The organism is Methylobacterium sp. J-076 (assembly GCF_022829405.1).
Taxonomy (GTDB): Bacteria; Pseudomonadota; Alphaproteobacteria; order Rhizobiales; family Beijerinckiaceae; genus Methylobacterium.
Genome location: NZ_JAKSXW010000118.1, coordinates 166,104 through 217,023 on the forward strand (window position 1 = coordinate 166,104; position 50,920 = coordinate 217,023).

At 71.9% G+C, this 50,920-nt stretch carries 47 protein-coding genes and 1 pseudogene (1 of these 48 running past the window's edge); 19 read left to right on the forward strand and 29 right to left on the reverse strand.

Annotation, left to right across the window (positions count from 1 at the left end; translation table 11 throughout):
- Together MKK53_RS12095 and MKK53_RS12100 are read left to right on the forward strand one after the other, a co-directional pair.
- On the forward strand, window positions 1-704 hold the 3' portion of the coding sequence (locus MKK53_RS12095; RefSeq protein ID WP_243928942.1) for an MFS transporter. 601 nt of this gene lie to the left of the window's left edge; 704 of the gene's 1,305 nt are visible here — the last part of the coding sequence; its start codon lies off the left edge, out of view; it ends in the stop codon at window positions 702-704.
- Window positions 705-750: 46 nt separating this feature from the next.
- Window positions 751-1,614 carry a class II aldolase/adducin family protein gene (locus MKK53_RS12100; protein ID WP_243928943.1) on the forward strand — a complete coding sequence of 288 codons (864 nt, stop codon included), beginning with the start codon at window positions 751-753 and terminating at the stop codon, window positions 1,612-1,614.
- A gap of 156 nt (window positions 1,615-1,770) precedes the next feature.
- On the opposite strand, the gene MKK53_RS12105 is transcribed toward MKK53_RS12100, so the two are convergent.
- The 7 genes from MKK53_RS12105 to MKK53_RS12135 form a co-directional block, all read right to left on the reverse strand.
- The gene (locus tag MKK53_RS12105) at window positions 1,771-2,364 is read right to left on the reverse strand and encodes a pyridoxamine 5'-phosphate oxidase family protein (RefSeq protein WP_243928944.1); all 594 of its coding nucleotides are present in this window, start codon (window positions 2,362-2,364) and stop codon (window positions 1,771-1,773) included.
- Window positions 2,361-2,696, reverse strand: coding sequence for a lipid-A-disaccharide synthase N-terminal domain-containing protein (locus MKK53_RS12110; RefSeq protein ID WP_243928945.1), 336 nt, complete (start codon window positions 2,694-2,696; stop codon window positions 2,361-2,363). The genes MKK53_RS12105 and MKK53_RS12110 overlap by 4 nt, the downstream gene beginning before the upstream one ends.
- Window positions 2,690-3,472, reverse strand: coding sequence for a glycosyltransferase family 2 protein (locus MKK53_RS12115; protein WP_243928946.1), 783 nt, complete (start codon window positions 3,470-3,472; stop codon window positions 2,690-2,692). Before MKK53_RS12115 ends, MKK53_RS12110 begins: the two co-directional genes overlap by 7 nt.
- Window positions 3,469-5,367, reverse strand: a complete 1,899-nt coding sequence (locus tag MKK53_RS12120) for an ArnT family glycosyltransferase (RefSeq protein ID WP_243928947.1) — start codon at window positions 5,365-5,367, stop codon at window positions 3,469-3,471. Before MKK53_RS12120 ends, MKK53_RS12115 begins: the two co-directional genes overlap by 4 nt.
- A 58-nt stretch (window positions 5,368-5,425) precedes the next feature.
- Window positions 5,426-6,625, reverse strand: coding sequence for a cystathionine beta-lyase (gene metC / locus MKK53_RS12125; RefSeq protein ID WP_243928948.1), 1,200 nt, complete (start codon window positions 6,623-6,625; stop codon window positions 5,426-5,428).
- A gap of 84 nt (window positions 6,626-6,709) precedes the next feature.
- Window positions 6,710-6,949 carry a PilZ domain-containing protein gene (locus tag MKK53_RS12130; RefSeq protein WP_243928949.1) on the reverse strand — a complete coding sequence of 80 codons (240 nt, stop codon included), beginning with the start codon at window positions 6,947-6,949 and terminating at the stop codon, window positions 6,710-6,712.
- A 144-nt stretch (window positions 6,950-7,093) separates the two neighbouring features.
- Window positions 7,094-7,270: an Rmf/CrpP family protein gene (locus tag MKK53_RS12135; RefSeq protein WP_243928950.1), complete on the reverse strand. Its 177-nt coding sequence runs from the start codon at window positions 7,268-7,270 to the stop codon at window positions 7,094-7,096.
- Between the two features lie 95 nt (window positions 7,271-7,365).
- On the opposite strand from MKK53_RS12135, the gene MKK53_RS12140 reads away from it, so the two are divergent.
- Window positions 7,366-7,641, forward strand: coding sequence for a hypothetical protein (locus MKK53_RS12140; protein WP_243928951.1), 276 nt, complete (start codon window positions 7,366-7,368; stop codon window positions 7,639-7,641).
- A 57-nt stretch (window positions 7,642-7,698) separates the two neighbouring features.
- Here the strand turns inward: MKK53_RS12140 and ntrC are convergent, their stop codons facing one another.
- From ntrC to dusB, 3 genes are read right to left on the reverse strand one after another with little or no spacing between them, the layout of a single operon-like run.
- On the reverse strand, window positions 7,699-9,168 hold the full coding sequence (gene ntrC, locus MKK53_RS12145; RefSeq protein ID WP_243928952.1) for a nitrogen regulation protein NR(I): 1,470 nt from the start codon (window positions 9,166-9,168) through the stop codon (window positions 7,699-7,701).
- A gap of 34 nt (window positions 9,169-9,202) precedes the next feature.
- On the reverse strand, window positions 9,203-10,336 hold the full coding sequence (locus MKK53_RS12150) for a two-component system sensor histidine kinase NtrB (RefSeq protein ID WP_243928953.1): 1,134 nt from the start codon (window positions 10,334-10,336) through the stop codon (window positions 9,203-9,205).
- Entirely contained in the window at window positions 10,333-11,346 is a 1,014-nt protein-coding gene (gene dusB, locus MKK53_RS12155; protein WP_243928954.1) for a tRNA dihydrouridine synthase DusB, read from the reverse strand. Before dusB ends, MKK53_RS12150 begins: the two co-directional genes overlap by 4 nt.
- 157 nt (window positions 11,347-11,503) lie before the next feature.
- Between dusB and MKK53_RS12160 the strand changes: the two genes are divergently transcribed.
- Window positions 11,504-12,772: a bifunctional 2-C-methyl-D-erythritol 4-phosphate cytidylyltransferase/2-C-methyl-D-erythritol 2,4-cyclodiphosphate synthase gene (locus MKK53_RS12160; RefSeq protein ID WP_243928955.1), complete on the forward strand. Its 1,269-nt coding sequence runs from the start codon at window positions 11,504-11,506 to the stop codon at window positions 12,770-12,772.
- Window positions 12,773-12,869: 97 nt separating this feature from the next.
- On the opposite strand, the gene MKK53_RS12165 is transcribed toward MKK53_RS12160, so the two are convergent.
- On the reverse strand, window positions 12,870-13,259 hold the full coding sequence (locus MKK53_RS12165) for an MAPEG family protein (RefSeq protein WP_243928956.1): 390 nt from the start codon (window positions 13,257-13,259) through the stop codon (window positions 12,870-12,872).
- A 96-nt stretch (window positions 13,260-13,355) separates the two neighbouring features.
- Between MKK53_RS12165 and MKK53_RS12170 the strand changes: the two genes are divergently transcribed.
- Both MKK53_RS12170 and MKK53_RS12175 read left to right on the forward strand, forming a co-directional pair.
- Window positions 13,356-13,856 carry a CinA family protein gene (locus MKK53_RS12170; protein WP_243928957.1) on the forward strand — a complete coding sequence of 167 codons (501 nt, stop codon included), beginning with the start codon at window positions 13,356-13,358 and terminating at the stop codon, window positions 13,854-13,856.
- Between the two features lie 112 nt (window positions 13,857-13,968).
- Window positions 13,969-15,132 (forward strand): sensor domain-containing diguanylate cyclase, encoded by a 1,164-nt coding sequence (locus MKK53_RS12175; RefSeq protein WP_243928958.1) that lies wholly within the window; start codon window positions 13,969-13,971, stop codon window positions 15,130-15,132.
- A 4-nt stretch (window positions 15,133-15,136) separates the two neighbouring features.
- Here the strand turns inward: MKK53_RS12175 and MKK53_RS12180 are convergent, their stop codons facing one another.
- The 6 genes from MKK53_RS12180 to MKK53_RS12205 all read right to left on the reverse strand — a co-directional run bounded on the left by MKK53_RS12180 (window position 15,137) and on the right by MKK53_RS12205 (window position 21,770).
- Entirely contained in the window at window positions 15,137-15,592 is a 456-nt protein-coding gene (locus tag MKK53_RS12180; RefSeq protein WP_243928959.1) for a type II toxin-antitoxin system RatA family toxin, read from the reverse strand.
- 15 nt (window positions 15,593-15,607) lie between these two features.
- Complete coding sequence (lipA, locus tag MKK53_RS12185; RefSeq protein WP_243928960.1) at window positions 15,608-16,585, reverse strand: lipoyl synthase; 978 nt, start codon at window positions 16,583-16,585, stop codon at window positions 15,608-15,610.
- Window positions 16,586-16,896: 311 nt separating this feature from the next.
- The gene (locus MKK53_RS12190; protein WP_243928961.1) at window positions 16,897-17,628 is read right to left on the reverse strand and encodes an MIP/aquaporin family protein; all 732 of its coding nucleotides are present in this window, start codon (window positions 17,626-17,628) and stop codon (window positions 16,897-16,899) included.
- A gap of 144 nt (window positions 17,629-17,772) precedes the next feature.
- On the reverse strand, window positions 17,773-19,278 hold the full coding sequence (gene glpK, locus MKK53_RS12195; protein ID WP_243928962.1) for a glycerol kinase GlpK: 1,506 nt from the start codon (window positions 19,276-19,278) through the stop codon (window positions 17,773-17,775).
- Window positions 19,279-19,364: 86 nt separating this feature from the next.
- Entirely contained in the window at window positions 19,365-20,897 is a 1,533-nt protein-coding gene (gene glpD, locus MKK53_RS12200; protein ID WP_243928963.1) for a glycerol-3-phosphate dehydrogenase, read from the reverse strand.
- A 75-nt stretch (window positions 20,898-20,972) separates the two neighbouring features.
- Window positions 20,973-21,770 carry a DeoR/GlpR family DNA-binding transcription regulator gene (locus MKK53_RS12205; protein WP_243928964.1) on the reverse strand — a complete coding sequence of 266 codons (798 nt, stop codon included), beginning with the start codon at window positions 21,768-21,770 and terminating at the stop codon, window positions 20,973-20,975.
- A gap of 388 nt (window positions 21,771-22,158) precedes the next feature.
- Here MKK53_RS12205 and MKK53_RS12210 point away from each other — a divergent pair, with 388 nt between their 5' ends.
- Complete coding sequence (locus tag MKK53_RS12210) at window positions 22,159-23,841, forward strand: AIPR family protein (RefSeq protein WP_243928965.1); 1,683 nt, start codon at window positions 22,159-22,161, stop codon at window positions 23,839-23,841.
- Between the two features lie 180 nt (window positions 23,842-24,021).
- Here the strand turns inward: MKK53_RS12210 and MKK53_RS12215 are convergent.
- Window positions 24,022-24,980, reverse strand: a pseudogene (locus MKK53_RS12215) (IS1595 family transposase).
- A gap of 100 nt (window positions 24,981-25,080) precedes the next feature.
- Entirely contained in the window at window positions 25,081-25,332 is a 252-nt protein-coding gene (locus MKK53_RS12220) for a hypothetical protein (RefSeq protein WP_243928966.1), read from the reverse strand.
- A 183-nt stretch (window positions 25,333-25,515) separates the two neighbouring features.
- On the opposite strand from MKK53_RS12220, the gene MKK53_RS12225 reads away from it, so the two are divergent.
- From MKK53_RS12225 to MKK53_RS12275, 11 genes are all read left to right on the forward strand, one after another.
- Window positions 25,516-26,016, forward strand: coding sequence for a chemotaxis protein CheW (locus MKK53_RS12225; protein ID WP_243928967.1), 501 nt, complete (start codon window positions 25,516-25,518; stop codon window positions 26,014-26,016).
- A gap of 8 nt (window positions 26,017-26,024) precedes the next feature.
- The gene (locus MKK53_RS12230) at window positions 26,025-27,533 is read left to right on the forward strand and encodes a CheR family methyltransferase (protein WP_243928968.1); all 1,509 of its coding nucleotides are present in this window, start codon (window positions 26,025-26,027) and stop codon (window positions 27,531-27,533) included.
- Window positions 27,534-27,535: 2 nt separating this feature from the next.
- Complete coding sequence (locus MKK53_RS12235) at window positions 27,536-28,072, forward strand: chemotaxis protein CheW (protein ID WP_243928969.1); 537 nt, start codon at window positions 27,536-27,538, stop codon at window positions 28,070-28,072.
- Between the two features lie 23 nt (window positions 28,073-28,095).
- Window positions 28,096-29,769: a methyl-accepting chemotaxis protein gene (locus MKK53_RS12240; RefSeq protein ID WP_243928997.1), complete on the forward strand. Its 1,674-nt coding sequence runs from the start codon at window positions 28,096-28,098 to the stop codon at window positions 29,767-29,769.
- 12 nt (window positions 29,770-29,781) lie between these two features.
- On the forward strand, window positions 29,782-32,016 hold the full coding sequence (locus tag MKK53_RS12245) for a response regulator (protein WP_243928970.1): 2,235 nt from the start codon (window positions 29,782-29,784) through the stop codon (window positions 32,014-32,016).
- Between the two features lie 313 nt (window positions 32,017-32,329).
- Window positions 32,330-33,382, forward strand: a complete 1,053-nt coding sequence (gene cheB, locus MKK53_RS12250) for a chemotaxis-specific protein-glutamate methyltransferase CheB (RefSeq protein WP_243928998.1) — start codon at window positions 32,330-32,332, stop codon at window positions 33,380-33,382.
- Window positions 33,379-35,088: a response regulator gene (locus MKK53_RS12255; protein WP_243928971.1), complete on the forward strand. Its 1,710-nt coding sequence runs from the start codon at window positions 33,379-33,381 to the stop codon at window positions 35,086-35,088. Before cheB ends, MKK53_RS12255 begins: the two co-directional genes overlap by 4 nt.
- Entirely contained in the window at window positions 35,081-36,973 is a 1,893-nt protein-coding gene (locus tag MKK53_RS12260) for a response regulator (RefSeq protein ID WP_243928972.1), read from the forward strand. The genes MKK53_RS12255 and MKK53_RS12260 overlap by 8 nt, the downstream gene beginning before the upstream one ends.
- A 100-nt stretch (window positions 36,974-37,073) precedes the next feature.
- Window positions 37,074-38,216 (forward strand): DNA replication/repair protein RecF, encoded by a 1,143-nt coding sequence (gene recF, locus MKK53_RS12265; RefSeq protein WP_243928973.1) that lies wholly within the window; start codon window positions 37,074-37,076, stop codon window positions 38,214-38,216.
- 67 nt (window positions 38,217-38,283) lie between these two features.
- On the forward strand, window positions 38,284-38,679 hold the full coding sequence (locus MKK53_RS12270; protein ID WP_243928974.1) for a VOC family protein: 396 nt from the start codon (window positions 38,284-38,286) through the stop codon (window positions 38,677-38,679).
- Window positions 38,680-38,722: 43 nt separating this feature from the next.
- Window positions 38,723-39,313, forward strand: a complete 591-nt coding sequence (locus MKK53_RS12275) for a histidine phosphatase family protein (protein ID WP_243928975.1) — start codon at window positions 38,723-38,725, stop codon at window positions 39,311-39,313.
- 83 nt (window positions 39,314-39,396) lie between these two features.
- Here the strand turns inward: MKK53_RS12275 and MKK53_RS12280 are convergent, their stop codons facing one another.
- The 8 genes from MKK53_RS12280 to bchO all read right to left on the reverse strand — a co-directional run bounded on the left by MKK53_RS12280 (window position 39,397) and on the right by bchO (window position 47,600).
- Window positions 39,397-40,155, reverse strand: a complete 759-nt coding sequence (locus MKK53_RS12280; protein WP_243928976.1) for an SDR family NAD(P)-dependent oxidoreductase — start codon at window positions 40,153-40,155, stop codon at window positions 39,397-39,399.
- Complete coding sequence (locus MKK53_RS12285; protein WP_243928977.1) at window positions 40,152-41,099, reverse strand: 3-hydroxyacyl-CoA dehydrogenase family protein; 948 nt, start codon at window positions 41,097-41,099, stop codon at window positions 40,152-40,154. The genes MKK53_RS12280 and MKK53_RS12285 overlap by 4 nt, the downstream gene beginning before the upstream one ends.
- A gap of 144 nt (window positions 41,100-41,243) precedes the next feature.
- The gene (locus MKK53_RS12290; protein ID WP_243928978.1) at window positions 41,244-42,353 is read right to left on the reverse strand and encodes an aldo/keto reductase; all 1,110 of its coding nucleotides are present in this window, start codon (window positions 42,351-42,353) and stop codon (window positions 41,244-41,246) included.
- A gap of 77 nt (window positions 42,354-42,430) precedes the next feature.
- The gene (gene larB, locus MKK53_RS12295) at window positions 42,431-43,117 is read right to left on the reverse strand and encodes a nickel pincer cofactor biosynthesis protein LarB (RefSeq protein ID WP_243928979.1); all 687 of its coding nucleotides are present in this window, start codon (window positions 43,115-43,117) and stop codon (window positions 42,431-42,433) included.
- A 478-nt stretch (window positions 43,118-43,595) separates the two neighbouring features.
- Window positions 43,596-44,417 carry an adenine nucleotide alpha hydrolase gene (locus MKK53_RS12300; protein WP_243928980.1) on the reverse strand — a complete coding sequence of 274 codons (822 nt, stop codon included), beginning with the start codon at window positions 44,415-44,417 and terminating at the stop codon, window positions 43,596-43,598.
- Window positions 44,414-45,763 (reverse strand): LarC family nickel insertion protein, encoded by a 1,350-nt coding sequence (locus tag MKK53_RS12305; protein ID WP_243928981.1) that lies wholly within the window; start codon window positions 45,761-45,763, stop codon window positions 44,414-44,416. The genes MKK53_RS12300 and MKK53_RS12305 overlap by 4 nt, the downstream gene beginning before the upstream one ends.
- Window positions 45,764-45,849: 86 nt before the next feature.
- The gene (locus tag MKK53_RS12310) at window positions 45,850-46,623 is read right to left on the reverse strand and encodes a gamma-glutamyl-gamma-aminobutyrate hydrolase family protein (RefSeq protein WP_243928982.1); all 774 of its coding nucleotides are present in this window, start codon (window positions 46,621-46,623) and stop codon (window positions 45,850-45,852) included.
- 77 nt (window positions 46,624-46,700) lie between these two features.
- On the reverse strand, window positions 46,701-47,600 hold the full coding sequence (gene bchO / locus MKK53_RS12315; protein WP_243928983.1) for an alpha/beta fold hydrolase BchO: 900 nt from the start codon (window positions 47,598-47,600) through the stop codon (window positions 46,701-46,703).
- A 395-nt stretch (window positions 47,601-47,995) separates the two neighbouring features.
- On the opposite strand from bchO, the gene MKK53_RS12320 reads away from it, so the two are divergent.
- The gene (locus tag MKK53_RS12320) at window positions 47,996-48,145 is read left to right on the forward strand and encodes a hypothetical protein (RefSeq protein WP_243928984.1); all 150 of its coding nucleotides are present in this window, start codon (window positions 47,996-47,998) and stop codon (window positions 48,143-48,145) included.
- A 5-nt stretch (window positions 48,146-48,150) separates the two neighbouring features.
- On the opposite strand, the gene MKK53_RS12325 is transcribed toward MKK53_RS12320, so the two are convergent.
- Window positions 48,151-49,866 carry a magnesium chelatase subunit D gene (locus MKK53_RS12325; protein WP_243928985.1) on the reverse strand — a complete coding sequence of 572 codons (1,716 nt, stop codon included), beginning with the start codon at window positions 49,864-49,866 and terminating at the stop codon, window positions 48,151-48,153.
- Window positions 49,867-50,161: 295 nt separating this feature from the next.
- Window positions 50,162-50,920: ATP-binding protein (locus MKK53_RS12330; protein WP_243928986.1), on the reverse strand; the 759-nt coding region annotated here is incomplete at its 5' end.

A 50,920-nucleotide genomic window follows, 5' to 3' on the forward strand; every position in this document is an offset into this window, starting at 1 on the left:
GCTTCTGCGTGCTGGCCTTCCTCGACAACGGGATCGCCTCGGCGAAGTGGCTCACCGCCGACGAGAAGGCGCTGCTCGCCCGCAACGTCGCCGCCGACGCCTCCTCCGTCGCCGCGCACCGGTTCCGCGACGGCTTCACCAGCGGCTGGGTGTGGCTGCTGAGCGGGATCTACTTCTTCTTCATCATGGGCCTCTACGGCGTCGGCTTCTGGCTGCCGACGCTGATCAAGGGCGCGGGGGTCTCCGATCCGCTGCAGATCGGCCTGCTCACCATGCTGCCCTACGGCGCGGCGGCGGCGGCGATGATCACCGTCGGGCGGATGTCGGACGCGGCCCGGGAGCGGCGCTGGCACATCGTGATCCCCGGCCTCGTCGGCGCCGCCGGGTGGCTCGTGAGCATCTGGTACAGCAAGGACCTCGTCGTCGCCGAGGCCGCGCTCACCGTCGCCACCATCGGCGTGCTCGTGACGCTGGCCCAGTTCTGGTGCCTGCCCACCGCCGTCCTCGCCGGGGCCGCGGCGGCCACCGGGATCGCGGTGATCAACTCGGTCGGCAACCTCGCGGGCTTCGTCAGCCCCTACCTCATCGGCTGGATCATCGACGCCACCAAGTCGACCAGCCTCGGCGTCTACACCCTCGCCGCCTGCCTCGCGATCGGCAGCGTCCTCGCGCTGACCATGCCGAAGCGCCTCGTCAACCGCTGATCGCGGCCTCCCTCCACCCCTCACCCATCCCACGAAAGGACATCCCATGCTCGACGAGCACGACCACCACGACAGCGTCGCCATCGACCTCCCGAACGACGATTCCGGCCGTCGGCGGACCTCGATCTACCAGCCCGAGCAGGCCGGCCTGATCTTCCCGGAGATGCCGGAATTCGCCAACCATGCCGAGGAGCGCGAGTACCGCAAGAAGCACCTCGTGGCCGCCTGCCGCGCCTTCGCGATGCACGGCTTCGACTACGGCTTCGCCGGGCACCTGACGATCCGCGACCCCGAGCGTCCGGAGCTGTACTGGACCAACCCGATGTGCGTTCACTTCTCGCAGGTGAACATGTCGAACCTCATCCTGGCCGACCATAACGGCCGCGTGGTGGAGGGCCGCTACGCCATCAACCGGGCCGGGTTCGTGCTGCACGCCGCCGTGCACGAGGAGTACCCGGAGGTCATGGCGATGTGCCACGCGCACACCACCTACGGCACCGCCTGGTGCGCCACCGGCCGCCCCCTCGACATGATCAGCCAGGACGCCGCCGCCTTCTACAACAGCCACGCGGTGATCGGCGCCTCGGCCGGCGCGGTGGCCGTGGAGAAGAACAGCGGCCTGTCGGTCGCCCAGCAGATCGGCCGCAACCGCGGCGTGCTCCACCAGAACCACGGCCTGCTGACCTGCTCGCAGCACAGCATCGACGACGCGGCCTTCTGGTTCATCGCCCTGGAGCGGGCCTGCAAGCAGCAGCTCCTGGTCGAGGCCACCGGCATCAAGCCGCAGACCGTCTCGGAGAAGACCGCCCGCTACAGCCGCGAGCACGTCGGCAGCGACTACATCGGCTGGCTGCACTTCCAGACGATCTACAGCCACATCGCCGCGACCCAGCCGGACATGTTCGCCTGAGGTGGGAGGCGGAGGGGGCGGGGATCGTCCCCTCCGACGGCCTCGGCGGCCCGCGTCCCGGGCTCTCGCCTCCGGCGAGCCCCGGGACGCGGGCCGTTCCCGAATGGGGCGCCGCCCTGCAATGTCGCGGTGCTCGCGCGGACGACGGCGGCTGACCTACGGCGCCAGCCAGCCCCCGTCCCAGCCTGACTCGTCCTGCGCCCAGGCGGCCCGGCGATGCCCGCGGCGGTCGAGGTAGAGGAAATCGAGGCGGCGGGCCTGCACCGTCACCGCGCAGAAATGCCGGCGGCCCGTCGCCGCCGCCGTCGCCTCGTCGGGGAGGGTGTAGGCGTTGCCGGCGGGCAGGGCCGTGCCGGGGGCCGGCTCGGCGCCGTAGCAGACCCGGCTCATCGCCCGGGAGCCGGCCCAGGCCGCCTCCGCCAGCGCGTCGTCGGTGTGCAGGACCGCCCGGCCCTCGATGCGGATCTGGATCTTCGCCCCGGCATCGTAGACGGCCAGCGCGCAGGCCGGGTTCTCGGCCAGTTCGAACGCCTTGTCCGAGCGGCGGTCGCAGTGGAAGCGCAGCGTCGCCGTGGCGGCGTCGGCGGCGCGCAGCACGACGGTGCGCAGGCGCGGCCCCTCCGCCGAGACGGTGGCGAGCGTCGGCAGGTGGAAGCCGCTGCGGCCGTGCTCGGCCCCGTCCGCCAGCAGCCGCCAGAGCTCCGCCAGGGTGGCGTCGAGGTCGTCGTAGAAGGCCGGCAGCGGCGTCATGCCGGCGCCCCGCGCCTGCGCCGCCGCTCCCGGGCGATCAGGGCGAGGTTGCGGACGTAGATCCCGGTCGAAAGGCCCTGGCCGATGATGATCACCGGCTCCTTCCGCACGAAGCCGTAGACCAGGGTCATCAGCCCCCCGGCGATGGAGAGGAACCAGAACGAGAGCGGCATCACACTCTTGCCCGCCCGCTCGCTGGCGATCCACTGGATGATGAAGCGCGAGCCGAAGATCAGCTGCGCCAGGATGCCGAACACCAGCCAGAAATCGAAGCGCGTGACGAACACGTCGTAGAAGTAGTCCGGCAGGTCATGGGCGAGCTGGATCAGCATCCGACATCCTCGTCCCGCACGGCATCCGCCCCGGGCATGGTGGCCTCGACGGCCCGCGGCGTGGCGCGCTTCCGGCGGATCAGCCACCAGACCCCGGCGAGGTCGAGGAGCCCGACCCAGAGCCGGTCGAACAGGCCGTAATTCGAGGAGCCGGTGAAGCGCGGCCGGTCGATCACGTCCCGGTGGACCACGGCGAACCCCTCGCGGGCGACGAGGGCCGGCATGAACCGGTGCAGGGCGTCGAAATACGGCAGCCGCAGGTACACGTCCCGGCGGAACACCTTCAGCCCGCAGCCGGTGTCGCGGGTGGAATCCTTGAGGATCCGCCCGCGCACCCCGTTGGCGATGCGGGATTGGAGCATCTTGAAACGCCCGTCCCTGCGCCCGCGCCGCTGCCCCTGGGCGAGGCCGGCGCCCGGCCCGGCCTCCTCCAGGGCGGCGAGGAGCGCGGGGATGAAGGCCGGGTCGTTCTGGCCGTCGCCGTCGAGGGTGGCGATGACCGCGCCGCGGGCGACCTGCACGCCGCTGCGCACCGCCGCCGACTGGCCGGCGCTCGCCCCGTGCCGCAGCACCCGCAGCCACGGGCGGCCGGCCCGGGCCGCCTCCAGGCTGGCGGGGGTGGCATCGGTCGATCCGTCATCGACGTAGATCACCTCGAACGGCAGGCCGGCGCAGGCCCGCTCGATCTCGGCCACCAGGGGGGCGATGTTGCCGGCCTCGTTCTTCACGGGCACGACGATCGTGAGGTGCGGGGCGTCCGCCTCGGAGAGTGTCATGGTGCTGCCGCGTAGGCCGTCACGAAGACGCGGCGGCCGGTGTTGAGGTTGAAGCCCTCGACCTCGCCCAGCGGCGGCGGGGCCGGGCGGCCCACGGGCCAGGCGGTGTTGAACGCCTCGCGCTCCCGGCCCTCCACGAACAGAAGGCGGCACCCGCCCCGCTGCAGGAAGGCCTTGGCGGCGGCGGCGTCGGGCAGGAGGTCGAGGGTGGTGCCGGTGAGGAAGACGAGGCTCGGCTCCCGGTAGCCGAGGCTCGCCACCTGCGGGTCGATGCAGGGCATCCGATCCTTGAAGGCGGCGAGCCGCGGCGAGACCTTCAGCGCCGGCAATTGCCGCTGGGCGAGGCCGAGCACCCCCGGCCCGAGGAGGCAGGAGGCCAGCACCGCCAGCATCAGGGCGCGTTCGGGCCGGGCGCGGGCGAAGGCCAGCCAGCTCAGCCCGGCCGCGAGGCAGGCGGCGGCGAGCGCCGGGAGGGCGAGCCAGGGGATGGTGTGATCGTCGAGCTTCCAGCCGACGAGGCACAGGCCGAGCGTCAGGCCGAGGGGGATCGCCGGCACCAGCAGGGCCACGGCCCTCGCACCCCGGCGTCCGGGGTCGAGCTCCCCCCGGCGCAGGGCGAGGATGGTCAGGACCGCGATCCACGGCATCAGCGGCAGGACGTAGTGCGGCAGCTTGGTCGGCACCGCCTCGAACATCAGCCACGCGGGCAGCACCGCCGCGATCAGGAAGGCGACCGGCGCGCTCCGCCGCTCCCGCCACGCCATCGGCAGGCCCATGGCGGCGAAGGCGGCGCCCGGCCAGAAGGTCGCGAAGAACGCCAGCGTGTAGGCGCCGGGCGGGCCCCAGTGCCGCTCCGCCGCGCCGCCGACCTTGCCGAGCATGTCCTTGCCCACCGCCTCGGCATAGAAGGCGCCGCCGCTCTTGAGGGTGATCGCCACGAACCACGGGGCGACGATCAGCAGGGTCAGGGCGAGCCCCGCCCAGGGGCGCAGGGGCTTCAGCCACGCGCTGGATCGCGCCTTCCACGACAGGAAGAGGGCCGGCAGGGCCACGAACAGCGGCACCATCGGCCCCTTCACGAGGATGCCGACGGCGAGGCCGAGCCAGAAGGCGAGGAAGACGACGCTCCCTCCCCCCTCCGCGGGGGAGGGCGGCCCCCGAAGGGGGTTGGCGGAGGGGAGCGACGGTGCAGACTCGAGCGCCCTCCCCGCATGACGGGCCGTGCCCCTGCCGGCACCGTCGTTCCCCTCCGCCCCCCTGCCGCGCAGGGTACCCTCCCCCGCGGAGGGGGGAGGGAGGCGGTGCCAAGCAAGCCACACCCGCGCCAGCGCCCCGAGGCTCGCGGTGGCGCAGGCGGTGAGCAGGGCGTCGGTCTTGGCGAGGTGAGCCTCGGCGTTGAGCATCAGGCAGGCGCCGAACAGGGCGGCGGCGAGGAGCGCCCCCCGCCGGGGCAGGAAGGCGAGCGCCCCCCAGTAGGCCAGGAGCACCGAGGCGACGGCACCGAGGAGCGAGGGGATGCGGTAGAGGGCGATCTGCGTGCGGGCCTCCGGCACGCCCAGGGCCTCAGCCGCGGCGACGGAGGCCGCCTGCGCCCAGTAGATGCCCACCGGCTTCTTGTTGCGGGCCTCGTCCTGGAAGCGGATCGCCACGAAGTCCCCGGTCTCCAGCATCTGCTTGGAGGCCTGGGCGAAGCGCGGCTCGTCCCGGTCCATCGGCTGGAGCGAGGCCTGCCCCGGCAGGAACAGCAGCAGGCACAGGGCCGCGAGCGCCGCGCAGGCGCGGGCGTGGCTCGCGGACAGCCGGTCGAGGAGGGCGGCGATCCGGTCCCCGCGGAGGACGGCGGACGGGGCTTCGCCGTCGCGGGGGAGCGCGCCGGCGGGGAGGCGTGTCGTCATGGGCTCCGGGTCGCGGCTCTCCGATCTCGGCTTTCCAATCGGGATCGGGCCGGGAATGTCAAATCGCCCCGGCGGCGGCGCGCAGGCGTGCGAAGCCGGCATCGAGGTCGGCCTTCAGGTCGGCCACGTCCTCCAGGCCGATGTGGAAGCGCAGGGTCGGCCCCCCCGGCGCCCAGGCCGTGGCGGTGCGGAAGGGGGTGCAGTCGAAGGGGATGCACAGGCTCTCGAAGCCCCCCCACGAGAAGCCCATGCCGAACAGCTCCAGCCCGTCGAGCATCGCGGCCACCGCCGTCTCCGGCACCGGCTTGAGCACGACGCCGAACAGCCCCGAGGCGCCGGAGAAGTCGCGCTGCCAGATGGCGTGGCCGGGATCCTCCGGCAGGGCCGGGTGCATCACCCGCAGCACCTCCGGCCGCGCCTGGAGCCAGCGGGCGATGTCGAGGGCCTGCCGCTCGTGCTCGCGCAGGCGCAGGCCCATGGTCCGCATCCCGCGCATGGCCAGGAACATGTCCTCCGGCCCGGCGCAGACCGAGAACTGGTGGAAGGTGCGGTACAGCGCCGGCCAGTATTGCGCGTTCGCCGAGGTCAGGCCGAGCAGCAGGTCCGAGCCGCCGCTGAGGTACTTGGTGCCGGCCTCCACCGCGATGTCCACGCCGCGCGCGTGCGGCGGGAACAGGAGCGGCGTCGCCCAGGTGTTGTCCATGATCACGCAGGCGCCCCGGGCGTGGACCGCCTCGGCGATGGCCGGCACGTCCTGCATCTCGAAGGTCAGCGAGCCCGGCGCCTCCACCAGCACCGCCCGGGTGTTGTCGCGCATCAGCCCGGCGATCCCGGCGCCGACCAGCGGATCGTAGTAGGTGGTCTCGACGCCGAACCGCTTGAGCACCTCGTCGCAGAAGATCCGGGTCGGGCGGTAGGCGGAGTCGGTGACGAGGAGGTGGTCCCCCGCCGAGAGGGCCGCCATCAGGGCGATCGACAGGGCGGCCAAGCCCGAGGGCGTCGCGACCGTGCCGGCGGCCCCCGCGATCTCGCTCCACGCATCGGTGAGGGCGTCGGAGGTCGGGGTGCCGTGGGTGCCGTAGGTGTAGCGCCCGCGCCGGTGCTGGAGGTCGTCGTAGGTCGGGAACAGCACCGTCGAGCCGCGGTAGATCGGCGTGTTGACGAAGCCGTGCTGCCCGGAAGGATCGCGGCCGGCATGGACGAGGCGGGTGGCGGGGCCGAACCGCTTCTTCGATTCGGGCGGCGGGGTCAGGGACATCGGAACCGGGGACTCGCGTGGCGGAAAGCGGGACCGAAGCCGACGCCGCCGGGTCCCGTCAAGCGCCGGGCCCCGGGCGCGGCCTCAGTTGAACGCCACGCCGACCTCGCCGAGGCGCCGCCAGACCACGCGGCAGGCCCAGCGGTCGCCGCCGGGATCGAGGGAGAGGGCGAAGGTCTCGGGCACCTCGCCGGCCTCCGGCAGCAGCAGCCGCGCCCCGGCGGCGGAGATGTCCCGGACGATGCAGGGATGGCGCGTGCCCTCCCCCGCATAGACCCGCCCCGGCCTGTCGAGGGGCACCCGCCTTCCCTGTCTCTCTGGCATCTGCGTCGCTCCGCCGAAGTCGCCCCTCGCCGGAGGCCGCATCACATGAGACATCATGCGGGCGGCGGTCCTTAAAGGTGTCTCCGGGGAATACCGGGATCCACAATCGGTTCGCGAATCCCGGTGCTGAGTTTCTACTTTGGCTTACTGTATGGTGTGCGCCGGATCGGATTGTTGCGCTTCGTCGTAAGCCTGCATCCAGGCGGCGTAATCCTCGCTGCCCTCCTGATAAGGGCATTCGCTCTTCGGCTTGCCGTAGAGGCGGGCGTTGCGGCCCTGGATGAAGGGGCTGTCGCTGGCGGTGGCCTGCTCGTTGGGCATGGGCTCGGGCGCCTTCTCGGATGCATGGGGGGCTTCGTTAACGGCCCTGGCCCTACCTTGGTGCCGTTCCCGTCCGCGTGCCCGAGTCCCGAGACGTGCGTATCCTGCGTCCTCTTGTCGGCGGCTTCGTCGTCACGCTCTCGACCGCCATCGTGGTGTTCGTCAGCGCCGACCGCCTGTCCCATCTCGCGCCCCCCGCCCCGGTGGCGCGGGCGGTGGTCTTCGAGCCGTCGGCCACGGGCTCGATCCCCGCGCCGCAGGCCGCGCCCGCCCCGGTGATGAAGAAGGCCGCCCCGGCCATCCCGAACGGCTACGACACCGAGCGCCTGCGCGCCCTGATGCAGGGCGACCCGATCATGCGGGGGCGGTAGGCGGGGCGCGCCCCCGCCTACCGCCCCCTCCCCCGCAGAGGGGGAGGGAGAAGGCGGCTATCGCGCCGAGCGGAACACCTGCAGGTCGAGGTCCCGCACCTTCTTGCGCAGGGTGTTCCGGTTCACGCCGAGCAGCTCCGCCGCGCGGATCTGGTTGCCCCGGGTGGCCGCGAGCGCCGCGCCGATCAGCGGGCCTTCGATCTCCCGCAGGATCCGATGGTACAGGCCGGGCGGCGGCAGAGTGTCGCGGTAGCCCGAGAAGTAATCGGACAGGTGCCGCTCCACGGCGCTGGACAGGCTCTCCGATTCCCCCGACGCCTTGCGCGCCGCGCCATTGGCCCCCCCCGCCGCGGCGGGCTGGGCGAGCGGGAGCGTGTCCAGCTCGGCCTCGATCACCGGGCCGGTGATGGTCTCCTGCGGGTAGAGGGCGGCCAGCCGCCGGACGAGGTTTTCCAGCTCGCGGACGTTGCCCGGCCAGCGATAGCGCTTGAGCTTCTCCATCGCCTCGCCGTCGAGGGTCTTGCGGGTGAGGCCCTCGCGCTCGACCAGCACGAAGAAGTGCCGGATCAGGTCGGGCACGTCCTCCGACCGCTCCCGCAGCGCCGGCAGCCGCAGGGGCACGACGTTGAGGCGGAAGAACAGGTCCTCGCGGAAGATGCCCTGCTGGATCGAGACCCGCAGGTCCTTGTTGGTGGCCGCGATGATCCGGACGTTGGTGCGGATCGGGACGCGCCCGCCCACGGTGGTGTACTCGCCCTGTTGAAGCACCCGGAGCAGGCGGGTCTGCGCCTCCATCGGCATGTCGCCGATCTCGTCGAGGAACAGGGTGCCGCCCTCGGCCTGCTCGAACCGGCCGGCGGAGCGCTGGAGCGCCCCGGTGAAGGCGCCCTTCTCGTGGCCGAACAGCTCGGACTCGATGAGGTCGCGGGGGATCGCGGCCATGTTCACCGGCACGAACGGCCCCGTGCGGCGGCGGCCGTAATCGTGCAGCGCCCGGGCCACCAGCTCCTTGCCGGTGCCCGACTCGCCGGTGATCATCACCGTGAGGTCGGTGGGCATCAGCCGGGCGAGCGCCCGGTAGATCTCCTGCATGGCGGGCGAGCGGCCCACCAGCGGGATGTCCTCGTTCTCCGGGCCGGCGCCGGGCGCGGGCGTCCCGCGGGGCCGGGAGAGCGCGCGGCCGACGATGGCGATCAGCTCCTTCAGGTCGAAGGGCTTGGGCAGGTACTCGTAGGCCCCGCGCTCGGAGGCGCGGATGGCGGTCATGAAGGTGTTCTGCGCGCTCATGACGATGATCGGCAGCTCCGGCCGCACCCGCTTGATGCGGGGCAGCAGGTCGAACACGTTCTCGTCGGGCATGACCACGTCGGTGATGACGAGGTCCCCCTCCCCCTGCGCGACCCAGCGCCAGAGGGTGGCGCAATTGCCCGTGGAGCGGACTTCGTAGCCCGCCCGGGACAGCGCTTGGTTGAGCACCGTGCGGATGGCGGCGTCGTCGTCAGCGACGATGATGTGGCCGTTGGGCATGACTCTTACTCGAAACCTCCGGCAGGCATCCCGGTCATGGCTCGACCGTCGGCTCGCGCCCGTCGCGTGCGCTCGACATCGGAAGGAGAATGCGGAACGTCGTCCGGCGTGGGGCGGGATCGCACTCGACGATCCCTCCATGGTCGCCGACGATCTTGGCGACCAAAGCAAGACCGAGGCCGGAACCTTGGGCTTTGGTCGTCACGAACGGATCGAACATGTCGCTCAGCATCTCCGCGGAGATGCCGGGACCGTTGTCGCGGATCGCGACCTCGATGGGCAGGCTCACCCGTTCCCGGGAGCCCGGAATCTGCAGCCGCAGGCCGGTGCGGAAGGCGGTGGCGAGGGTGATCTCGCCCTCCACCGCGTCCGGGCCGATGGCCTCGGCGGCGTTCTTCACGAGGTTCAGGATCACCTGGATCAGCTGGTCCCGGTTGCCCAGCACCGGCGGCAGCGAGGGATCGTAGGTCTCGATGAAGCGGATGTGCCGGGCGAAGCCCGACTGCGCCGAGCGCTTCACCTGATCGAGCACCCCGTGGACGTTCACCGGGCCGCGCTCGGCCGGGCGCTCGTCCCCGAACAACTCCATCCGCTCGACGATGCGCACGATCCGGTCCGACTCGTCGCAGATCAGGCGGGTGAGCAGCCGGTCCTCCTCGGCCCCGGTGCTCTCCAGGAGCTGCGCCGCCCCGCGGATGCCGGCCAGCGGGTTCTTGATCTCGTGGGCCAGCATCGCCCCCAGCGCCACCATCGACCGGGCGGCGCCCCGGTGGGTGAGCTGGCGGTTCATCTTGTCGGCGATGGTGCGCTCCTGCAGCATCATCACCACGGCATCGCCCTCGTCCAGGGGCGTGGCGAACACATCGACGCTGCGCTCGGTGCCGAGCCTCGGTTGGGTGAGGTCGACCCGGTACTCGCTGACGCTCGCCCGGCGGCGCCGCACCTCGGCCACCAGGGCGATGATCGGCGAGGCGAAGGGGATGATGTCGCGCAGGCGCCGCCGCTGCATCAGCCGCGCCGAGTACTCGAAGAACGCCTCCGCCGCGTGGTTGCACTGGAGGATGCGCTCGTCGCCGCCGATGGTGAGTACCGGCAGCGGCAGGGCGTTTAGCACCGCGTCGCTGCCCGAGAGCTTGAAGCCGGAGGGGGGAAGGTCTTCGCCCGTCACGCCGCCACCCTCATCTCTGGTTCCGGCCCCGCGAAGGCGCGGGCCAGGAGGGTGAGCGCCGCGTGCGGGTCGGTGGTGGTCAGGAGCGCCCCCCGCTCCGCCGCGCTCAGTGCGCCGCCGGTCTCGGCGTAGGCGGCGAGGTGCTTGCGCGCGTGGCGCACGCCCATCGCCTGCCCGTAGAGGGCCAGGAGCCCGGCATAGTGCTCGGCCGCCAGCGCGGCCTGCGCCTCGCGGGTCGGCGCCGCGACCTCGCGCCCGGCGAGGCCCGCCGCCACCTGCCCCACGAGCCAGGGCCGCCCCGTGGCCGCCCGGCCGATCATCACCCCGGCGGCGCCGGAGGCGGCGAGGCAGGCGCGGGCCGCGGCGAGGTCCGTCACGTCGCCGTTGGCGATGACCGGGATCGCCACCGCCTCGACCACGGCGCGGATCGCCGGCCAGTCGGCCCGGCCCTTGTAGAATTGCTGCCGGGTGCGGCCGTGGACCGTCACGGCGTTCAGCCCCAGCCGCTCGGCCCGGGCGGCGAGGTCGGCGGCGTTGCGGCTCGCATCGTCCCAGCCGAGGCGCATCTTCACCGTGACCGGGATCGCCACCGCCCCGCGGACGGCGGCGAGCAGCCGCTCCGCGTGGTCGAGGTCGCGCATCAGCGCCGAGCCGGAGGCGATGCCGGTCACGATCTTGGCCGGGCAGCCCATGTTCACGTCGATCGCGTCGGCGCCCTGGGCCTCGGCGAGGCGGGCGGCCTCGGCCAGGGGCGCGGCCTCGCAGCCGGCGAGCTGGACGATGTGCGGGGCGATGCCCGCCCCCTCGGCCCGCAGGGTCGCCTCCGCCGCGCCGCGGGCGAGTTCCCGCGCCGCCACCATCTCGGACACGACGGCATCCGCCCCGCAGCGCAGGGCGATGCGGCGCATGTGCAGGTCCGTCACGCCGGAGAGCGGTGCCAGAAGGCACAGCGGCGGATCTCCGGCCGAACGTCCTCGGCGCAGGGCGCCCAAATAATGGTCAGTCGTCATTCTGCCCAACAATGAGGCAAAGCCCGCCGGGAAGCAAGCGGGGCGTCGCGTTGATTTTGCCCCCTCCCCCGCTTAAACGACGGGCAGGTTTCACAGGTATGGCGCCGGCCGCGCGGCAGGCCTGCCGCCGCCGCCCCCAGCCGGAACGCCCGCTCCCATGTCCGCCGCCCCGTCGCCTGCCGCCCCTGCCGTGAGTGAGAGCGTCGCCGCCATCGTCGTGGCGGCCGGGCGCGGCATCCGCGTCGGCGGCGGGGTGCCCAAGCAGTACCGCCGGGTGGCGGGGCAGGCGGTGCTGACCCGGACGCTGGCGGCGCTGGGGTCGCACCCCGGCCTCGGCCTGATCCAGCCGGTCATCGCCGCCGACGCCGCCGATTTCTTCCGGCAATGCCTGGCCGACCTCGACCCCGCGATCCGCGCCAGGATCGCCGCCCCGGTCGAGGGCGGGGCCACCCGCCAGATGTCCGTGCGGGCGGGGCTGGAGGCGCTCACGGCCTCCGGCGCCCCGGGGATCGTGCTCGTCCACGATGCGGCCCGGCCGTTCATCCGGCCGGAGCTGATCGACCGGGCGATCCGGGCCGGGCGCGTCTACGGCGCCGCCGTGCCGGGGGTGCCGGTGACGGACACGGTCAAGCGCGTCGAGGAGATCGAGCCCGGCATCGGGCGTGTCACCGAGACCCCGCCGCGGGAGAGCCTGCGCGCGGTGCAGACGCCCCAGGCCTTCGCCTTCGCCCCCCTCCTCGCCGCCCACCGGGACGCCGCGGCCCAGGGCCTGCACGCCTTCACCGACGACGGGGCGCTGGCCGAATGGGCCGGGCTGCCGGTGGTGGTGTTCGCGGGGGACATCGAGAACCGCAAGATCACCCAGGCCTCGGACCTGATCGAGGCCGACCGGGCCTTCTCACCCGACTCCGCCGGAGCGCCAGCGATGACCCAGTATGTGACCCGCCTCGGCACGGGCTTCGACGTGCACGCCTTCACCGAGGGCGACCATGTGTGGCTCGGCGGCATCCGCATCCCGGCGGACCGGGGCGTGCTCGCCCATTCCGACGGGGATGTGGCCCTGCACGCCCTGACCGACGCCCTGCTCGGTGCCATCGCCGACGGCGACATCGGCACCCATTTCCCGCCCTCCGACGAGACGTGGCGCGGCGCCTCGTCCGACCAGTTCCTGGCCCATGCCTGCGGGCTGGTGCGGGCCCGGGGCGGCCGGATCGACCACCTCGACATCACCGTCCTGGCGGAGGCGCCCCGCATCGGCCAGCACCGGGAGGCGATCCGCGCCCGGATCGCGGAGATCGCGGGGGTGCCGCTCACCGCGGTCTCGATCAAGGCGACGACGACGGAGAAGCTCGGCTTCGTCGGCCGCGCCGAGGGGCTGGCCGCCCAGGCGGCCGCGACGGTGCGGCTGCCCGACGAGGCCGCCTGACCGGCTTCGCCGGCGGAAGTGCGGCGACCCCGGGGCCACGACACGGTCTCGGACGTTCCGCGGCCCCGGGTCGCTCCGCTCACGGTGACGGTGACGTTCAGACCAGCAGCAGCACCGCCGCCACGAGCACCGTGCCGAAGGTCAGCAGGATGCCGCCGCCCCGGCAGGCGAACTGACGCGGGGAGTTCGCGGGCGCGAACATGCCCACGGGGTGGAGGATGCGGCCGACCAGCAGGGCGATGAGGAGCGCCTGCACGGTGCCGTGCCCCGCGCCGCGCCCCTCGAGCAGGGCGATCAGGATCAGCGCGATCGGCACGTACTCGCCGAAATTCGCTTGGCTGCGGATGCGCTTCTGCAGGTCCGCATCGCCGCCGTCGCCGTGCAGGACGTTGCCGGAGAGGCGCCCCGCCATGACCCAGCCCGAAAGGCCGAGGTAGAACAGCGCGAGCAGCGCCGCGTAATAGGCCGTGGTGGCTGGAAAGATCATGGGCCCGTCGTCTCCTCGATTGAGCCGCCCCATCCGGTGGGGCTACAGTTCACGCCTCAGCGACATAGGGCGCTCGCGGCTCCGGAAAGTCCTTCGATGATCGACGATCCCGAACTCCTCGGCCGGGCCGAGGCCCTGGTCGCCGCCTACGCCGCCGCCGGGCGGACGCTCGCCACCGCGGAATCCTGCACCGGCGGGCTGGTGGCGGCGCTGCTCACCGCGGTGCCCGGGTCCTCCGCCGCCGTGGAGCGGGGCTACGTCACCTACTCGAACGCCGCCAAGGCCGAGGCGATCGGCGTCGATCCGGCCCTCATCGCGGCCCGCGGCGCGGTGAGCGAGCCCGTCGCCCGGGCCATGGCCGAGGGCGCCCGCGCCGCCTCCCGGGCCGACGTCGCCGTGGCCATCACCGGCATCGCCGGGCCCGGCGGCGGCAGCGCGGAGAAACCCGTGGGGCTCGTCCACCTCGCCGTCGCGGGGCCGGGCGGCACGCGGCACCTGGAGCGCCGCTACGGGGATCCCGGCCGGGCCGCCATCCGCAGGGCGGCCGTGGCCGACGCCCTCGGCCTCCTCGCCGAGGCGCTGGCCGCGGCCCCGTAGAGCGTCCGTCATCCGGCGGGCAGTTCTTCACGATGGCAAGTATGCGAATGATTTCGTAACGAATTCTTCCATCATTCTGCCCATACTGCCACCGGATCTATCCTTGGCTCCGATGCAGATCGATCTCCATACTCTCTACTTCCTCACCGTCGGCACGCTGGTCGTCGCCGCAGCGATGCTGCTGTGGGAGCGCTCGGCCAACCCGTTCCGCGCCCGGGAGCTCGGCCTCTGGGCCGGGGGCGCCGGCCTGTTCGTCGGGGGCTGCCTCGCGGCGATGAACCGCACGAGCTTCCCGGGTATCCTCGGCCCGGCGGCGGCCAACCTGTCGTTCGTCGCCGGCTACCTGCTCTGGCTGCACGGCGCCCGCCTGCTCGACGGGCCGGCCGGCGGTGCGCGCTGGTATGCCGCCGCCCTCGGCGGTCTCGCCTTGCTCTGGGCCCTGGCCGGAACCCATTTCCCGCAGGCGATCTGGAACCACGTCGCCTCCCTGCCGGTGGCGGTGGCCACCGGCCTGACCGCCCTGGCGATCCTGCGCTGCCGGGCGATGCGGGGCCTGCGCTCCCGGCCCCTGGCGGTGGCGATCCCGCTCGGGCACGCCGGGTTCTACCTCGCCCGCGCCGTCGTCGTGCCGCCGCTCGCCGCCGCCTATGGCGCGGACGTCGTGTCGGCCGTGGCCAAGGCGACCATGTACGAGGCGGTGCTCTATTCGGTGGCGATGCCGATGGCCTTCGTGGCCCTGATCCGCGAGGAGGCGCAGGACCGCCTCCGCGACGCGGCGCGGACGGACTACCTCACCGGCCTGTCGAACCGTCACGGCTTCTTCGAGCAGGGGGACCGGATGCTCGCCGAGCGCGCGGCAGATGCGCCGGTCTCGCTCCTGGCCTTCGACCTCGACCACTTCAAGACGATCAACGACCGCTACGGCCACGCGGCGGGCGATGCGGTGATCCGCCTGTTCGCCATCGTGGCCCGGGAGCTGACCCGCGATGCCGACGACCCGGAGGCGATCGTCGCCCGGCTCGGCGGCGAGGAATTCGCCGCGCTCCTGCCCGGACGCGGCCTCGCGGAGGCCCGGCGGATCGGCGAGGAGGTGGCCCTGCGCTTCGCGGAGGCCTCGACCCAGGGCATCCGGGCGACGGTGAGCATCGGGCTCGCGGAGGCGAGGCCCGGGCGCGGCGACCTCGTCCAGCTCCTCGACCACGCGGACCGCGCCCTCTACCGGGCCAAGGCCCTCGGGCGGAACCGGATCGAGGTGGCGGGGCCGGCGGCGGCGTGAGCCCTCAGGCGACCCCGTAGATCCGCGCGGCCCGGCTCTCGAAGGCGTCGGTGAACTTGCGGAAGGCCCGGTCGAACATCGTGCCCATGAGCAGGCCGAGGGTGCGGCTCTTGAACTCGTAGGTGATGAAGAAGTCGACGTCGCAGGTGCCGGGCTCGGCGTCCTTGAACAGCCACCGGTTCTCGAGGTGCCGGAACGGCCCGTCGATATACTCGGCCACGATCTTGTGGCCCGCGGGCTCGAGGCTGACGCGGGTGGTGAAGCGCTCGCGGATCGCCTTGTAGCCGACCCCCATCTCCGCGATCAGCACCTGGCCGCCCTCGGGCATGTCCTGTCGGCGGATCACCCGCAGGGATTCGCAGAGCGGCAGGAACTCTGGATATTGTTCGATGTCGGCGACGAGGTCGTACATCTGCTGGGCAGTGTGCCGCACCCGGCGCGTGACCCGGAAGGAGGGCATTCCGAACGGACTTTCTCAGGCCGAGAGCGCGGGGGAGAGCTTGGCGAGCCGGGCCGCCTGCAGCTTGGCGAAATCCTCGCCGGCATGGTGCGACGAGCGGGTCAGCGGCGTGGCCGAGACCAGCAGGAAGCCCTTCGCGTAGGCGGTGGTCTCGTAGCCCTTGAACTCGTCCGGCGGGACGAAGCGCATCACCGCGTGGTGCTTCTTCGAGGGCTGGAGGTACTGGCCGATGGTGAGGAAGTCGACATCGGCCGAGCGCAGGTCGTCCATCAGCTGGAGCACCTCGTTCCGCTCCTCCCCGAGGCCGACCATGATGCCGGACTTGGTGAAGATCGCCGGGTCCAGCTCCTTCACCCGCTGCAGCAGGCGCACCGAGTGGAAGTAGCGGGCGCCGGGGCGCACGGTGAGGTACTTGGCGGGGACGGTTTCGAGGTTGTGGTTGAACACGTCGGGCCGGGCCGCCACCACGGTCTCCAGGGCGCCGTCCTTGCGTAGGAAATCGGGGGTGAGGATCTCGACGGTGGTGCCGGGGCTCGCCCTGCGGATCGCCGCGATGGTGCGGGCGAAATGCTCCGCGCCGCCATCCTTCAGGTCGTCCCGGTCCACGGAGGTGATGACGACGTGGTGCAGGCCGAGCTTGGCGACCGAATCGCCGATCTTCTCCGGCTCGGCGACGTCCAGGCCCTCGGGCAGGCCGGTGCGCACGTTGCAGAAGGCGCAGGCCCGGGTGCAGGTGTCGCCCATGATCATGAAGGTGGCGTGGCGCTTCTCCCAGCACTCGCCGATGTTGGGGCAGCCCGCCTCCTCGCAGACGGTGACGAGGCCGTGCTCACGCACGATCGCCCGCGTCTCGCCCCAGGCCTTGGAGCCCGGCGCCTTCACGCGGATCCAGTCGGGCTTCTTCAGCGCCACCTGCTGGTCGGGCCGGTGGGCCTTCTCGGGGTGGCGCGGCGGCCGCGGATCGTTCTTGAGGATGTCGAGGACGACGGCCATGCTGAACCGGATCGCGCCGGGGCGCGGTTATCGAGGGGATGAGGCTGACTTAGGGCCTTTGAGCCTCTGCCGCAAACGGGCGCGACGCTGGGGCGCGACCTTATGCGGGCGATGTCACGGCGGGGGGCGCTATCATGACGCCAACGCCGTCATGGCGAGCGGAGCGAAGCCATCCGGCAGCGCCACGTCTTGAAGCGGTCCGCTGCCCTGGGTTGCTTCGCTCCGCTCGCCATGACGTCGAGGGTGTCAGGGGGGCGGGCGTGACGACGTCGAGGGCGTCAGCGCGGGGTGGGACGCGCTGACGCCTCGCGTCACATCCCCAGCGCCCTCACGAACAGCCCCGCCAGGATCGCGCCCAGGACCGGGCCGGCGACGGGGATGAGCGCGTAGCCCCAATCCGAGCCGCCCTTGCCGGCGATGGGGAGCACCGCGTGGGCGAGACGCGGGCCGAGGTCGCGGGCGGGGTTGATGGCGTAGCCGGTGGTGCCGCCGAGCGACAGGCCGATGCCCCAGACCAGCATCGCCACGAGGTAGGGCGCCACGCCCCGCGGGAAGCCGCCGGAGGTGCCCACCGTGCTCGTCACCAGGGCGGCGATGGTGACGACGAGGAGGAAGGTCGCCACCACCTCCGAGATCATGTTCGCCGGGGCGTTGCGGATCGCCGGGCCGGTGCAGAACACCGCGAGCTTGAGGTCGGTCTCCGGCGTCGCGGCCCAGTGCGGCAGGTAGTGCAGCCACACCAGCGCCGCCCCGAGGAAGGCGCCCAGGAACTGCGCCGGCAGGTACACGCTAAGCTTCGAGAAGTCGCCCGTGTGGAAGGCGGCGCCGATCGTCACCGCCGGGTTGATGTGGGCGTCGGCGCTGCCGGCGGCGTTGGCCACGAACACCCCCGCCAGGGTCGCGAAGGCCCAGCCGGCGGTGATGGCGATCCAGCCCATCCCCTCGCCCTTGGAGCGCTTCAGCAACGCCCCCGCCACCACCCCGTCGCCGAGCACGATGAGCGTCATCGTGCCCAGCATCTCACCCAGGAACGGCGATGCCATGACGTGTTCTCCCTCACGGTGTTGTTTCTCTCGCCGTCATCGCGAGCGTAGCGAGGCGACACAGGTGCGGCGGGCCGTTTCAGGACGTCGCGCGTCCCTGGATTGCTTCGCGCTGCTCGCAATGACGGGAGCGTGGAATGACGATCAGTCCTCGTCGGCCTTCCAGTCGAAGGAGCGCTCCACGGCGCGGCTCCACATGGCGGCGGTGGTCTCCCGGCGGGTGGCGTCCATCTGCGGCGTCCAGCGCTTGTCGACGCCCCAGTTGCCCTTGAGGTCGTCGAGGCCCTTCCAGTAGCCCACCGCGAGGCCGGCGACGTAGGCGGCGCCGAGCGCCGTGGTCTCGGAGACCTTCGGGCGGACGACGGGCACGTCGAGGATGTCGGCCTGGAACTGCATCAGCGTGCCGTTGGCGACCATGCCGCCGTCGGCGCGCAGCTCCTTCACGGGGATGCCGGAATCCTTCTCCATCGCGGCCAGCACCTCGCGGGTCTGGAAGGCGGTGGCCTCCAGCACCGAGCGGGCGATGTGGCCGCGGTTGGCGTAGCGGGTGAGGCCGATGATCAGGCCCCGCGCCCCCTCGTTCCAGTGCGGGGCGTAGAGGCCGGAGAAGGCCGGCACGAAGTAGACGCCGCCATTGTCCTCGACGGTGGCGGCGAGGCTCTCGACCTCGGCCGAATCCTTGATCATGTGCAGGTTGTCGCGCAGCCACTGCACCAGGGCGCCGGTGATGGCGATGGAGCCCTCCAGCGCGTAGACCGGCTTCTGCCCGTCGAGGCGGTAGCCCAGGGTGGTGACGAGGCCCGCCTTCGAGGGCACCGCCTCCTCGCCGGTGTTCATCAGGGCGAAGCAGCCGGTGCCGTAGGTGTTCTTGGCCTCGCCGGGGGTGAAGCAGGTCTGCCCGAACAGGGCCGCCTGCTGGTCGCCGAGGATGCCGGCGATGGGCACGCCCGCGAAATCCCCCGTCGCCTCGCCGTAGACCTCGCTGGAGGACACGATCCTCGGCAGCATCGCCCGGGGAATGGCGAATTCCCGGAGCATCCCCTCGTCCCAGTCGAGGGTCTTCAGGGACATCAGCTGCGTGCGGCTGGCATTGGTGACGTCGGTGGCGTGCAGGCCGCCCTCCGGGCCGCCGGTCAGGTTCCAGAGGAGCCACGTGTCGATGTTGCCGAACAGCACGTCGCCGGCTTCCGCCTTCTCGCGGGCGCCGTCCACATGGTCGAGGAGCCAGCGCAGCTTCAGGCCAGAGAAGTAGCTGGCGAGGGGCAGGCCGGTGAGGTCGCGGAACCGGTCCCGGCCGCCGGCATGGGCGAATTCGGAGACGAGGCGGTCGTTGCGGGTGTCCTGCCAGACCAGGGCGTTGTGGAGCGGGCGGCCCGTCGCCCGGTCCCAGATCACCGTCGTCTCGCGCTGGTTGGTGATGCCGATGGCCGCGAGGTCCTTCGGCGTCAGGCCGCCCTTCTCGAGGGCCTGGCGCATGACCTTCCGCGTCTTCGCCCAGATCTCGGCGGCGTCGTGCTCCACGTGGCCCGGCGCCGGATAGATCTGCGCGTGTTCCTCCTGGGACACGGTGATCACCGTGCCCTCGCGGTCGAACACCATGAAGCGGGTGCTGGTGGTGCCCTGGTCGATGGCCCCGACGTAACGGCTCATCGTCTCCTCCTCGGTGGTTGCCCGTCCGGTCTCAGGCCGGTTCGGGGGCGCTTGTCCCCTCCCCCCGTGGGGAGGGGAGGAAATCATCACGCCGCCTCGGCCCGGCGGGCGAGGTAGGCCGTCAGCCGCGCCGCGCTCTCCGGGCCGGTGCGCAGGCCGAGCTTGGAGCGGCGCCAGAGGATGTCCTCGGCGCTCACCGCCCACTCGTCGCGGCGCAGGTAGTCGACCTCCGCGGCGGTGAGGCCGCCGTCGAAGGCCTCGCCCAGGTCGGCGAGGGAGGTCGCGCCGCCCAGCACCGCATCGACCCGCGTGCCGTAGGCCCGGGCGAGGCGGCGGGCCAACTCGTCCGGGAGGAACGGCTTGCGGGCCTTCAGGCCGGCGAGGAAGCTGTCGAAATCCGATTTCGGCATGTCGCCGCCGGGCAGGATCCCCTCCCCCGTCCAGGCGGGCTTGAGCCCGGGGAAATAGCCGGCGAGCTTCTCCAGGGCGTGCTCGGCCAGCCGCCGGTAGGTGGTGATCTTGCCGCCGAACACCGAGAGCACCGGCAGGCGCCCGCCCGCATCCTCCACGTCGAGGACGTAGTCGCGCGTGACGGCCGAGGCGTTCGCCGCCGCGTCGTCGTAGAGCGGGCGCACCCCGGAATAGCTCCACACCACGTCCGCCGGGCCGATGCGCCGGGCGAAGGAGCGGTTGATGCAGCCGCAGAGGTAGTCGGTCTCCTCCGGGGAGATCGAGACCGGGCCGGGCTCCCCGTCGTAGGGCACGTCGGTGGTGCCGATGAGGGTGAAGTCGCGCTCGTAGGGGATCGCGAAGACGATGCGCTTGTCGGGCTGCTGCAGGATGTAGGCCTGGTCGCCCTCGAACAGCTTGCGCACCACGATGTGGCTGCCCTTGATCAGCCGCACCGCCGCCCGGGCGTTGATCCCGAGGGTGCCCCCCAGCGTCTCGCTCACCCAGGGGCCGGCGGCGTTGACGATCGCCCGCGCGCGGACGATCCGCTCGGTGCCGGTGCCCTCGTCGCGCAGGTGCGCCACCCAGGTCTCGCCCTCCCGCCGGGCGGAGACGACGCCGGTGCGGGTCAGCACCTCGGCGCCGCGGGCGCGGGCGTCCATGGCGTTGAGGACGACGAGGCGGCTGTCCTCGACCCAGCAATCCGAATAGACGAAGCCCTTCGTCAGCCGGTCCTGCAGCGGGCCGCCCATCGCCGAGCTGCGCAGATCGACCGATTCCGAACCCGGCAGGGTTCGCAACCGCGCCAGGTGATCGTAGAGGAACAGCCCCAGCCGCAGCAGCCAGGCCGGGCGCAGGCCCTCGTCGTGCGGCAGCACGAAGCGCAGGGGCCAGATGACGTGCGGGGCGAGGCGCAGCAGGCGCTCCCGCTCGGCCAGCGCCTCGCGGACGAGGCGGAACTCGTAATATTCGAGGTAGCGCAGGCCGCCGTGGATCAGCTTCGTCGAGGACGAGGAGGTGAAGCCGGCCAGATCGCCCCGCTCCGCGAGCAGGACCGAGAGGCCGCGCCCGGCCGCGTCCCGGGCGATCCCGGTGCCGTTGATGCCGCCGCCGACGACGAGCAGGTCGATCGCCTCGGACGGCGCGCGCGAGGGCGAGATGCTCGCCATGGTGTCCTCCCGCATTTTTCCGTTGCGGGGAGTGTAGCCGGGCTTTTCGTTTTCGCAAGCGAAAATCAGCGTTCGCTATGCGTCATTCCCCGGCTCGGCGACGGCGAGGGCGACGCCCTCCCTCTCGAGCAGGGCCACGATGCCCGGCGGGGGCGGCGCATCGGTGAAGAAGGTGTCGATCTGCGAGAGGTGGCCCGCCTGCACCATCGGCCGGCGGGTGAACTTGGTGTGGTCGGCCACGAGGAAGGTGCGCTTGGCGTGGGCCAGGATCGCCTGCGTCGCCCGCACCTCCTCGAAATCGTAGTCGAGGAGCGCCCCGTCCGCATCGATGCCGCTGATGCCGATCACCGCCACGTCCACCCGGAACTGGCCGAGCGTGTCGCAGGTGAGCTGCCCGAGGACGGCCCCGTCGCGGTTGCGCACGGTGCCCCCCGCCACGACGATGCGGAACGCGGTGGCGTCGGCCAGCGACAGGGCGACGTGCAGGTTGTTGGTGATGACGCTGAGGTCGTCGTGCCGGGTCAGCTCCCGGGCCACCGCCTCCGGCGTGGTGCCGATGTTGATGAAGACCGAGCAGTGGGACGGGATGCGGCTCGCCGCCAGCCGGCCGATGCGGGTCTTCTCCGCCAGCAGGGTCACCCGCCTGTCGGCGTAGTCGATGTTCTCGACGCTGGAGGGCAGGCCGCCGCCGCCCCGGTAGCGCTCCAGGCGGCCCCCGGCGCTGAGTTCGTTGAGGTCCCGGCGGATCGTCTGGACCGTGACCCCGAACTGCCCGGCCAGCGCCTCGATGGTCATGAAGCCGCGCTGGCGCACCGCTGCGACGATGGCGTCCCGCCGGGCCTCGACCCCGCCGGCCTCGGCCCGCTGCTCCATCTGCCTCGACCTCCCTCACCCTGCGTTTTCGTTTCGCAACATCGGTTCCACGCCGATGATCCTGCGCCGAACACGCCGGGCGGGCAACCTCGCCCCCGCCGCCATCGCAGTTCTCCCGCCCTCGACCCGGGCGGGGACGATGAGGGGGGCATCGCGGGCGGCCCGGATGGATCGCCGCCGCCTTCGTGCGCGGTGAAGCGATCCCGAGGGTCCGCCGCGGTCGGGGGCGGGATAAAGACGGCGATTATGCACTTACCATAGCAGGTGGCCGCTATTATGCGAGGGCGATTTGGCGTGGGCATCCCGCCACTACCAGGTCCCAACTTGCTGCCTCCGTTATCCCTATGACAGGATGGGCGCTCATCCACGCAGAAGGGCAGGTGCGGACATGGCCGTCAATGTGGACTATCCTGACATCCTTCAAAATTTCCCCGAGTATTTGTCTGCAAAGCGCTCGGAAAGCGCATCGTTCCTGATTTGGTATCTAGAGCAGTATTATCGCCTTGAAAGTACGGAAGCAGTCGATTCTGTATGCGACCAAGGAGGTGACAAAGGAGTAGACGGGATATTTATCAACGATATGAATCGCACAATAACGGTTTTTCAATCGAAATTATCTCAGCGTGCTAATTCGACAGTTGGAGATGCTCAATTACGAAATTTTCTTGGTACTTTGGAGCAGTTTAAGTCGGCTGAGACCATAGAGCATCTTTTATCGACGGCGGGGGACGCTCAAGTTGCAAATCTCATTCGTCATTCTGGTTTAATTGAGAAAATCAGTTCTTATGATCTACGGGGTGAATATATTGTAAATATTGATCTTGATCAGAACGGAAGCGATTTTCTGAAGCAGTATCGGAATATTATTACATTTATCGGTAAGAAGGAGCTTGTTGCGAAATTTCTTTCAAACGAGCGAGATTTACCGATCCAGAAAATAGTATCATTTGATGTTTTGGGGGTAAGTTACGCTGAACATATTATCGACAGTGACACAAAAGCAGTAATAGCTCCAATTAAAGCCCGGGAACTGATAGCTCTCGACGGAATTGAAGATCAGTCCTTGTTTACTTACAATGTCAGAGGTCCGCTTGAAAGGACGCACGTCAACAAAGATCTAGCAAACAGTATTCGTGATAAGAGTACTCATAAGCATTTCCCGTTATTTCATAACGGGATCACGGTGATCGCAAACCACCTGGCCGTGTTTGCGGACCGCATTGAGATTGGCGGCTACTTCGTTGTGAACGGTTGCCAAAGTATTACAACACTATTTGGGAATAAGCACGCTATTACAGAAGATTTGAAGCTGCTCACAAAATTTATCAAGATGGATCCTACTTCGCTTCAAGCCAAGCAGATTACCGATTATTCTAATAATCAAAACAGCGTACGCGCGCGTGATTTTAAATCGAACGATGCTATACAGATCCGTCTTCGAAAAGAGTTTGAGCAGATTTATAAGGACCGCTACTGCTTTGAGATTAAGCGTGGTGAAACGTCCGCTACGGGAGAAGTGATCTCTAACGAGGAAGCAGGCCTATATATGATGGCTTTTGATTTGAAAGAGCCCTGGGGGACGTATCGTAAGTACGAAGTGTTTGAGGATAAGCACGGCGACGTTTTCGGGAAGCCGTATGTAACTGCTGATAAAATTGTTATGCTAAGGATAATATATAATGTAATCTGCGACCATCTCGGAAGTATTAAAGAAGAACTTCTAGCGAAATATATGCTCACGAGGTATATGCTAATGTACATATTGCGAGAAATGCTGTCTGAGGATGAAATGTTCCAAGATATTATACTGCATCCAGAGGACTGGGTGAGAGACGAGGGAACGGCAGATATGTTCGCTGACACCATCTCGCTTTTTATAGGAGATATAATCATTGACATCAATGAGGAAAGCAAAGATTTTGAAGAAGACTTTGACTATAGACGCAAAGTTAAGAACGCTGATTGGGTAAGAGATCTAACAAAGACAATACAAAAGGGATATCAGAAGAACGTGAAGAGAGGAAAATCCGCTACATTTGCGGCGGAGTGGGGTAATCATGCCCGAGTATGAACTTAAGCTTCCCGAGCATGCGGATATTGCTCGGCGCCGTGACGAGGCCATACGGCGCGCGCTAAACACGCCGCCCGCTCCGACCAAGTCGATAAAGGGCAAGTCGCGTCGGCCAAGAGGGCGCCCGGCTAAAACCGCGTCCTCTCAATCGGATCAACAAGAAGCCTAAGCTTGTTAAGCTCACGCTCCAAGCGGTTGCGGCGAACCAGGTTGTTTGTATGTCAGCCGCCTCCCGACCGCGCCCTGGATCGCGCAAGTCACCCGCTCGGTATCGTTCACGCCGAGCTTCAGACGGTTGTTGTACCGGAAGTCGAACTCGGCCACGTAGCGGTACAGGTGCTGTTTGCCTCAGTGCTGATAGACGCCCTTCATGCCGAGCTTGAAGATTGAAAAGGCACCCTGAATCGTGTTTGTGTGGATCGTGCGGTCCACGAGGTCCACGTACTCGCCCTGGCGAGTGAAACCGTGGGCGGCGAAGTGGGCGGACAGCTTGCATACTGACCGGCCTCGTCCGTCATCACGCGAGCCTCGGCGGCGATGTTCTCCGTGAGAATGGGAACGAGCGTCTCGGCGGACAAATCGTCCACGACCGTAGATCGCTCCTGGCGGGTGTCGCGATCCACGAGGCTCAGCCCTTTGTGCTTGTGCGCGTAGCCACGGCGCTTCTTCTCGCCGTGAGGCTTCTTCGTGCGGTCGCTGCCGATGAAAGTCTTATCGACTTCCACGACACCGTCAGCGCCGCCCCTGCGGGCCAGCGCGCCTTCGCTCGGACGCATTGCCTCGCACATACGGTGCGCCATGAACGAAGCCGCGCGGTAAGAGCCCAAGCCAAGCGTCCGCTTGAGCTGGTTGGCGCTCACGCCCTTCTTGCTCGCGGCCATCAGGTGAAAGCCCAAGGTCCACTTAATTAACGGAACGCGGCTCGACTCCATCACAGAACCGACCGTGACCGTGAAGGGCTCTCGGCAAGCATTGCACTGGTACATGCCAGCACGATGGGACTTACCCGTAAGCAAAGTCGCCTGATCGACAACGCAACACTTCGGGCACAAGGGGCCGTTCGGCCAATGGATAGCCTCAAAGTGCTTCCGGGTCGCGTCCTCGTTACTGAAAATCGGGTCGCTCAGATCAATGGTCATGGCAGTGCTCGTCTCTGCCATTCTTATCACACGGCCACGCTGCTATGGCAGGTGCATAATCACCTAAAAAAAGGCCCGCCGGAGGGGCGGGCCTTCTGGCTCACATGCCGCGCTGCATGTGGCGGTGATGCATCTTCCGGTGATGCATGCGCTTGTGCATCGAGCGCTTGCGCATCATCGGCCGGGCGGCCGGAGCGGGGGCTTCCATCTCGGCACCCTGAGCAGCGCGCTCCATGCCGCCGCGGGGGCCACCGGCCTGCGCACCGGACGTGTTGTAGGGCGAGCCGCCCTGGGCGAAGGCCGAGCCGGCGATCAGCGTGAGCGCCGCGGCGCCGAGCAGAATGCTCCTCATGTCGATAGTCCCTTCATGCGTAAGTGAGCGGCGTCTGCGGAAACCGCGTCGTCGCGTCCTCGCCCAAGTCCCGGGACAGGACTTGGTTCCGCGGTTAAGACTCGGCGGGCGGCAATTGCTGATTGCGGTGGTCCGATGGGCTAGAAGGCCGCGGACGGGGTCCGAAGGGCCGGGGAGGACAGCGTGGCGGGCGACCCGAGGGCCTATCTCATCCTGGACGTCGCGGGCACGGCCTGCGCGCTCCCGCGCGAGGCCGTCGCGGAGGTGCTGCCCCTGCCGGAGCTGCAGCGGGCGCCGGCCTCGGGGGGCTGGCTCGCCGGCTTCGTCAACCTCGCGGGGCGGCCCGTGCCGGTCCTCGACCTCGCGCCGTTCCTCGGCCTGCGGCAGGGCGCGGCGGAGGTGGGACTCTATGCCCACCTCGTCCTCGCCCGCGACCTCTCCCTCGCGTGGCTCGTGGACCGGGCGAGCGACCTCGTGAACGTGCCCGCCGCCGCCCACCGGCCCGCCGACCCGGCAGCGAGCCTCAACGGCTGCGTGGCGGCGGGGCTGCTGCTGGGCGACCGGCTGGTCCCGGCCCTCGACCCCGCACGCCTGCTCACGCAGGCCGAGCGGGCCCGCATCGAGGGGCAGGCCCGGGAGGCGGCCGCGCGGCTCGCCGCCCTGCCCGATCCCCCTCCGGCCTGAGCCCCGGGATGCGTCCACCGGGCAAGCCCAAACCCGACCCCAACGCCGATCCCGCCTATCCCGGGCTGAAGGCGCGCATCGTCGCGCGCACCGGCCACGCCTACTATGCGGACAAGGACGACCTCCTCGTCGATCGCCTGTACCGCCGCCTCCGGGAGACCGGAACGCCCGACTTCGCCGCCTACCTCGCCCTCCTTTCCGACGCCGCGGCGGGCGAGGCGGAATGGGCCCGGCTGGAGGCGGAGATCACCATCGGCGAGACCTTCTTCTTCCGCTACAGCGAGCAGTTCGCGGCCCTGCGCACGACGATCCTGCCGGATCTCGTCGCCTCCCGGCGGGCCGAGCGGCGTTTGCGGATCTGGAGCGCGGGCTGCTCGACGGGGGCCGAGCCGTATTCCCTGGCGATCCTCGTGCGGGAGATCCTGGGCGAGGCCCTGCCCGATTGGCGGGTGGCGATCCTCGGCACCGACATCAGCGCCGAGGCCATCGCCACCGCGAGGGCGGCGGAATACGGGCGCTGGGCCCTGCGGACGATGCCGCCCGAGGAGCGCCTGCGCTACTTCACCCACCTGCCGCCGAAGCCCGGCCTGCGCCGGGAGGGCGGGTTCAACCTCCGTCCGGAATATCGCGGGATGGTCCGCTTCGCGCAGGGCAACCTGCTGAAGGTGGCGGAGCCCGCCGGGCCGGAGGAGGGCTACGACCTCATCCTGTGCCGCAACGTGCTGATCTACTTCGATGCGGCGACGGTGACCCGGGTGGTCCACGGCCTGGGGCGGCGCCTGCGGCCGGAGGGGTGGCTGCTCCTCGGCCATGCCGAGCCGAACCCGACCTTCTCCGCCTTCCTCGACCCCGTGAGCCTGCCCGGCACCGTCGCCTACCGGCCCGGCGGGACAAATCCGGCCGACAGGGCCCCGCAGCCCCGCCCGCCCCAGCCGCCGCCCGATCCCGAGGTGCCGGCGCCCGGCGTCCCCTGCGAAGGAGGCCTCCGGGACGCGCCGCGTCCCCGGGAGCCCGCCTTCGCGGCCGACGTCGCCGTGCCTCAGGATGGGGAGGGGGAGCGGACCCGGCTTCCGGCGCCTCCCTCCGATGCCGCCCCGGCCCCCGAAGACCCCGCATCCCTCGTCCGCACCCTGGCCGATGCGGGGGAGACCGGCGCCGCGTGGCGGGCGGTGCGCGCGGCGCTGGAGCGGGAGCCCATGAATCCGCGCCTGCGGTTCTACGAAGGGCTCGTCGCCGCGAGCCTGGGCCGAGAGGTGGAGGCGGAGCGGGCGCTCCGGGCCACGCTCTACCTCGATCGGGGGTTCGTCATGGCCCACTACCACCTCGGCTTGCTGCTCCTGGGCCAGGGGCGGAGGGTCGAGGCGGCGAGGGCCCTCGACAATGCCCTCGCCCTGAGCCAAGCCCTTCCCCCGGATGCGCGGCTGCCCGAGGGCGACGGTGCCCTGGCCGCCGAGGTCGCCGCGGGCGTGGCCGCGGCGCTCGGCCGGGACGGGGGAACGATGGGGGGGCGGGCCTGACCATGCGCGACGCGACCCAGCCCGCCGCCCTCCGCGACGATGCCCGGGACCGGGAGATCCGTGCCGCCCGCACCCTCGCCCTGGCCCGCCGGACGGATGCCGCCGCCGGGCCGGCGCGGCCGACCTACCCCTACCTCGTCTGCACCTGCGGCGGTGAGCGCATCGGCCTGCCGCTCCCCGCCGTGGCGCAGGTGCTGCCGGGGCGGCCCTGCACACCCGTGCCCGGCGCCGCCGCCGCCGTGTCCGGCATCGTCGCCCTGTCGGGGCGGATCGTCCCCGTGATCGGCCTCGCCCGAGCCCTCGGGCGGCCGGAGGGCGCGGGGGCCGGGGAACACCTCGTGCTGCTGCGCGGCGAGCCGCCGGTGGCGCTGTGCGTCGAGCGGGCGCTGACCATCGTGCGCTCCGTCCAGGCGCCCGCCGCGGCGGAGGCCGCCCCCCTGGGAAACGGCTCCGCTTCGGACTATGTCCCCGGCGCCGACGGCAGCCCGGACTTCACCATCATCGATCCGGCGCAGGTGCTGCGGCGGGTGATGCCCTGACTCATGACATCCGGAGCCCGGCCCTGAGCATCTCGATCGGACGACGCATCCTCCTCGGCTTCTTCGCCGTCACGGCGGTGCTTGTGGCGCTCGGCATCTATGCCATCGGACAGGTCGGCGCCGTGCGCGAGACCACCGACCGGATCGTCGCCCGGGACCTGATGATGATGCGCCAGCTCGACGAGCTGGGGAACGAGACCCGCGACCTCGGCGTCCAGCGGCGCAACGCGGTGATCCAGGCCCTCACCAAGGCCCTCGGCCACAGCACCCGCGAGACCGACTTCCTCGCCCCCTGGCGCAGGACCGCGCAGAACGCGGACAAGCTGTTTGCCGACCTGCTGCGGGAGGCCGACGGCTTTCGCAGCGTGGCGATCTCGGCGGAGCGGGCCTCCACCTACGAGCGCCTGCACGCGAGCCTGAACCAGGCCCTCGACATCTACCGCCCCTACCGTGCGGCGAGCGAGGCGCAGATGGTCATGGCCGCCGCGGGCGACATTAAGGGCATCGAGGACCGCAACGACGAGATCGGCCGGCAATACTCCGCGACGACCGGCGCGGTGGAGCGGGCCCGCGCCGCCCTGGACGAGAGCGTCGCCGTGGGCCAGCGGGCGGCGGCCGACATCTACGACCGGTCGTGGCAGTCGATCCTGTTCACGCTGATCGCCGCCGTGCTGCTCGCCTTCCTCGTCACCTTCCTCGTCACCCGCGCCGTGGTCCGCCCGCTGAACGTCGTGATGAGCTTCGTGGCGAAGGTCGGCGACGGCGACCTGACCGGGCGCCTCAACCCCGCCGGGCAGGACGAGATCGCCCGCCTCGGCCGCACCCTCGACGGGATGGTCGAGAGCCTGTCGGATCTCGCCCGCACCAACCGGGCGGCCACCACCGACCTCAACGCGGCGGCGGCCGAGATCCGCGCCTCGGCGCAGCAACAGGCGGCGTCGGTGGAGGAGCAGTTCGCGGCGGTGCAGGAGACGGCGGCCACCGTCGATGAGATCACCCATTCCGGCGCGCAGATCTCGAAACGGGCGAGCGAGGTGATCGCCACCGCCCAGGCCACCGCCAAGACCTCGCGGCAGGGCCTGCGGGCGGTCTCGGACACGGCGCAGGCCATGGACGCGATCCGCGAGCAGGCGGAGGCGGTGGCCGGCAACATCGTCAGCGTCTCGGAGAAGACCCAGGCGATCGGCGAGATCATCGAGAGCGTCAACGACATCTCGGAGCGCACGCACCTGCTGGCCCTGAACGCCGCCATCGAGGCCGCGGCGGCGGGCGAGAGCGGGCGCAGCTTCGCCGTGGTCGCCTCCGAGATGAAGCTGCTGGCCGACCAGGCCAAGGCGGCGACGGGGCAGGTGCGGGCGATCCTCGGGGAGATCCAGCGCGGCATCAACACCTCGGTGATGCTCACCGAGGAGGCGGTGAAGCGCTCCGCCGTGGGCAAGACCCGCTCCGACACCACCCAGCGCACCATCGAGGAGATCACCGCCCGGTTCGAGGAGAACGTGCAGACGTTCCAGCAGATCGTCGCCTCCACCAACCAGCAGCAGCTCGGCATCGAGCAGGTGATGGGCGCGCTCCAGAACATCCGGCAGGCCAGCCAGCAGACGGCGGCCGGGACCCGGCAGGTGGAGACCGCCTCCGCCAACATGACCGAGCTCGCCCAGGCCTTGATGGCCCTGGCGGAACGCTACCGCACCTGAGCCGCGCACCCCGTGGCGACCGATATCCGCCAACTGCTGCTCGCCGCCTTCGACATCGAGCATCGGGAGCACGTCACCGCGATCCGGGCGGCGCTCCGGGCCGAGGCGCCGGACTGGAACGATGTGTTCCGCCGGGCCCACAGCCTGAAGGGCGCCTCCCGCGCCGTCGACCTGCCGCAGGTCGAGGCCGTGTCCCACCGGCTGGAGACCCTGTTCGAGCGGGTCCGCACCGGGGCCATGGCGCTGGACCGGGAGGCCGCCGCGGCGGTGGACCTCGCCCTCGACCGGATCGAGGCCTACGTCGCCGGCCTGAGCGGCGGCGCCGGTCCCGACATGCCGGGCGACGGGCTCGACGCCCTCGGCCGCCTCCTCGGCCTGCCGGAGAGCGGGCCGCCCGCCCCCGCGCCGCCGCCGCCCGCGCCACCGGCCCCGCCGCCGGTGCCCGCGGCGCAGGCCGCTCCCGCCCCCGTCACGCCGCCCGCGCCCAGGCGGGCCGCCGAGCGCCCGGCGGAGGGGCCTGAGCCCGCCTCCTTCCTGCGCGTCCCCGCCGAGACGGTGACGGCGCTGCTGCGGGCGAGCGCCGACCTGTCCACCACCCTGGCCGCCAAGGCGTCCGCCGCGGAGGGCATCCAGCGCATCGCCGCGTCCCTGCGCGGGCTTCAGGCCTCGGCCGAAGCCCTCGGTTCGGCCGAGGCCGGCCCCGGCATCCGCGCCCTCACCGCCGGCCTCGCCGGGCTCGCCCGGGAGGCCGCCGACCATGCGCGGCGGCAGACGGCCTCCCTCAGCGCCGTCGAGGGCGCGGCGGCGCGGGTGCGGACCGAATCCGAGCGCCTCGCCCTTGTGCCGGCGGACACCGTGCTCGGCCCCCTGGCCCGCACCATCCGCGACACGGCCCGGGAGCAGGGCCGGGAGCTCGACCTCGCCGTCACCGGCCTCGACCTGCCGGTGGAGCGGGCGACCCTCCAGGCCCTGAAGGACCCGCTCCTGCACGCCCTGCGCAACGCCCTGAGCCACGCGTGGCAGCCGCCGGAGATCCGCCGGGCCGCCGGCAAGCCCGAGGCCCTGGGGCTGGTGCTGGAGGTGGCGTTGCGCGGCGCCCGGCTGCGCGTGGCGGTGCACGACGACGGGCCGGGGCCGGACCTCGCCCGCATCGAGGCGGCGGCCCGGGAGCGCGGGCTCCTCGCCCCGGAGGCCCCGGGCGACCCCGAGACGCTGCTGCGCCTCGTCTTCGAGCCCGGCTTTTCCACGGCCGCCGCCATCGACACCCTGTCGGGGCGCGGCTACGGCCTCTCGGTCGCCGCCGACGCCGCCCGGTCCCTCCAGGGCAGCGTGCGCCTGGAGCCGCGCGTCCCCGCCGGCACGACCCTGGCGTTCAGCCTGCCCCTCTCGGCGGCCCGGCGCAGCCTGCTCCTCGTCGAGGCGGGGGGGCATACCTGCGCCCTGCCCTCCTCCGCGGTGGAGCGGCTGGTCCGCCTCCCCCGGGGGGGCCTCACCCAGGCCATGGGCCGGACCATGCTCCCGCCGGCCAAGCCCGGCGAGGCCGCCCTGCCGGTCGCCGAGCTCGCCGGCATGCTCGGTGCCGCCCCCGATCCCGATGCGGCCCGCCTGACAGCCGTGGTGCTGCGGGTGGAGGGCGGGCACATCGCCCTCGCCGTCGATGGCTTGAGCGACGTGCGCTCCCTGCTGGTGCTGCCCGCCCCGGAGATCGGCGGCGATTCCGCCCTCATCGCCGGCACCGCGATCCTGCCGGGGGACCGCCCGGTCCTGGTCCTCGACCCGGACGGGCTCGCCGCGCGGGCCGGGGCCGCTGGAACCCATGGGCAGGCGCCACGTTCGGACCCGGACACCGCTCCGGGGTCCCGGGCGCGCGGACAGGCGCGCGCCACGATCCTCGTTGTGGACGATTCGATCACCACCCGCACCTTGGAGAAGGGCATCTTGGAGGCCGCCGGCTACCGCGTCGTCGTCTGCGTCGATGGGCAGGACGCCCTCGACCGTCTGCGCGCCGAGGTCGAACCCGTCGACCTCGTGCTCGCCGACGTGGAGATGCCGCGCCTCGACGGGTTCGGCTTGCTGAAGGCCCTGCGCGCCGACGAGCGCTTCGCCCGCCTGCCCACGGTGCTGATGACCTCCCGCGGAGACCCGGAGGACGTGGCCCGCGGCCTCGACCTCGGCGCCGACGCCTACATGACGAAGCAGAGCTTCGACCAGCGCAAGCTCCTTGAGACGATCGGGCAGCTGCTGTGACCGGCCTCTCCTCCACTCCGTCATGGCGGGCGCAGGGAAGCGACCAAGGTTCGCGGGCCGTGTCCGGGCGTGGCGCCGCTGGATGGCTTCGCGCCGCTCGCCATGACGGCGGTGCGGTGGTGGGCGCGGCGGGTCTCGTCCCCTCGCCGTCATGGCGAGCGCAGCGAAGCAACCCAGGGCCGCGGGCCGTGACCGGGCGTGGCGCCGCTGGATGGCTTCGCGCCGCCCGCGATGACGATGGTGCGGTGGTGGGCGTGCGCAGCGAGCGCCGGCAAAACCCCTTGGGAGACAGGCCGTGAGCCCCGTCCGGGTGATGATCGTCGAGGACAGCCTCGTGGTGCGCGAGCTGCTCCGCTACATCGTCTCGCGCGATCCCCGCCTCGAACTCGTGGCGGCGGTGGCCTCCGGGGAGGAGGCGCTGTCGGCCATCGCGGGTGCCCGCCCGGACGTGATCTCCATGGACATCCGCCTGCCCGGCATCGACGGGCTGGAGACCACCCGGCGGATCATGGCCGAGCGGCCGACCCCCATCGTCGTCATCGCCGACGCGGTGGAGGATTCCTCCCTCCACATCTCCATGAACGCCCTGCGGGCCGGTGCCCTCTCGGTGGTGGAGAAGCCGGTGGCCACGACCCATGCGGGCTACGAATCCGTGGCCGGCGAGATCTGCACGCAATTGCGGATCATGGCCCAGGTGCCGGTGATCCGCCGCAGGCCCATCGGCTCCGAATGGTCGGGCCGGGTCGCGCTGGCCACCCCGCCGTCGCCGCCGGTCGCCGCCTTCGGCCAGTCGCCGAGCGTCCTGGGCATCGCCGCCTCCACGGGCGGCCCCCCGGCCCTCGCCAAGGTGATCGGCGGCCTGCCGGCGGACTTCGCCCTGCCGGTGCTGCTGGTGCAGCACATGGGCGCCGCCTTCATGGAGGGCTTCGCCGCGTGGCTCGACAGCGTCGTCGCCCTGCCGGTGGCGCTGGCCCGCGACGGGCAGCGGGCGGAGCCGGGCCGGGTCTACGTCGCCCCCGGCGACCGCCACCTCGAACTCGGCTCCAACCTCGTGATGCGGGTGAACGAGTCCGCCCCCGTCTCCGGGCAGCGCCCGGCGGCGACCGTGCTGTTCCGCTCCCTCGCCCGGCAGGCGGGGGCCGCGGGCATCGGCGTGCTCCTCACCGGGATGGGCGAGGACGGGGCGGTCGGCCTCGCCGACATGCACGCCGCGGGGGCGCAGACGGTGGCCGAGCACGAGAGCACGGCGGTGGTCTACGGCATGCCCGCGGCGGCGGTGCGCCTCGGGGCGGCGCGGGCCGTGCTGCCCCTCGACCGGGTCGCGGGGCACGTGATGCGGCTGGCCATGCCCGGGACGGTCCCGTGAGCGGAACCCCCGCGGGCGAGCCGGCCCGGATCCTCCTCGTGGAGGATTCGGAGACCCAGGCCCTCGAACTGCGGCTGTTTCTGGAGGCCCACGGCTTCAGCGTGTCCCGCTGCGCCTGCGCGGAGACCGCCCTCGACGCCCTCAACGAGGCCCAGCCGGACCTCGTCGTGGCCGACTATCACCTGCCCGGCATGAACGGCGACGAGCTGATCCGGCAGATGCGCCTGTCCCTGCGCACCCGCGCCCTGCCGGTGCTGATGCTCACCGGCGGCAACGGCGGCGAGCGCCAGGGCCTGGAGAGCGGGGCCGATGCCTACCTCCCGAAATCCGCCGACCGGGACCTGATGATCCTGCGCATCCGCGCCCTGCTGCGCGAGCGCCGGGCCGGGGGCGACGACAACCCCGGCGCCGCCGCCTTCCGCCGGGGCCGCATCCTCGTCATCGACGGCAGCGCCACCTACCGCACCTTCCTCGCCGGGCTGCTGGGGCAGGACGGACATCAGGTCGCCGTGGCGGACGGGCCCGCGGCGGCGCTCGCCGCCCTCGACGCCCGGGACGGCGCCTTCGACTGCGTGACCCTGGACCTCCTCGGCCACGCCTATGACGGCCTCGCCCTGTGCAAGGAGATCGACCTGCGCCGGGAGAACGCGGTGGGGGCGGGCTTCCACCTCGTGGCCATCTCCGGCAGCGACCCGGCCAAGGATTTCCTCGTCCAGGCCTTCGCGGCCGGCGCCGACGACGTGATCTCCAAGACCGACGCCGAGGTGCTGGCGCTCCGGGTGCGGGGGTTCGTCCGCCGCCGCCTGCTGGAGGAGGACGACCGGCGGATCGCCGGCGAGTTCGGCCAGCGCGAGCGGGCCGTGGAGCGCGCCCGCGCCGAGGCCGAGGCGGCGGAGGCCCGCGCCAGCCTCGCCGACGCCCTGGAGCGGGCGAACCAGGACCTCGCCGAGGCCAACCACCGCCTCACCGAGGCCCAGGCGAAGCTCGTCCAGGCCGCCAAGATGGCCTCGCTCGGCGAGCTGGTGGCCGGCATCGCCCACGAGATCAACAACCCCCTGGCCTTCATCCTCGCCCACCAGGGCACCGTCGAGCGGATCCTCGGGGAGCTGTCCCAGGTCGATCCCGCGGCGGGGGCCAAGTCCGTCGAGAAGGCCCGGAGCCGGATCGGGGCGATGCGCCTCGGCCTGACGCGCATCCAGGACCTCGTCCTCAACCTGCGCAAGTTCTCCCGCCTGGACGAGGGCGAGCGGGCCCTGGTCAACGTGCCGGAGGCCATCGAGACCGTGCTGGCCCTGATCCAGCACAAGCTCGGCGACCGGATCGCCGTGGAGCGCACCTTCTCCGGCCGGCCGGAGATCCACTGCACCCCGGCCCTCCTCAACCAGGTGGTGATGAACATCCTGGGCAACGCCGCGGACGCGATGCCCGAGGGCGGGACGATCCGCGTGGCGACCCGCTCCAACGAGGTCTGCGACGAGATCCGCATCAGCGACACGGGGCCCGGGATCCCCGAGAATCTGCGGGAAAAGATCTTCGAGCCGTTCTTCACCACGAAGCCCGTCGGGGCCGGGACGGGGCTGGGTCTCGCGATTGCCTACAGCGTCGTTCAGGCGCATAGCGGCTCGCTTACTGTGGAGACGGCTCCAACTGGAGGTGCCTGCTTCGTGATCGGGATTCCGCGGCAGGCGGCGCACGCGCATGAGTGAGACCGGGGGCGGCGCTACGGCGCGACAGGGCACGATTCTGGCCGTCGATGACGAGCCGGATATCCTGATCGCCCTCGAAGACCTGTTCGAGGACACCTACCGGGTCCTCACGGCGAGCCGGCCGGCCGACGCCCTGGAGATCCTCCGGGCGGAGCCGGACATCGCGGTGATCGTCTCCGACCAGCGGATGCCGGGCCTGAGCGGCGACGCCCTGCTCGCCGAGGCCCGCGCCTTCCACGACGCCCAGGCGATCCTGCTCACCGGCTACGCCGACATCACCGCCGTGATCGCCGCCCTCAACCGGGGCGGCATCGTCGGCTACGTCACCAAGCCCTGGGATCCCGGCATCCTGCGCGGCACCGTCGCCCAGGCCTACGCCCGCCACCGCCTCGGGCGCGACCTCGCCACCGAGCGGGCGCTGCTGCGCGGCCTGCTCGACCACGCCGCCGACGCGATCAGCTTCAAGGACGCGGAGGGGCGCTTCGTCCGCCTCAACGCCCGCAAGGCCGCCCTGCTCGGCCACGAGCTCGGCGACTGCCTGAACCTGCGGGAGGCCGACCTGCCCGACCCGAAGGCGCAGGCCGCCGCCCGGGCCGACGCGGAGGCGATCCGGGCCGGAGGCGTCGCGGAGGCGCTCACCAGCGAGGGGCTGCCCGGCGCCGAACGGTGGAGCGAGGTCGTCCGCGTGCCGATCCGCGATGCCGGGGGCGCCGTCTCCCACCTCGCGGTGATCGAGCGGGACGTCACCGAGCAGAAGAGCCTGGAGGCGCGCCTGCGCCAATCGGACAAGATGCAGGCGCTGGGGACGCTCGCCGGGGGCATCGCCCACGACTTCAACAACCTGCTCACCGCGATCCTCGGCAGCCTCGAGCTCGCGGGGCCCAAGGTCGCCGACCTGCCGCGGGTGCAGCGCCTGATCGAGAACGCCCGCGGGGCGGCCGAGCGGGGCGCCTCCCTCACCAAGCGCCTCCTCAGCTTCAGCCGCGCCCACGACCTCCAGGCCCGGGCGACGGACGTGAACGCCCTGATCGAGGGCATGAGCGAACTGTTCTCGAGCAGCCTCGGTGGCCGCGTCAGCGTGCGCACGGACTTGGCCCCCGGCCTGCCCGCCGCGCAGGTCGACCCCGACCAGCTCGAACTGGCGGTGCTCAACCTCTGCATCAACGCCCGGGACGCCATGCCGGAGGGCGGCGCGGTCACCATCGCCACCCACCGCATGGTGATCGAGGGCGACCCGGAGATCGCCGACGGCGCCTATCTCGGTATCCGCGTCACCGACGAGGGCGTGGGCATCCCGGAGGAGATCCTGCGCCGGGTCTGCGAGCCGTTCTTCACCACCAAGGCGGTGGGCCAGGGCACCGGCCTCGGGCTCGCGATGGTGTTCGGCCTCGCCCAGCAATCGAAGGGGCGGTTTTCCATCGAGAGCGAGGTCGACCGCGGCACCAGCGTCGAGCTCGCCCTGCCCTTCGCCGTCACCGCGCCGGAGGAGGACGACCAGGGCGACGCCGCGGTGCCGGCCGCCGCCCGCCCGGCCCGCATTCTCGTGGTCGACGACGACCCGGAGGTGCGCCACGTCACGGCCTCGTTCCTGGCCGGGTTCGGCTACCACGAGACCGAGGCCGGCAACGGGACCTCCGCCCTCGACCTGCTGGCGCAGGAGCGGTTCGACCTCGTGGTGGCCGACCTCGCCATGCCGGGGATGAGCGGCGTGGAACTCGCCTCGGAGGTGCGGGCCCGGGCGCCCGGCTTGCCCGTGCTGATCCTCACCGGCCATGCCGAGGCCATGCAGATCCCTCCGGACCTGCCGGTCCTGGCCAAGCCCTTCCGCTCGGCCGACCTCGCCACCCGGGTCTCGGCCCTGCTCGATCCCGGCCGGGCGGGCTGATCGTCCCGGTCATCGCGGTCGCATTGGCGTTCCCGCCCGCAGCGGCTACAGCGGGTCCTCCCCCGTCAGGACCACCCGAGCCGGCCCCGAACCCCGCCGCATGTCAGACGCGCCAAACCCGGCCCCCCCCGACCAGCGCCTCAGCCGCCTGATCGTCCGCGACTTCCGCAACCATGCTGACCTCGACCTGAAGCCCGACGCCCGCCTCGTCGCCCTGGTGGGCGAGAACGGGGCCGGGAAGACGAACATCCTGGAGGCGATCTCCCTCTTCGCCCCGGGCCGCGGCCTGCGCCGGGCGGAGTTCTCGGCCATGGCCCGCACGGGTGGCGCGGGGGGCTTCGCCGTCTCCCTCACCCTCGACCGGGACGGGGCCGGGCATCGCCTCGGCACGGGGATGGAGCCGCCGGGTTTCGACGGGCGGGCGAGCCGACTGTGCCGGGTCGATGGCGCGTCGGCGGGCTCCCCCGTCGTCTTCAGCGAATTCTTCCGGGTGGTCTGGCTCACCCCCGATTTCGACGCCCTGTTCCGCGGCCCCGCGGGCGACCGGCGCCGCTTCCTCGACCGGCTGGTGCTGGCGGTCGATGCCGGCCACGGCGCCCGGGTCTCGGCCCTGGAGCGAGCGCTGCGCTCGCGCAACCGCCTGCTGGACGAGCCGGGCCAGGATGCCCGCTGGCTCGACGCCATCGAGCGCGAGATCGCCGAACTCGGCGTCGCGGTGGCGCTCGCCCGGCGGGAGACGGTGGAGCGCCTGGACGGGCTGATCGCCCAGACCCGCGACGACGCGCAGCCCTTCCCCTGGGCCTCCATCCGCCTGGAGGGCGACCTCGACGACCTCGTGGCGGTATGGCCGGCCATCGAGGCCGAGGATCGCTTCCGGCTGGCCCTGCGCAACGGCCGCCCCCGGGACCGGGCGGCCGGGCGCACCCTCACCGGGCCGCAGACCACGGACCTGGTGGTCCGCCACGGCCCCAAGGACGTGCCCGCGGGCACCGCCTCGACGGGGGAGCAGAAGGCCCTGCTGATCGGCCTCGTCCTCGCCCATGCGCGGCTGGTGCGGGCCATGAGCGGCATCGCCCCGGCGATCCTGCTCGATGAGGTCGCCGCCCATCTCGACCCGCGGCGCCGGCTCGGCCTGTTCGAGGCGCTGGACGCCCTCGCGGGCCAGGTCTGGATGACCGGCACCGACCCGGAGGCCTTCGCCCCGGCCGGCGCGATGATCGAGACCGTTCGCATCGGGCAGTGAGCCGCCCTTTCCTGATCGGCGCAGCGCACCACATCTGCCCCATCCCGCCCACGGAACCCGCGAGCCCATGGCCAAGCCCGTCCACAGCATGATCCGCGTCCGCGACGAGGCGCGCTCCCGCGACTACTATTCCCGCGCCTTCGGCCTGGAGCCCGCCGACCGGTTCGACTTCCCGGACTTCACCCTGCTCTACCTGCGCGACCCGTCCTCGCCCTTCGAGCTGGAGCTGACGGTCAACAAGGACCGGGAGAAGCCCTACGACATGGGCGACGGCTACGGCCACCTCGCTTTCGTCGTGGAGGATGTCGAGGCCGAGCACGCCCGCCACAAGGAGGCCGGCTTCACCGTCACCGACCTGAAGACCCTCAAGCACGGCGACACGCCGCTCGCCCGGTTCTTCTTCGCCACCGACCCCGACGGCTACAAGATCGAGGTCATCCAGCGTGGCGGCCGCTTCTCGTAAGCCCCTTCCACAGCACGCGTTTCACAGGCCAGCTTCAGGTACGATGGGAACAGAGACACGCATCGTCTGCCTCCGCCACGGGGAATCGACCTTCAACGCCGCCCACCGGGCGACGGGGGTCGATCCCAACCACCGTGACGCGCGCCTCACCCCCAAGGGCGAGGCGCAGGCGAAGGCGGCCCGGGCGCGGCTCCGGGACATCCCCTTCGAGCTGGTGGTGGTGTCGCCGCTCACCCGGGCGATCCAGACGGCGGCGCTCGCCTTCGAGGACCATCCGAGCGCGCCCCGCCTCCTGGTCGAGGTGCTCCACCGGGAGTGCCAGGAGAGCAGCTGCGATGTCGGCCGGGCGGCGTCCGAGCTGGCGGCGGATTTCCCGCACCTCGATGTCGGGCACCTGCCTGAGGTCTGGTGGCACGCCGAGGAGGGCGCCGACCTCACCTTCGGCCTGCCCATCGAGCCCCGCCCCCTGTTCGACCGCCGGGTCGCCGGGTTCCGGGAATGGCTGCGGGGGCGGCCCGAGCGCACCATCGCGGTGGTGGGCCACGGCACGTTCTTCTACCACCTGACCGGCACGTTCCTGGAGAACTGCGCCACCATCGACCTCGACCTCGACGCCGAGCCGGCCGCCGCCTGAGGGGCGGAGACTGTTCCCCTCTCCCTCCCCGTCATGGCTTCGTTGGCGCCCGCGACGGCGTTCTGGATGTCGGTGGCGCTTGCCTACTTCGCGCCTCCGTCCACGGTGATTGTCTCGCCGGTGATGTAGGCTGCCCCGGCCCCGAGGAAGAGGATCGCCTCCGCGATGTCCTCGGGCTTGGCCAGCCGCGCGAGCATGGTCCGCTCCAGGGTGGCGGCCTTGCGCTCGGCGGGCCATGCGGCGGTCCACGCCGTCTCCACGAGGCCCGGCGCCACGGCGTTCACGCGGATCTCCGGGGCCAGCGCCCGGGCGAGGCTGCGGGTGAGGTTGATGAGGCCGGCCTTGCTCGCCGAATAGGCGATGGACGAGCCCCGCCGGCCGAGGCCCGCCACCGAGGCGGTGTTGACGATGGCGCCCCGCGCCTCCCGCAGGGCCGGCGCGGCGGCACGGGCGCAGCGGTAGGGCCCGACGAGGTTGGTCGAGAGGATCGTCTGCCAGAACGCCTCGGTCATCGCGTCGAGGTCCTCGAAGGCGATGGGCGCGGCGGTGCCGGAGGTGCCGGCATTGTTCACCAGCACGTCGAGCCCGCCGAGCCGGGCGATGCCGCAAGCGACCATGGCCTCGGCCTCGCCGGGCTCGGACACGTCGCCCGGCAGGGCCATGACCGCGAGGCCCTGCCCCGCGAGGCGTTCCGCCTCGGCCGGTCCCCGGTCGTCGCCGGGCAGGTGGTTGAGGGCGACGGTGGCGCCGTTGCGGGCGAACAGGGCCACCGTGGCGAGCCCGATGCCGGAGGAGGCGCCCGTCACGAGCACCCGCCTGCCGGAGAGATCGGCGCCGATCATGTCCCCTCCATCCGGCCGATTCCGGCCATCGCTTTCTTGAGGGCGAGGAGCTTGCGGTCGCGCTCGCGGAACAGCTCCGCCGGGTCGCGCCCGCCCCAGTCGAAATAGCCCGCACCCGCCATCACGCCCGTGCGACCCCCGGCGCAGAGGGCATCCAGGGTCTCGGACCGCTCCCGGGGCGGCGGTGGGGCGTAGGTCCGGTTGGCGAGGGCGCGCTGCGTCAGTTCCAGCCCGGTGAAGTCGGCCTTGGCGAGGTGGCCGAGGATCGGGATGCGCAGGGACAGGCCGTGGATGATGGCCTCGTCGATCTCCCGGGGCGTGGCGTAGCCCTCGTCCAGCAGGTGGAACACCTCGGCGCTGATCGCCTGCTGGATGCGGTTGGCGATGTAGCCCGGCACGAAGCGCTTCAGCACCACCGGCGTCTGGCCGAGGCCGGTCACGAGGTCGGCCATCGCCGCGATCACCGCCGGGTCGGTCCCCGGCCCCGGCACCACGTCCACGAGGTCGATGATGTAGGGCGGCGTGTACCAGTGCATCACCAGGGCGCGGGCCTGCCGGCCCTCGGGGATGAGGGGGAACACGTCGAGGTAGCTGGTGTTGCTGGCGAAGATCGTCTCCGGCGGGCAGAGCCGGTCGAGGTGCGCGAACAGGCCGCGCTTGGCCTCGGGGTTCTCGGTGATCGCCTCGATGACGAGGGCGGCGCCCTCCACCACGGCGGGCAGGCCCGCTTCGATCCGCACCGCCCGGGCGAGACGGTCCCCGTCCCAGCCCTCCGGGGCGGCGCCGGCCTCCCGCAGGGTGGCCAGCGCCGAGGCCATCAGGCCCGGCACCGCCGCGCGGATCTCGGCGCGGGTGTCGGTGATCCGGACCCCGTGCCCCGCGAGCGCCAGGACCAGGGCGATCCCGTGGCCCATCAGCCCGCCGCCGACGACAGCGATCTCCATGCGACCTCCCCTGCGCGCCGTCTCATGCGGCGTCGCAGGCACTGTCCCCCGCCGTGCGGCGGGGGGCAAGGGTCGTACATGGCCCGGGATGACGTCCGGCCGCGCGCTCCCTCCCCCGCGGAGGGGGGAGGGACGTGGCGGGCCCTACTCCATCACGGGGGCGAGCTTCTTCACCCCCTGCACGTCCTCGCCGAGCCACGCCGCGTTCTTGGCGGTGCCGTCGAAGGTCGCGCTGGTCTTGAACAGCTCGTACTTGCCCTCCAGGGCGTAGGGCTTCGCCCGCGAGAGCAGTTCGGCCACCTTCGCCTTGTCCATGGGCTGGAAGGTCTTCACCGCCTCGAAGGCCTGATCCATGTCCCGCTGGTTCTGGATGCCGGTGATGACCACCGAGACCGGCAGGTTCAGGGAGAAGTGCAGGTACTCGATCGGCTTGATCGGCGCGTCCGACTTCAGGATCACCCCGTCGCCGAAGGTCTTCATGGCCAGCGGCGCGATGCCCTCGCGGACGAGGTGCGGCAGCACGAGATGGCCGAACGAGCGGAAATGCGCGTCCATCACGTTGAGCGGCATCTGGCAGGAATCGAAGTGGAAGCCCCGCTCCTGCGCCACCGTGAGCATCTGCAGGTGGATGCGCGGGTCCTTGTGGCCGGTGAAGCCGATGTAGCGGAGCTTGCCCTGCTTCTTGGCCTCCATGAACCCTTCCATGGCGCCGCCCTCGGCGAAGACCCGGTCGGGATCGTCGAAGCGCAGGATCTCGTGGTGCTGGACGAGGTCGATATGGTCGGTGCGCAGGCGGCGCAGCGACTGGTCGATCTGCTTGATCGCCTCCTCCTTGGTCCGCCCGTCCATCTTGGACATCAGGAAGACCTTGTTGCGGGAGCCGTTCTGCTCGAGGGCGATGCCCATCCGCTCCTCGGAGCGGCCCTCGTTGTAGTCCCAGCAGTTGTCCATGAAGGTGATGCCGCGGTCGATCCCTTCATGGACCAGCCGGGTCGCCTCGGCGTCCGTCACGGCGCCCTTGCCGAGGTGGAACCCGCCCATGCCGATGGCCGAGATCGTCTCGTCGGTCTTGCCGAATTTCCGGTAGAGCATCTCGCCCCGGCGCTCGCCGGGATCGGAGATCAGCGGCAGGTCGGCCGGGTCCTGCGGCCGGGTGTTGGGCAGGCCGGTGTCGCTCACGGCCGCCCCCGCAGGGCTGACCGCGGTGAGGCCGGCGCCGAGGGCAGCGCCCTTGAGGAAGTCGCGGCGTTCCATGTCGGTCTCCGTGAAGGTGTCTGATCGGGAGTCATCGGGGTGCTCCGGTGGGTCGCGGGATCAACGGTTGCCGGGCGTCATCGTTCGGTGCGCCGGGCGAGGCGCTCGGCCGCGTGCAGCAGGCGCAGGGCGGCGCAGGCCGCACCGTAGCCGTTGTCGATGTTGACGACGGTGATGCCCGGCGCGCAGCTCGCCAGCACCGAGTTCAGGGCCACCTGCCCCCCCGCGGCGATGCCGTAGCCGACGGAGGTCGGCACCGCGATCACCGGCGCGGCCACGAGTCCGCCGACGACGCTCGGCAGGGCCGCATCCATCCCCGCCGCCACGATGACCACCGGGAAGGTGCGGATCTCCTCGATCCGCTGCGTCAGGCGCCACAGGCCGGCGACGCCGACATCGGCGATGAGGGTCGCCCCGCGGCCCTGGTAGTGGAGCGTGCGCAGCGCCTCCCGGGCGACGGGCACGTCCGAGGTGCCGGCGGCCACCACCGCCACGGAGGGCGTGCCTTCCACCGGCCGGGGCTCGCCGAAGACGGCGGTGCGGGAGACCGGGCAATGGTCGAGCCGGCGGCGGTGGGCGCCGGAGAGGGCGCCGAGCTTGTCCGCATCGAGGCGGGTGAGGAGGAAGCGGGCGCCCCGCTCCGCCGCCGCGTCGAGGATGGCGTCGATCTGCTCCGGCGACTTGCCGGCGCAGTAGATCGCCTCCTCCAGGCCGATCCGCTCGGCCCGGCCGAAATCGAGGGTGAACTCGTCCGTGACGCTCATGCGATGTCTCCGGCGCTCATCCCACCCGCACCGTCATTGCGAACGGAGTGAAGCCACCCAGGGCAACGGGCGGCTTCCGGACGGGGCGCGTCCCTGGATTGCTTCGCGTCGCTCGCAAAGACGAAGAGGGTCGATCGATCACCACCGTCATTGCGAACGGAGTGAAGCCACCCAGGGCTGCGGGCGGCTTCCGGATGGGGCGCGTCCCTGGATTGCTTCGCGTCGCTCGCAAAGACGAAGAGGGTCGATCGATCACCACCGTCATTGCGAACGGAGTGAAGCAACCCAGGGCAGCGGGCGGCTTCCGGATGTGGCGCGTCCCTGGATTGCTTCGCGTCGCTCGCAAAGACGAGGCAGGTCGGCTGACCACCACCGTCATGGCGAACGGAGTGAAGCCACCCAGGGCGGCGGGCGGCTTCCGGACGGGGCGCGTTCCTGGATTGCGTCCCTGCGCTCGCAGAGACGGCGGGAGGCGGGCTCATGCGGTGTCTCCGGTGAGGAAGGCGCTGCCGACCCGGTATGGCTGGAAGCGGATACCGCTGTCCGCGAGCCCGGCCGGGGCCGCCGCCGCGATCCGGTGGGCGAGGTCGTCGCGGGCCGGGGGCTCAAGGGCGTCGAGGCTCGCGGGGTCGAGCTCGATCACCACGCCCTCCGCCCGGACCCGGCAGCGCACCGCCCGGCGGGCGCTGCCGGGTCCGAGGGCGCCGCCCACCATCCCCTCCACCGCGTGGATGAAGGCCAACGTCTCGGGCTCGATCCGCAGGCCGGTCTCGACCCGGCTCGACAGGCAGGGCGCGGAGGGCAGTTCCGCCACCGCCCCGAGGCCGAGGTCGCGGGCGAGCGCCCGGACCGCCGCCTTGTCGAGGCCCGCCTCGACGTAAGGGTGGCGCACCCCGTGCTCGCGGGCGGCGTCGAGGCCGGGGCGGTACTCGCCGAGGTCGTCGAGGTTGGCGCCCGAGACGATCTGCCGGTCGGTGACGGTGCGGATCGTCCCGTAGAGGTTGGTCTTGCAGAAGAAGCAGCGGTTCACCGGGTTCGCCCGGTAGCGGGCGTCGGCGAACTCGCCGGCCTCCACGACGCGCAGGTCCCAGCCCTCCCGGGCGGCCTCGGCGCGCACCCGCGCCGTCGCCTCGCCGGGCACGGCGGGCGAAGCGGCGTGGACCATCGCCGCGGCCGATCCCAGCACGCGGTGGCTCAGGGCGGCCAGCGTCAGGCTGTCGACGCCGCCGCTGACCGCCACCGTGAGCGGGCCGGTCTCCCTCAGGACCTGTTCGAGGCGTTCGCGGGCGGTTCCGGTCATTCCCCGTCTCCCCGCGCGAGGGCGATGCGCTCCGCCGCCCGGCGCAGGCGGGCGCGCGTCGCGTGGTCCTGCCCGGACAGGGCGTCGTCGGCCTCGGCCTTGGCGGTGCGCCCGCCCGGCCGGGCGACGGTCTTCACCCGGACCTCCCGGCCCTCGGCCTCCACCGTCACGCTCTCGCGCGGCAGGGCGATGCCGGCCATCGTGCGGTGACGCAGGCCGATGGTCGTGGTCTCCCGGAAACAGGCGGCGATGGCCCCGTCGAGCCCGGCGACGCGGGCGAGCACCCGGACATGGGTCATCATCCGCCCCTTCTTGCCGAAGACCGGCATCTGCACCACGTCGAGGACGTCGGCATGGGCGCGGATCCGGTCGAGGCCCTGGGCGAGGTCCTCGGCGGTCTGGTCGTCCACCTCGAACTCGATCACGCCGATCTCCCGGTGGCCCTCCGCCGCCGGGGCGCCCTCCCCGAAGGCCAGCACCCGCAGGCAGTTGCTGATGCCGGGCAGCGTCCGCCCGCCGAACCCGGTCCCCGTCCGGGTGAGGACCCGTGCCCCGGGGGACCGGGCGGCCCCGTGGCAGAGGTGGCGCAGGATCGCCGCGCCGGTGGGCGTCACGCGCTCGCCGGGAATGCCGTCATCGACCATGGCGAAGCCGGCGAGGAGGAGCGCCGTGGCCGGGGCCGGCACCGGCAGGGGGCCGTGCTGGGTCTTCACCCGCCCACCGCCCAGCGGCAGGGCCGACACCGTCCAGGCGCTCGCGTCCAGGGCCGCCGCGAGATGGGCGGCGGCCACGATGTCGGCGATGGAATCCCAGGCGCCGACCTCGTGGAAGGCCACCTCGTCCACGCCGATCCCGTGGACCCGCGCCTCGGCGTCGGCGAGGTGCCCGAAGATCGCCAGCGCATGGCCGGCGACCTCCGGCATCAGGTCCGCCCGGCGCAGGCCGTCGCGGATCTCGGCCCACCGGCGGTGGCCGTGGTGGGCAGGCGCCGGAGGGTGGTGGCCCCCGTCATGGTGATGGTGAGCGTGATGCCCGTCATGACCGTGCGCGTCATGGCCGTGAGAATCGTTGCTGTGAAAATCGTGGCTGTGCGCGTGGTGGCTGTGGCCGTTCTCCTCGGCCGGGCGTCCGTCGCGGGTGACCTTGAAGCGGCGCCCGGTGAGGATGCCGTCGGAATGGGGGGACAGCGCACAGGCCACCGCCGCGGCATCGCCCGGCGCCGCCCCGGCCAGGGCGGCGCGCACGCTCCGGGCGGTGCCGGCCTCGTGCTCCGGGAAGGCATCGAGCAGGGCGGCGACGAACATGTCGCCCGCGACCCCGCCAAGCGCGTCGAGATGGATCTGCATCAGCGGGAAACTAGGGCGCCGGCCGGCGCCGGGGAGCGCGACATCGGGCGGTCGCACGCGGGACAAGGGGGCATGGCCGGACGGGCTCAGGCGCCGGTCCGCGCATGCTCCGCCGCGGCCCGGCCGAACGCCGCGATCAGCGGCCGGTTGACCGGGTTCGTCGCGGTGTCGTGCTCGGCGTGCCACTGGACGCCGAGGGCGAAGCCCGGCGCCTCGCCGATGCGGATCGCCTCGATGGTCCCGTCCTCGGCGATGCCCTCCATCACGACCCGGGGGCCGAGCGACCGGACGCCCTGGCCGTGGAGGGAGTTCACGCGGATCCTGTCCCGGCCGATGATGCCGGCGAAGGCGCCGCCCTCCGTGAGGCGGACCTCGTGCCGGTCGGCGAAGACCACCTCCAGGTCCGGGTGGATCTCGCCGTTGGGGAGCCGGGGCATCCGGTGGTTCATCCGGCCGGGAAGCTCGCGGATCTCCGGGTCGAGGGTGCCGCCGAAGGCGACGTTGATCTCCTGGAAGCCCCGGCAGATGCCGAAGATCGGCACGCCGCGGGCGACGCAGGCTTCCACCAGGGGCAGCGCCAGGGCGTCGCGGGATTCGTCGTAGGGCTCGTAGGCGGGGCCCGGTTCATCGCCGAAGCGCTGGGGATGGATGTTGGCGCGGCCGCCGGTGAGCAGCACGCCATCGACCGTGTCGAGGAGGTCGCCGATATCGGTGACCTTCGGGCAGGCGGCGAAGACCAGCGGCAGGGCGCCCGCCACCTCGGCCAGGGAGCGCAGGTTGTTCATGCCGACGACCTGCGCCGGGAAGCGGTCGTCGAGCTGGCGCGCGTTACCGATGACGCCGATCACGGGCCTTGCCATTCGCGACTACCATTCCGCCACATGCATTTCGGATACGCGAGCTAGGTGGGCCGAAGCTTGGGGGCCACCCCCTGCGCTCAAACGACCCCGACGGCCCGGGCCTCCTCGAGCAGGAGTTCGGCCACCCGCTCCGGCGCCTCCTCGTGGGCGAGGTGGCCGAGGCCCCGGGCCAGGGCCACCCGCGCATCGGGCAATCGGTCGCGGAGGGTGAAGGCGGTGTCGGGCAGGATCGCCTTGTCGTCCCCGCCGACGATCAGCAGCGTGCGCAGGGCGAGGCCGGGCAGGTCCCGGTGCAGGCGGTCGAGGTCCCAGTTCGCCATCATGCCCAGCGCCCCGCGGACATGGCCCGCCTTGGCGAAGAGGCGGCGGTAGAGGTCGAGCCCCTCCGGGTCGAGGCGCGAGCCCGTCCCCTCGATCAGGCGGCGCACCGCCGCCCGGTCCGCCGTCCAGGCGAAGACCCGCGGCGTCAGCGGGTTCAGGAACAGCAGCCGCGCGATGCTCGGGAACAGGACGCTCGCCGCGCCGGGGAGCGGCGCCAGCGCCCCGTTGAAGGCCACGAACAGGCGCGGGGCGAGGGCCCCGTCGAGGCACATCCGCGCCAGCACCGCCGCCCCGGCGGAATGGCCCGCGACGATGGCCGGGGCGAGGCCGAGTTCGGCCACCAGCGCGCCCACCGCCTTCGCCATGCCCGGCAGGGACAGCTCCCGCGCCGGCAGCGGATCGGTGAAGCCGTGGCCCGGCAGGTCGGGCGCGACCACGCGGAACTGTCCGGCCAGCAGCGGCGCCAGCCCGCGCCAGGAATGGGTCGCCGCCCCCGTCCCGTGGAGCAGCAGCAGGACCGGTGCCTCGGCCGGGCCGAACTCCTGCACATGCCATGTCAGGCCCCCCGCCGGGACGAAGCGGCTCGCCGCCCGGTGCGGCCAATCGTGGCCGTCCCTGGTCCAGTCGGGCCGGTCGGGAGTGTCGAAGCTCAGCACGGGGGCCTCGTGGGTTGGGTGGGGGCTCTGCAGCCCGATGCCGTCATGGCGTGCGCCGCGACGCGGGCCGGCGGCGCGACGTCCGCAGACGGCCCGCGTCCCTGGGTTGCTTCACTGCGCGCGCAACGCCGCCATGCGGGTGGCGGGACGAGGCGAACGGTGTCTTCGGCATTGCAGCAAAATGCGGGCCGCACAATCCTGCCGGGGTCGCTCCGGCAGGATTTCCGGAGACGTCCGGCGCTATCCTTCCGCCCCGGAAGTATTTCGTGGATATCGACAAATCCATGCGGGGGCCGCATGCCACGGGTGATGCCGCCGTCCTTGTTGCGCTGCGGGAGAGGGCGCATCTTTCGACCTCTCAAGAAAAGCCGACACCCCCCACTCAGGAGCAGGTCATGATACCTCTCATCCCCACGCACGAGACCGCCGCCGCGCCCTTCGCCGGCTGGAACGTCGCGGGCCTTTTCCAGGACATCGTGCGGTCGTGGATCGCCCACCACCAGCGCCTCGCCGACAGCGGCATCGGTCTCGGCGGCGACCTCTGAGCGGTTCACCGCATCGCCTTCACGGCGGCGCCGATCGTGCCGCCATCCACCCGCGGTAGGGCCAGATAGCGCGCGTCCATCGCGTCAGCCACCGCCTTCGCCCCGCCCCCGCGGGCGCCGGTATCGACCACCAGGGCCGCCAGCCCCGCCTGCCTGACGGCGCGGGCAGCCTGGATCGCCTCCTCCCCGGCCCTGGCCCGACCGCCCTCCCCGCTGCGGGCGACGTTGGCCCGGCCATCGGTCAGCACCACGACGAGAGGGTTGCCCCCGCCCCGGCGCACGCCGAGGGCGACGGCCAGCGCCGCGTCGAGCCCCGAGGCCAGGGGCGTGCCTCCGCCCCCCGGAAGCCCCGCGAGGCCGCGCTTCGCCCGGGTGAGGGAGCGCGTCGGCGGCAGGACCAGATCCGCCCCCCTCCCGCGGAACGCCACCAGGGCGACCCGGTCGCGCCGGACATACGCCTCCGCCAGCAGGGCCTCGACGGCCCCCTTCGCCTCCGCGAGCCGCTCCAGGGCGGCCGAGCCGGAGGCATCCACGCAGAACACCGTGGTCGTTTCGACCCGGCGGCGCAGCTTGCGGACGCGCAGGTCGTCCCGGCGGATCCGCAGGGCGCCGTCCTGCGCCCCGGCCCGGCGAAGGGCCTGCCACGGGGCGGCGGCGCGCAGGGTCGCCAGGAGGTCGAGGCGGTGGCGCCGGGGATCCCCCGGCCGGCTGCCGACCGGGCGCCCCGTGCGCGACACCGCCTCCGGCCGCCCACCCCGCCCGGCCCGGGCCTGCGAGGCCCGCGGCCCTCCCGTCAGCAGGGATTCGATGAGCCGTGGTGGGATCGCGGCGCGCACGGCATCGAGCACGACATCCTCCGGCGGGGCGGGCTCGGTCGCCTCGCCCTCGGAGGGCGGGGTCTCGGTCCGCTCGCCCTCCGGGGGCGGCGGCGGTTCCGGTGCGGGGCCGGGTTCGGGCAGGCGCTCGGCCCGCGGGGCGAGGACCAGCCGCGCCGCCGCGAGGGCCGGGGGCGGCGCCCCCTCCCCGGCCAGCGCCCGCGCGACCCGCAGGGCTAGGATCGGGGCTCGCGGCGAGGCGATGCCGAACGCGTCCGCGAGGGTACAGAGCAGGGCCACGGGATCGCCCCCGGCCCCCTCCTCCGGCCCGGCGTCCTCCGACGCGGGGTCCGGCCCGGCGGCGAGGCGCGGGGGGACCGCGTCGAGGTCGATGCGGAAGGCCAGCCGGTCGGCGAGGGCGGCGGGCGCCGCCTCGTCGCCCTGTCCCTCGTCGAGAAGCACGAGGCCGAACCGGGCGGAGGCGCCCTCCGGCCCGGCCCGGCCGGTATCGAGGGCGGCGGCGAGGCGGGCGGCGGTGCCGGGCTCCAGCCGTTCGGCCATGGGTACGACGATCACCCCGCCATCCGCCCCGGCGAGGAGGCCCGTCCGCGAGACCGGGCGCCCGGCCGACAGGGTCGCGGCGAGGTCGAGGCCGCCGAGCAGCCCCTCGTCGCCGGTCCCCGGTGGCATCCGCCGGATGGGGCGTTCCGCCCCCAGGGCGTCGCGAAGCCGGTCGAGCCATGCCTCCCGGACGGGTCCCGGCCCGGCGCGCACCACCACGCCCCCGAGGCCGTGCGGGTCGGCGGCGAACAACCGGAGGGCGAGGAGGGCATCCGCCCACACGCCCGCACTCCCTCCCCCCTCTGCGGGGGGGATTCGCGCGTCCTGGGACGGTTGCGGTGTCATCGCCTCGGCCCGCCGCTTTCGCTGGCCGTCCCCTCCGCCGTCATCGCGAGGCGAAGCCGAAGCGATCCAGGGCGCGACGTGTCGGGATGGGGCGGCGCCGATGGGATTGCATCGCTCCGCCCGCGATGACGGCGGAACGGCGGAGCCGGGACAGAGGCGATGGATCCGCCACCTGTTGCGGCGTCTCGCTGCCCTCTGTTGCTTCGCTGCGCTCGCGACGACGGTGAGGGTGTCGGGGCTCGGCCGCCTCTCGCGCCGGGAGCCGCAGAGGGGGGAGGGAGAGCCGGTGACCCTGTCACGGAAACACCTCGGCCAGCGCCCGCTCCACCCGCGCCGTCGAGCCCGACTCGTCGAGCGGGTTGCGGCGCAGGCGGTGGCGGAGCGCCGCCGGGGCGATGCGGCGGAGATGGTCGTCGGTGACCGTCCCGGCGCCGTCGAGGGCGGCCAGCGCCCGGGCCGTGCGCATCAGGGTCAGCTCGCCGCGCAGGCCATCGGTGCCGAGGGCGAGGCAGAGCCGGGCCGCCTGCTCCAGGGCCGCATCCGGCACGGCCACGGACGGGAGACGCTTGCGCGCCGCCTCCAGCCGCTTGCGGGTGGCCGCATCCTCCTTGGCGTGGGCGGCGCAGAAGGCGTCGGGATCGCGCTCGTAGGCGTCGCGGGCGCGGACCACCGCGATGCGGGTGGCGATGTCGGTGGGGGTGGTGACCTCGCAGGCCAGCCCGAACCGGTCGAGGAGCTGCGGACGCAACTCCCCCTCCTCCGGGTTGCCGGAGCCGACGAGGACGAATCGGGCGGGGTGGCGCAGGGACAGTCCCTCGCGCTCGACGGTGTTCACGCCCGAGGCCGCCACGTCGAGGAGCAGGTCCACAAGGTGGTCCTCCAGCAGGTTCACCTCGTCGATATAGAGAAAGCCCCGGTTGGCGCGGGCGAGCAGCCCCGGCTCGAACGCCTTCACGCCGGCGCCGAGTGCCCGTTCGAGGTCGAGGGTGCCGACCACCCGGTCCTCGGTGGCGCCGAGGGGCAGGTCCACCACCGGCACGGGCTTTTTCTGGGA

Coding starts and splice junctions, on each gene's coding strand:
- MKK53_RS12100 (WP_243928943.1), top strand. CDS start 751: ATGCTCGACGAGCACGACCACCACGACAGCGTCGCCATCGACCTCCCG.
- MKK53_RS12105 (WP_243928944.1), bottom strand. CDS start 2,364: ATGACGCCGCTGCCGGCCTTCTACGACGACCTCGACGCCACCCTGGCG.
- MKK53_RS12110 (WP_243928945.1), bottom strand. CDS start 2,696: ATGCTGATCCAGCTCGCCCATGACCTGCCGGACTACTTCTACGACGTG.
- MKK53_RS12115 (WP_243928946.1), bottom strand. CDS start 3,472: ATGACACTCTCCGAGGCGGACGCCCCGCACCTCACGATCGTCGTGCCC.
- MKK53_RS12120 (WP_243928947.1), bottom strand. CDS start 5,367: ATGACGACACGCCTCCCCGCCGGCGCGCTCCCCCGCGACGGCGAAGCC.
- metC (WP_243928948.1), bottom strand. CDS start 6,625: ATGTCCCTGACCCCGCCGCCCGAATCGAAGAAGCGGTTCGGCCCCGCC.
- MKK53_RS12130 (WP_243928949.1), bottom strand. CDS start 6,949: ATGCCAGAGAGACAGGGAAGGCGGGTGCCCCTCGACAGGCCGGGGCGG.
- MKK53_RS12135 (WP_243928950.1), bottom strand. CDS start 7,270: ATGCCCAACGAGCAGGCCACCGCCAGCGACAGCCCCTTCATCCAGGGC.
- ntrC (WP_243928952.1), bottom strand. CDS start 9,168: ATGCCCAACGGCCACATCATCGTCGCTGACGACGACGCCGCCATCCGC.
- dusB (WP_243928954.1), bottom strand. CDS start 11,346: ATGACGACTGACCATTATTTGGGCGCCCTGCGCCGAGGACGTTCGGCC.
- MKK53_RS12160 (WP_243928955.1), top strand. CDS start 11,504: ATGTCCGCCGCCCCGTCGCCTGCCGCCCCTGCCGTGAGTGAGAGCGTC.
- MKK53_RS12165 (WP_243928956.1), bottom strand. CDS start 13,259: ATGATCTTTCCAGCCACCACGGCCTATTACGCGGCGCTGCTCGCGCTG.
- MKK53_RS12170 (WP_243928957.1), top strand. CDS start 13,356: ATGATCGACGATCCCGAACTCCTCGGCCGGGCCGAGGCCCTGGTCGCC.
- MKK53_RS12175 (WP_243928958.1), top strand. CDS start 13,969: ATGCAGATCGATCTCCATACTCTCTACTTCCTCACCGTCGGCACGCTG.
- MKK53_RS12180 (WP_243928959.1), bottom strand. CDS start 15,592: ATGCCCTCCTTCCGGGTCACGCGCCGGGTGCGGCACACTGCCCAGCAG.
- lipA (WP_243928960.1), bottom strand. CDS start 16,585: ATGGCCGTCGTCCTCGACATCCTCAAGAACGATCCGCGGCCGCCGCGC.
- MKK53_RS12190 (WP_243928961.1), bottom strand. CDS start 17,628: ATGGCATCGCCGTTCCTGGGTGAGATGCTGGGCACGATGACGCTCATC.
- glpK (WP_243928962.1), bottom strand. CDS start 19,278: ATGAGCCGTTACGTCGGGGCCATCGACCAGGGCACCACCAGCACCCGC.
- glpD (WP_243928963.1), bottom strand. CDS start 20,897: ATGGCGAGCATCTCGCCCTCGCGCGCGCCGTCCGAGGCGATCGACCTG.
- MKK53_RS12205 (WP_243928964.1), bottom strand. CDS start 21,770: ATGGAGCAGCGGGCCGAGGCCGGCGGGGTCGAGGCCCGGCGGGACGCC.
- MKK53_RS12210 (WP_243928965.1), top strand. CDS start 22,159: ATGGCCGTCAATGTGGACTATCCTGACATCCTTCAAAATTTCCCCGAG.
- MKK53_RS12220 (WP_243928966.1), bottom strand. CDS start 25,332: ATGAGGAGCATTCTGCTCGGCGCCGCGGCGCTCACGCTGATCGCCGGC.
- MKK53_RS12230 (WP_243928968.1), top strand. CDS start 26,025: ATGCGTCCACCGGGCAAGCCCAAACCCGACCCCAACGCCGATCCCGCC.
- MKK53_RS12235 (WP_243928969.1), top strand. CDS start 27,536: ATGCGCGACGCGACCCAGCCCGCCGCCCTCCGCGACGATGCCCGGGAC.
- cheB (WP_243928998.1), top strand. CDS start 32,330: ATGATCGTCGAGGACAGCCTCGTGGTGCGCGAGCTGCTCCGCTACATC.
- MKK53_RS12260 (WP_243928972.1), top strand. CDS start 35,081: ATGAGTGAGACCGGGGGCGGCGCTACGGCGCGACAGGGCACGATTCTG.
- recF (WP_243928973.1), top strand. CDS start 37,074: ATGTCAGACGCGCCAAACCCGGCCCCCCCCGACCAGCGCCTCAGCCGC.
- MKK53_RS12270 (WP_243928974.1), top strand. CDS start 38,284: ATGGCCAAGCCCGTCCACAGCATGATCCGCGTCCGCGACGAGGCGCGC.
- MKK53_RS12275 (WP_243928975.1), top strand. CDS start 38,723: ATGGGAACAGAGACACGCATCGTCTGCCTCCGCCACGGGGAATCGACC.
- MKK53_RS12280 (WP_243928976.1), bottom strand. CDS start 40,155: ATGATCGGCGCCGATCTCTCCGGCAGGCGGGTGCTCGTGACGGGCGCC.
- MKK53_RS12285 (WP_243928977.1), bottom strand. CDS start 41,099: ATGGAGATCGCTGTCGTCGGCGGCGGGCTGATGGGCCACGGGATCGCC.
- MKK53_RS12290 (WP_243928978.1), bottom strand. CDS start 42,353: ATGGAACGCCGCGACTTCCTCAAGGGCGCTGCCCTCGGCGCCGGCCTC.
- larB (WP_243928979.1), bottom strand. CDS start 43,117: ATGAGCGTCACGGACGAGTTCACCCTCGATTTCGGCCGGGCCGAGCGG.
- MKK53_RS12300 (WP_243928980.1), bottom strand. CDS start 44,417: ATGACCGGAACCGCCCGCGAACGCCTCGAACAGGTCCTGAGGGAGACC.
- MKK53_RS12305 (WP_243928981.1), bottom strand. CDS start 45,763: ATGCAGATCCATCTCGACGCGCTTGGCGGGGTCGCGGGCGACATGTTC.
- MKK53_RS12310 (WP_243928982.1), bottom strand. CDS start 46,623: ATGGCAAGGCCCGTGATCGGCGTCATCGGTAACGCGCGCCAGCTCGAC.
- MKK53_RS12320 (WP_243928984.1), top strand. CDS start 47,996: ATGATACCTCTCATCCCCACGCACGAGACCGCCGCCGCGCCCTTCGCC.
- MKK53_RS12325 (WP_243928985.1), bottom strand. CDS start 49,866: ATGACACCGCAACCGTCCCAGGACGCGCGAATCCCCCCCGCAGAGGGG.